General features: G+C 47.0%; 49 protein-coding genes, 1 tRNA gene and 1 pseudogene (1 of these 51 cut by a window edge). 27 read left to right on the top strand and 24 right to left on the bottom strand.

Annotated features, from left to right (window positions below; all coding sequences use genetic code 11):
• Together HMPREF9431_RS09880 and HMPREF9431_RS09875 are read right to left on the bottom strand one after the other, a co-directional pair.
• Positions 1-950 carry the 5' portion of an acyltransferase family protein gene (locus HMPREF9431_RS09880; RefSeq protein WP_004381136.1) on the bottom strand. It extends 124 nt beyond the left edge of the window, so 950 of the gene's 1074 nt are visible here — the first part of the coding sequence; it begins with the start codon at positions 948-950; the stop codon falls past the left edge of the window.
• The gene (locus HMPREF9431_RS09875) at positions 940-2784 is read right to left on the bottom strand and encodes a phosphoethanolamine transferase (protein ID WP_004381135.1); all 1845 of its coding nucleotides are present in this window, start codon (positions 2782-2784) and stop codon (positions 940-942) included. Before HMPREF9431_RS09875 ends, HMPREF9431_RS09880 begins: the two co-directional genes overlap by 11 nt.
• Positions 2785-3089: 305 nt before the next feature.
• On the opposite strand from HMPREF9431_RS09875, the gene HMPREF9431_RS09870 reads away from it, so the two are divergent.
• The 3 genes from HMPREF9431_RS09870 (at position 3090) to HMPREF9431_RS09860 (ending at position 7267) form a co-directional block, all read left to right on the top strand.
• Positions 3090-4868 carry a DUF7833 domain-containing protein gene (locus HMPREF9431_RS09870; RefSeq protein WP_155813015.1) on the top strand — a complete coding sequence of 593 codons (1779 nt, stop codon included), beginning with the start codon at positions 3090-3092 and terminating at the stop codon, positions 4866-4868.
• A gap of 285 nt (positions 4869-5153) precedes the next feature.
• Entirely contained in the window at positions 5154-6839 is a 1686-nt protein-coding gene (locus HMPREF9431_RS09865; RefSeq protein ID WP_004381133.1) for a hypothetical protein, read from the top strand.
• A 14-nt stretch (positions 6840-6853) separates the two neighbouring features.
• The gene (locus HMPREF9431_RS09860; RefSeq protein WP_004381132.1) at positions 6854-7267 is read left to right on the top strand and encodes a hypothetical protein; all 414 of its coding nucleotides are present in this window, start codon (positions 6854-6856) and stop codon (positions 7265-7267) included.
• A 164-nt stretch (positions 7268-7431) separates the two neighbouring features.
• Here the strand turns inward: HMPREF9431_RS09860 and HMPREF9431_RS13015 are convergent, their stop codons facing one another.
• From HMPREF9431_RS13015 to HMPREF9431_RS09820, 7 genes are all read right to left on the bottom strand, one after another.
• Entirely contained in the window at positions 7432-7845 is a 414-nt protein-coding gene (locus tag HMPREF9431_RS13015) for a hypothetical protein (protein ID WP_155813014.1), read from the bottom strand.
• An 82-nt stretch (positions 7846-7927) separates the two neighbouring features.
• Complete coding sequence (tsf, locus tag HMPREF9431_RS09850; RefSeq protein ID WP_040561543.1) at positions 7928-8923, bottom strand: translation elongation factor Ts; 996 nt, start codon at positions 8921-8923, stop codon at positions 7928-7930.
• A 108-nt stretch (positions 8924-9031) separates the two neighbouring features.
• Positions 9032-9871, bottom strand: a complete 840-nt coding sequence (gene rpsB, locus HMPREF9431_RS09845) for a 30S ribosomal protein S2 (protein WP_004381129.1) — start codon at positions 9869-9871, stop codon at positions 9032-9034.
• 269 nt (positions 9872-10140) lie between these two features.
• A complete protein-coding gene (gene rpsI, locus HMPREF9431_RS09840) occupies positions 10141-10527 on the bottom strand; it encodes a 30S ribosomal protein S9 (RefSeq protein ID WP_004381127.1) in 387 nt (128 codons plus the stop codon).
• Between the two features lie 11 nt (positions 10528-10538).
• Positions 10539-11000, bottom strand: a complete 462-nt coding sequence (gene rplM / locus HMPREF9431_RS09835; RefSeq protein ID WP_004381126.1) for a 50S ribosomal protein L13 — start codon at positions 10998-11000, stop codon at positions 10539-10541.
• Positions 11001-13249: 2249 nt separating this feature from the next.
• Entirely contained in the window at positions 13250-13642 is a 393-nt protein-coding gene (locus HMPREF9431_RS09825) for a hypothetical protein (RefSeq protein WP_004381123.1), read from the bottom strand.
• A gap of 120 nt (positions 13643-13762) precedes the next feature.
• Positions 13763-14704, bottom strand: coding sequence for a site-specific tyrosine recombinase (locus HMPREF9431_RS09820; protein ID WP_004381122.1), 942 nt, complete (start codon positions 14702-14704; stop codon positions 13763-13765).
• Between the two features lie 78 nt (positions 14705-14782).
• On the opposite strand from HMPREF9431_RS09820, the gene aroQ reads away from it, so the two are divergent.
• Positions 14783-15217, top strand: a complete 435-nt coding sequence (aroQ, locus tag HMPREF9431_RS09815; RefSeq protein ID WP_004381120.1) for a type II 3-dehydroquinate dehydratase — start codon at positions 14783-14785, stop codon at positions 15215-15217.
• Positions 15218-15220: 3 nt separating this feature from the next.
• On the top strand, positions 15221-15904 hold the full coding sequence (locus HMPREF9431_RS09810; protein WP_004381118.1) for an O-methyltransferase: 684 nt from the start codon (positions 15221-15223) through the stop codon (positions 15902-15904).
• A 357-nt stretch (positions 15905-16261) separates the two neighbouring features.
• On the opposite strand, the gene HMPREF9431_RS09805 is transcribed toward HMPREF9431_RS09810, so the two are convergent.
• The 6 genes and pseudogenes from HMPREF9431_RS09805 to HMPREF9431_RS09780 all read right to left on the bottom strand — a co-directional run bounded on the left by HMPREF9431_RS09805 (position 16262) and on the right by HMPREF9431_RS09780 (position 19982).
• Complete coding sequence (locus tag HMPREF9431_RS09805; RefSeq protein ID WP_004381116.1) at positions 16262-17137, bottom strand: hypothetical protein; 876 nt, start codon at positions 17135-17137, stop codon at positions 16262-16264.
• Between the two features lie 388 nt (positions 17138-17525).
• Positions 17526-17990 carry a flavodoxin gene (locus HMPREF9431_RS09795; RefSeq protein ID WP_004381113.1) on the bottom strand — a complete coding sequence of 155 codons (465 nt, stop codon included), beginning with the start codon at positions 17988-17990 and terminating at the stop codon, positions 17526-17528.
• Positions 17991-18025: 35 nt separating this feature from the next.
• A complete protein-coding gene (locus HMPREF9431_RS09790) occupies positions 18026-18760 on the bottom strand; it encodes a class I SAM-dependent methyltransferase (protein WP_004381112.1) in 735 nt (244 codons plus the stop codon).
• 2 nt (positions 18761-18762) lie between these two features.
• Positions 18763-18870: pseudogene (locus HMPREF9431_RS12545) on the bottom strand (ClbS/DfsB family four-helix bundle protein); the annotation flags it as partial.
• Positions 18871-18918: 48 nt separating this feature from the next.
• Complete coding sequence (locus tag HMPREF9431_RS09785; RefSeq protein ID WP_040561536.1) at positions 18919-19527, bottom strand: type 1 glutamine amidotransferase family protein; 609 nt, start codon at positions 19525-19527, stop codon at positions 18919-18921.
• A 119-nt stretch (positions 19528-19646) separates the two neighbouring features.
• On the bottom strand, positions 19647-19982 hold the full coding sequence (locus tag HMPREF9431_RS09780; protein WP_004381110.1) for a TfoX/Sxy family protein: 336 nt from the start codon (positions 19980-19982) through the stop codon (positions 19647-19649).
• Between the two features lie 517 nt (positions 19983-20499).
• Here HMPREF9431_RS09780 and HMPREF9431_RS09775 point away from each other — a divergent pair.
• Positions 20500-21096, top strand: coding sequence for an ORF6N domain-containing protein (locus HMPREF9431_RS09775; protein ID WP_004381109.1), 597 nt, complete (start codon positions 20500-20502; stop codon positions 21094-21096).
• A gap of 58 nt (positions 21097-21154) precedes the next feature.
• Here HMPREF9431_RS09775 and HMPREF9431_RS09770 read toward each other — a convergent pair whose 3' ends face one another.
• Entirely contained in the window at positions 21155-21604 is a 450-nt protein-coding gene (locus HMPREF9431_RS09770; protein WP_004381108.1) for a hypothetical protein, read from the bottom strand.
• Between the two features lie 433 nt (positions 21605-22037).
• Between HMPREF9431_RS09770 and HMPREF9431_RS09765 the strand changes: the two genes are divergently transcribed.
• The 3 genes from HMPREF9431_RS09765 (at position 22038) to HMPREF9431_RS13010 (ending at position 23213) form a co-directional block, all read left to right on the top strand.
• Positions 22038-22487 carry a D-Ala-D-Ala carboxypeptidase family metallohydrolase gene (locus tag HMPREF9431_RS09765; RefSeq protein ID WP_025071075.1) on the top strand — a complete coding sequence of 150 codons (450 nt, stop codon included), beginning with the start codon at positions 22038-22040 and terminating at the stop codon, positions 22485-22487.
• A gap of 75 nt (positions 22488-22562) precedes the next feature.
• Positions 22563-23018, top strand: a complete 456-nt coding sequence (locus HMPREF9431_RS09760; RefSeq protein ID WP_004381106.1) for an HU family DNA-binding protein — start codon at positions 22563-22565, stop codon at positions 23016-23018.
• A gap of 90 nt (positions 23019-23108) precedes the next feature.
• Entirely contained in the window at positions 23109-23213 is a 105-nt protein-coding gene (locus tag HMPREF9431_RS13010; RefSeq protein ID WP_004381104.1) for a smalltalk protein, read from the top strand.
• 180 nt (positions 23214-23393) lie between these two features.
• Here HMPREF9431_RS13010 and HMPREF9431_RS13275 read toward each other — a convergent pair whose 3' ends face one another.
• On the bottom strand, positions 23394-23564 hold the full coding sequence (locus tag HMPREF9431_RS13275) for a hypothetical protein (protein WP_004381103.1): 171 nt from the start codon (positions 23562-23564) through the stop codon (positions 23394-23396).
• A 313-nt stretch (positions 23565-23877) separates the two neighbouring features.
• On the opposite strand from HMPREF9431_RS13275, the gene leuS reads away from it, so the two are divergent.
• From leuS to HMPREF9431_RS09735, 5 genes are all read left to right on the top strand, one after another.
• Positions 23878-26733, top strand: coding sequence for a leucine--tRNA ligase (gene leuS, locus HMPREF9431_RS09755; RefSeq protein WP_004381101.1), 2856 nt, complete (start codon positions 23878-23880; stop codon positions 26731-26733).
• A 72-nt stretch (positions 26734-26805) separates the two neighbouring features.
• A complete protein-coding gene (locus HMPREF9431_RS09750; protein ID WP_004381100.1) occupies positions 26806-27780 on the top strand; it encodes a YitT family protein in 975 nt (324 codons plus the stop codon).
• Positions 27777-28379, top strand: a complete 603-nt coding sequence (locus tag HMPREF9431_RS09745; protein ID WP_004381099.1) for a non-canonical purine NTP diphosphatase — start codon at positions 27777-27779, stop codon at positions 28377-28379. Before HMPREF9431_RS09750 ends, HMPREF9431_RS09745 begins: the two co-directional genes overlap by 4 nt.
• Before the next feature lie 36 nt (positions 28380-28415).
• A complete protein-coding gene (gene porZ, locus HMPREF9431_RS09740; protein WP_004381098.1) occupies positions 28416-30413 on the top strand; it encodes a type IX secretion system anionic LPS delivery protein PorZ in 1998 nt (665 codons plus the stop codon).
• Positions 30414-30421: 8 nt separating this feature from the next.
• Positions 30422-31885 (top strand): oligosaccharide flippase family protein, encoded by a 1464-nt coding sequence (locus HMPREF9431_RS09735; RefSeq protein WP_004381097.1) that lies wholly within the window; start codon positions 30422-30424, stop codon positions 31883-31885.
• Here HMPREF9431_RS09735 and HMPREF9431_RS09730 read toward each other — a convergent pair.
• The 3 genes from HMPREF9431_RS09730 to HMPREF9431_RS09720 all read right to left on the bottom strand — a co-directional run bounded on the left by HMPREF9431_RS09730 (position 31827) and on the right by HMPREF9431_RS09720 (position 36542).
• Positions 31827-33173, bottom strand: coding sequence for an MATE family efflux transporter (locus tag HMPREF9431_RS09730; RefSeq protein WP_004381096.1), 1347 nt, complete (start codon positions 33171-33173; stop codon positions 31827-31829). The genes HMPREF9431_RS09735 and HMPREF9431_RS09730 overlap by 59 nt on opposite strands.
• Positions 33174-33313: 140 nt before the next feature.
• Positions 33314-34651, bottom strand: coding sequence for an ATP-binding protein (locus HMPREF9431_RS09725; protein WP_004381095.1), 1338 nt, complete (start codon positions 34649-34651; stop codon positions 33314-33316).
• A gap of 328 nt (positions 34652-34979) precedes the next feature.
• Positions 34980-36542: an AraC family transcriptional regulator gene (locus tag HMPREF9431_RS09720; RefSeq protein WP_004381094.1), complete on the bottom strand. Its 1563-nt coding sequence runs from the start codon at positions 36540-36542 to the stop codon at positions 34980-34982.
• Between the two features lie 122 nt (positions 36543-36664).
• Here HMPREF9431_RS09720 and HMPREF9431_RS09715 point away from each other — a divergent pair, with 122 nt between their 5' ends.
• The 4 genes from HMPREF9431_RS09715 to HMPREF9431_RS09700 are packed head-to-tail and all read left to right on the top strand — an operon-like array spanning position 36665 to position 40177.
• Positions 36665-36949 (top strand): integrase core domain-containing protein, encoded by a 285-nt coding sequence (locus HMPREF9431_RS09715; RefSeq protein WP_262502406.1) that lies wholly within the window; start codon positions 36665-36667, stop codon positions 36947-36949.
• A 51-nt stretch (positions 36950-37000) separates the two neighbouring features.
• Entirely contained in the window at positions 37001-38404 is a 1404-nt protein-coding gene (locus HMPREF9431_RS09710; protein ID WP_004381093.1) for a retropepsin-like aspartic protease, read from the top strand.
• A gap of 48 nt (positions 38405-38452) precedes the next feature.
• Entirely contained in the window at positions 38453-39811 is a 1359-nt protein-coding gene (locus HMPREF9431_RS09705; protein WP_004381092.1) for a pepsin/retropepsin-like aspartic protease family protein, read from the top strand.
• Positions 39812-39835: 24 nt separating this feature from the next.
• Positions 39836-40177, top strand: a complete 342-nt coding sequence (locus HMPREF9431_RS09700) for a glycosyltransferase family 2 protein (protein ID WP_004381091.1) — start codon at positions 39836-39838, stop codon at positions 40175-40177.
• Here the strand turns inward: HMPREF9431_RS09700 and HMPREF9431_RS09695 are convergent, their stop codons facing one another.
• Entirely contained in the window at positions 40178-40462 is a 285-nt protein-coding gene (locus HMPREF9431_RS09695) for an integrase core domain-containing protein (protein ID WP_081463338.1), read from the bottom strand.
• 464 nt (positions 40463-40926) lie between these two features.
• Between HMPREF9431_RS09695 and HMPREF9431_RS09685 the strand changes: the two genes are divergently transcribed.
• The 7 genes from HMPREF9431_RS09685 (at position 40927) to HMPREF9431_RS09655 (ending at position 51758) form a co-directional block, all read left to right on the top strand.
• The gene (locus HMPREF9431_RS09685; RefSeq protein WP_004381089.1) at positions 40927-44037 is read left to right on the top strand and encodes a SusC/RagA family TonB-linked outer membrane protein; all 3111 of its coding nucleotides are present in this window, start codon (positions 40927-40929) and stop codon (positions 44035-44037) included.
• Between the two features lie 25 nt (positions 44038-44062).
• Entirely contained in the window at positions 44063-45802 is a 1740-nt protein-coding gene (locus HMPREF9431_RS09680; protein ID WP_004381088.1) for a RagB/SusD family nutrient uptake outer membrane protein, read from the top strand.
• Between the two features lie 11 nt (positions 45803-45813).
• Positions 45814-47544, top strand: a complete 1731-nt coding sequence (locus HMPREF9431_RS09675; protein WP_004381087.1) for a DUF4980 domain-containing protein — start codon at positions 45814-45816, stop codon at positions 47542-47544.
• 101 nt (positions 47545-47645) lie between these two features.
• On the top strand, positions 47646-48851 hold the full coding sequence (locus tag HMPREF9431_RS09670) for an MFS transporter (RefSeq protein ID WP_004381086.1): 1206 nt from the start codon (positions 47646-47648) through the stop codon (positions 48849-48851).
• A gap of 163 nt (positions 48852-49014) precedes the next feature.
• Complete coding sequence (locus HMPREF9431_RS09665) at positions 49015-49905, top strand: carbohydrate kinase family protein (protein WP_004381085.1); 891 nt, start codon at positions 49015-49017, stop codon at positions 49903-49905.
• Positions 49906-50460: 555 nt separating this feature from the next.
• Complete coding sequence (locus HMPREF9431_RS09660; protein WP_050795659.1) at positions 50461-51189, top strand: NYN domain-containing protein; 729 nt, start codon at positions 50461-50463, stop codon at positions 51187-51189.
• A 65-nt stretch (positions 51190-51254) separates the two neighbouring features.
• Positions 51255-51758, top strand: coding sequence for a hypothetical protein (locus HMPREF9431_RS09655; protein ID WP_004381083.1), 504 nt, complete (start codon positions 51255-51257; stop codon positions 51756-51758).
• A gap of 148 nt (positions 51759-51906) precedes the next feature.
• Here the strand turns inward: HMPREF9431_RS09655 and pepT are convergent, their stop codons facing one another.
• Positions 51907-53130 carry a peptidase T gene (pepT, locus tag HMPREF9431_RS09650; RefSeq protein ID WP_004381082.1) on the bottom strand — a complete coding sequence of 408 codons (1224 nt, stop codon included), beginning with the start codon at positions 53128-53130 and terminating at the stop codon, positions 51907-51909.
• A gap of 164 nt (positions 53131-53294) precedes the next feature.
• Here pepT and HMPREF9431_RS09645 point away from each other — a divergent pair.
• Positions 53295-53368 (top strand) — tRNA-Arg (locus HMPREF9431_RS09645).
• Between the two features lie 139 nt (positions 53369-53507).
• On the opposite strand, the gene HMPREF9431_RS09640 is transcribed toward HMPREF9431_RS09645, so the two are convergent.
• Entirely contained in the window at positions 53508-53975 is a 468-nt protein-coding gene (locus tag HMPREF9431_RS09640) for a hypothetical protein (RefSeq protein WP_004381081.1), read from the bottom strand.
• A gap of 519 nt (positions 53976-54494) precedes the next feature.
• Positions 54495-55550, bottom strand: a complete 1056-nt coding sequence (locus tag HMPREF9431_RS09635) for an IS5 family transposase (RefSeq protein ID WP_004381080.1) — start codon at positions 55548-55550, stop codon at positions 54495-54497.
• Between the two features lie 188 nt (positions 55551-55738).
• Here HMPREF9431_RS09635 and HMPREF9431_RS09630 point away from each other — a divergent pair, with 188 nt between their 5' ends.
• Positions 55739-57376, top strand: a complete 1638-nt coding sequence (locus HMPREF9431_RS09630) for a hypothetical protein (protein WP_004381078.1) — start codon at positions 55739-55741, stop codon at positions 57374-57376.
• Positions 57377-57671: the final 295 nt, after the last annotated feature.

Below are 57671 nucleotides of genomic sequence, written 5' to 3'. Positions count from 1 at the left end.
CGCGTGATGGGGTGGCAAACGAAGAGGGCTGCGCTCACACCGCCCATCCAAATGAGTCCCGATTGCAGCCAGTGGGCGTGGAAATAGGTGATGAGTTTCACCAAGGTCACCGTGGCGATGCACACCAACAGGGGCACCAACGTCCAGCCCACCATCGTGGTGCTGCCCACCAACACGCCCACCGTGGACACCACAAACAGGCAGCTCACGGCACGACTCGACAGCTCTCGCCCATAACGCGCATAGAGAATGCCGAAACCAAAAGGCAACATGCCGCCCATCAAATTATAACGATAGCGGTTCATGGCCTCGCTCTCGGGCGGCAACAGTAGCTGCACCGCCACGCAAACCACCATCAACCCTGCCACCACTTTCCACGAACGGCGACACACCAGCAGGCGGAAAACGAAATAGCATTGCAGCATGAGCCCGAAAAACCAGTAGGGACCCGGCCAGATGATGTCGTCGGGATGGGGCAAAAGATTGTTGAACATGCCGAGCATCGCCACCACATCGAGCACCTGATAATGGTGGGAATGGGGCGTGATGAGGTCGAGCATGGTGAACGCCACGAAGCCCACAATCATCATCTTAAACAGCTTTTTATAGTGAAACAGCATGAAGGTGTTCAACCCTCGCCACGGTTTCGACGCAATGATGGGTGGCAACACGGGGCCATTCTCATATTTCATCACCAACCCATAGGCGCTGAGAAACAGGAAGATAGGTACACCATAATGACCAAAGAACGACAACACATGCAGCGGCAGCAGCGCATCGGGGTGGGCGATGGCGCGCAGAAAGTCGCGCACGTTGGTGCTGAAAAACTGGTATTCGTTTTCTTTCACCACCGGATTGAGCCAATGGCAATAGTTATGCAGAAAGATTCCGATGATGGCCAGACCACGCATGGCCTCGCATTCACCGCGCGTCAACAGTTCATTTCTCATGTTTAGCTTTGTTTTTTTGCTTGAAAAATTGGGTGCGCAGGGCGTCATAATCGGCCGTTCCCTTGAGCAATCGGGGGCGCGCCTCGTCATATTCGTCACTCAAGACGTTGTATTTTGCGTGATAATCCTTGGCCGAAATGCCCGCCAAATAGAGCAACATGTGGGGCAAGGCATCGGTCATCAGCCGGCGTTTGCGGGCTTGAACGATGGCCCGAAACAGCTCGGGACGCCGATGGGCATAGCGTGGAGCGCAATAAATCCAAAACGGAATCTCGAACTCATAATGTGCCAACGGCCAGTCGATTTGCGCCGAATGGTTGCGACAAAAGAAGCCGCGATTTTCCTCATAGCACTCCTCGCCGTGGTCGGGCATGTAGATAACGATGGCATCTTTGTTGGCAAAACGCCGGCAAATCTGGTCGACAATCGAGTCGTTGTAGCGCACGGCGTTGTCATAATCGGCCAAAATCATGCGCTGCTTCTGCGTGAGTTCGGGGCGCAACCGCTCGTAGCGTTCGGCCACAAACTTCTTGCGTTCAGGCGGATAGCGGTCGCGATAGTTCATGTGCTGGCCGATGAGATGGAAGATGATGAGGTTGTGTTGCCGCAAATCAATCTTGCCCGCTTTGAGGAAATCGTCGTAATCCTGCAACAAGCCCGCGTCGTAACGGTGGAGCGCGGTGTTGCGCAAGTCAAACTGAGCACGGTTCAACGTGGGGTTGTTGAGAAAAAATCCGCCACTGAAATCAAACACAGCCGCGGCAGGCTTCATCAGAAACTGGTTGGTGAGGAATGTCACCTTGTAGCCCGCCTTCTTGAAAATCTCGGGGAAAAGCGGATAGTCGCACCACTCGCCTTGCTGCCCCACGACGTGCATGGAGAACACGTTTTTAAACACATAGCTCGTGAGGTTCCACGGCGCAACCACGTCGGTGAACGGCACCAAGAACCCTTTTCGGGCGCGCCGCTCTTGCCTTGGCGTGGTGGGCAGCTGGTAACCATACTGATGGGAGTGATGCCTGCCATAGCTTTCGCCAATGATGAGCACGATGGTGGGCGAGCGAAACGAGCAGCTGTCGACGCTCACCTTGTCGGCAGCCGCCACCAATTTGTCCACCTGGTGGCTGGCTAAGTCGTTGGCATAGAGGCTGAAAACCAAGCGCAGCATGGGGTTGTAGAGCACACCGTGGTGCTTATTGGTGAGCGTATGTTCCACCTCGCCGATGGTCTTAGCGCTCATCAGCCGATGCACCTTCACCTTGTTCTCCCACGCATCGCAGCCACAGGCCACCCAACCCGCCACGGCAAGCACGGAAAAAGCTACTTCAATGGGCAGCGAAAGCGCCTGTTTTGGCCAGTAAAACAGGCGGTATCGTGGCGCGAAATACAGCAAAAGGTTGACGCCGATGAGCAGCAAAATCCAACCTAAGTTGCTGAAAATGAGGTCGGCCGACACCAGCGTGGTGAGAAACTCCCATGCCTCGCGGCCGTTGGTTTCGCCCACTAACATGAGCATCGAGGGGTTGAGCGTCGAGGAGAACGTCACGTAGCAATAGGCATCCACCAAGGCCACGCCATAGAACACCACATAGAGCATCAACCGAAGCCAGCGCCGCCACCGCTCGGGCACCAACGTCAAGGCGGCCACCAGCAAATAAAGGTCGAAGAAAAGTTCGGTGTAGAGGTGGTCATAGAGCTTGGCATCCTTGTAAGGACCCAGCGTCACCCAGGCGCTGACGCACCCCAACAGGTACATCATCACGAAGAAAAGCGCATTGCTTTTCAGCGGTTTCCAGCCCACCGCGAGCCACTTCATCCATGTTTCTTGTTTCATCATGCTGTTTACATCAACCTTGTCTTCCGAGCGTTTAGTTTTGCAAAGTTAATGGAAACGCCGCAATCGGCAAAGGAAAGTGGGCACACAAATGCGAAAAACATGAAAAAGATGGGGTATCAGGAGCCGCCGTTGCCATTTTTTGGGCCGAAAAACTTGCAAGCCCGATGCGCGATTTCGTATATTTGCACCCAAACAACCTGATGCGAAGTGCGCTGCAACCCACCGGGAAAAGTAGCCCCAAGCAGAATGAAACAAGCGCAACAAACTGTCGCACAGCACGTTGCAACTTAATAATTTTGACAATGCAAAACAAGGAAATCCACACACGCGGCGCCCACAAACGGCCGCACCAACCCAAAGTCTCGGGCAAGTTTCTGCTGCTCGACACACGTCTTCTCAACAGCCCCGACCTCTTTCGCCTGCGCGAAACGATGGGCATGGAGGGCTGGGGCATGGCACTCTTCGTGCTCAACTATCTGCTGGAACACGGCGAATGGGGGCGTGCGCCGCTGCATGCCGTGACCGATTTGGCGCGCATGTGCCACAAAAACAAGCGCTCGATGATGGCGTTGCTCACCGACTATCCCACGCTGTTCGAAATCGAAGCGGGCGGAAAGGTGTTCAACAGCCCCTATCTGCGGCAGTGTTTGGGCGGAGAAAAAATAAAAATAAATCAAAAATCCTGCGGTTTAGAAACATTAACAAATGAGCCATCTGATAATCAAGCTCTTAGCCTGCATAGGATAAAGGATGAAAGGATAAAAAAGAAAAACGACGAAGAAAAAGAAACCACCGCCGCCGATGCCGCCGATGCCGTTGCGAAGAAAGCGGAAAAGGGTGCGAAACAGCCTGCAGCTTCGGGCACCGAAGAGGCGGAAGTCGTTGGTCGTTCAGTGGCAAGGGGAGCTAAACAGCCCGCAGCTTCGGGCACTGAAGAGGCGAAAATGGTTGGTCGGCCGGTCGTGAAGGGAGCAGAACAGCCTATGATTCCGGGCACCAAAGAGGCGAAAATGGTTGGTCGACCGGTCGTAAAGGAAGCAGAACAGCGTGTGACCTCGGGCACCGAAGAGATGAAAATGGTTGGTCGGCCCATGGCAAGGGGAGCTAAACAGCCCGCAGCTTCGGGCACCGAAGAGGTGAAAATGGTTGGTCGGCCGGTCGTAAAGGGAGCAGAACAGCGTGTAGCTTCGGCCGCAAAGGCCTCGCCGGCAACCAATGCTTTGCCCCATCCTCTGACAGAAGTGGCACCCCTCGCGTCCGCCAAAGCTGCGGAAGAGAACGCTCGGCATGTAGAGCAAGCGACAGCATCGCCCACCAACAGCGCCGCGAAAGCTGCGAATGCGCCCGCCAAAGCTACGGAAGAGAGCACTCAACACGTGGAGCAAGCGACAGCTTCGCCCACCAACAGCGCCGCGAAAGCTGCGAATGTGTCCGCAAAAGCTGCGGAAGAGAACGCTCGGCACGTGGAGCAAGCGACAGCATCGTCCACCAACAGTGCCGCGAAAGCTGCGAATGCGCCCGCCAAAGCTGCGGAAGAGAACGCTCGGCATGTAGAGCAAGCGACAACTTCGCCCACCAACAGTGCCGCGAAAGCAGCGAATGCGCTCGAAAAAGCTGCGGAAGAGGTGAGCAAACATGCAGGGCAAGTTGCAAAACAGCCTGGTTTTCGGTTGGAAACGGTGTTCACCGATCTTGCACAAGCCGCCCGCAAACTGCCCGATGATGAGCGGCAACCGCTGCGCACCACGTGGGAAATCCTCGCCCAACTCTACGCCGACAGCCTCTATTGGCAAAGCCTCGAACGCTTGGTGGGGCTCAAAGTCTACAGCCAAGAACGCTGGAAGCGCTTAGCCCTGCGCTGGTTTTTCACCTATTGTGTGACGCAGGCCAAACCCATTGCCGCGCTCAACGATGCCAAAAGCTACCTCAACCACCTGCTGCAACCGGGCAGAAACACGCGCCAAGCCTTTGAACACTATGCCCAAACGCAATACGAAGCCGACTGCCGCGCCTGGCAACACTATCGCCAAATGCAGGAGAATGTCGTAGCAAGTGGCAGCAACGCTGTCAGTAAACCTTAACGAATATCTTACCAGACCGTAGCAAGTAAACTGCAAAGCCACTATCATAACCCTATCCCATCACAGAGCACATATTGTCAACCCCACGTGCTCATAGGATGAATGGGTGATTCCGGCGCACAACAAAGTCTTTGCAGTGCTGCAAACTGGCGTGATGTCACAGGCAAAGTTGATTTTATTTTTAAAAATTGATTTTAATTATTGAAATAAACTAAAAACATTTGGCTTTTTATACTTATGGATTATACCTTTGCGCAGATTTTATAATTTATCAATTAATAAAAAATGAAAGCATTATTTACTACAGGAATGGTAGCATTAGCCATAACGCTCTGTGCCTGTCAAAATGACGGTCTGTTGAATGAGAATTTGCAACATTCCGAGAGTATTACTAAGAAAAATCAGCTAACTAAAGAAGAGGCTGAGCTTGAATTTTCAAAAACTCTTTCAAAAGCGTGCTATGCGGAACCGCAGTTACGCTCTTTCTTAAAGGATGTAGCCCTTGAAGAGAATGACAATGATCACAACATTTTTTACCCTTTGGCAAAAGATCGGATTGTGAAAGAAGGAAAGACTTTTGAAGAAATATTAAAGGAGTATGCTAAAAATTCTGATAATATTTCTGCAATAGAAAACGCTGCACCCTTACTGAACATTTTCATTCCTGACCTATCTCTGTTTCAAGACAGTTTAAGTGTAGAGAATTTGAATCCTAAAGATGCGAATATTCCAGTTTATTATCAAGGAAAATTCTATGTTGATGGGAATGTTACAGATTCTGTCTCTCAAGAAACACGGGGGTTATTACCACTATTTCATACTTTCGTAGTAAACGACAGCCATCGGATGAAATTGAAAGAAGGATTAACACGCGCTATCAATAATGATAGTTACACATTTGCTGATGATGCATATAATCCTGCAAAGACTCCGATTTATGGTGTGTCAACCCGTAGTAGGAGAATAAGGCATTATGACTTGTATGAGGCCTATGACAAAGACCTGGATGCAAATCTTAATACGATAGAAACAGCACGCCTCCCCAAGGAAACCTTAAAAGCTTTCAACCAAGTAGGGAATGGCGATGGGGCGATAAGAACTGCAATGGCTTATCGACTAAATAACATCACTGAATTCAATACAAAGAAGCGTAATTTGGATTTATCGGTAAAAGATGTCGTCTTCCGAATGAAAGTTAATCCTAACCTTTATTATCTCATTAGCCGTCATAAGGAGCAAGTTGCTACCAATGGTGCATTCTTAAGTCCTTATATCTTACCTGGTAGTTACTATAATGAAGGTGGAGATCCTGGCTATGAAGAAGTTTTTCCTCTTTTATGGAGTGAAGGCAAATTCACATTCCGTATTAATGTTGTTACAGGAAATAATGTGTCGAATATTATCTTTGCGATTAGCCCAAAAGATTTATTTACGACCACAATGCATCTCGAAAGGAAGCATAAGACATTCTTTAGAAAAAGCCATGCCTGGTATAGTATCAATGCCGCAGAGCTACGCGCGAAATGGATTTACCCACATTATTTAGGCATAGATCTTAGATTTGACTCATGGAATCCATTTGAACAGACCTTACAACGTGCAATTTACGTTTCTGTTCTCGGTTCTAATGCAAAGAATACACATGAATATAGTTATGTCAATACTTATATGACACGCTTCAAAGCAGGTGTTGATGGCTCCGTTTCATTCCCTATAACTAAGGATGGTAAAGGGACTGCTTCTATAAGACTATCAGCAGAGTGGGAAAAACAACACACAATACAACAGACAGACCGTATCCAGATGGAAGTGACAGATAATGAAATTTCAACAGGAAATCATAGTTATTACTTCTTTGGACCAAGTGCAATCGAACGTATAGAAGGTTCAAAAGCCTATTTGACCACAGAGCTTTTCGGTTGTTTTGATATGTGTATCTTACCTGTAAATAGAAGTTTAATCAATCGATAATATGATATAAATCAATGGAATATATATTTAAAGATCACTTAAAGCACCTTGTATGCATGCTTGCATACTGCATGCTGCTAACAGTTTGCATGTCGTGTGCAAAGGATGATGATGAGCCTTCTGTTCCCAATTTAGACCATACCGTATGGCGCGAGGTTGATAACTATTTGACAAATGAAAATCGTACTATTGCGCAAATCACATTTTTTAACGGTTATGCTACTTATGCCTATGTCAACAGAACAACAGGTGTAATTGATTATCAAAATGATATAAAAGCGCATGGGCGTTATGAGTATAGAAAGGAGCACGGTGGTTTTCAAATTATTGATGAGAAAACGGGGCAACCTATTAAGGGAATTGGCGTGTTTCGCTATGAGCAAGGAGTGCTAAAATATGGGCCATTGACCTACGTACTTTATAGGTAAAGGCGTTACAGCAATAAATGCTAATGGACTATGGGTGACGAAAATCATCTATAGTCCATTTTTCTTTGACTGAATTTTCGCCTACAATGCATGCAAACGCAACACGAAGCCGACTGCCGCGCCTGGCAACACTATTGCCAAATGCAGGGAAAGGGTGCGGGGAATTAAAGAAAGTATAACCCCCAAGGGGGTAATTTCCTTGCACCATCGCCATCAAAACGAATGATGGTGCTGCGCTTTCGCGTCGTATGGCGCGGTGGAATGGCGGATGATGGGGGTAACTTTGCTGCACCATCGCCATCAAAACGAATGATGGTGCTGCGATTTCGCGTTGCATGGCGCGGTGGAATGGCGGATGACGGGGGTAACTTTGCTGCACCATCACCCATCAAAACGAATGATGGCACCGCAATTTCGCGTCGTATTGTGTGGCGGAATGACGGATGGCGGGGGTAACTTTGCAGCACCATCGCCATCAAAACGAATGATGGTGCTGCGGTTTCGCGTCGTATTGCGCGGTGGAAGAGCCAGCCAAAGGTTACTGATGACGGCCGTTTCTGATGCAAGTTGAGCGCCATACGACACAAAAAAGGCACCACATTCACATGCAGTGCCCCACTTTTTAAACTTTTAAAATATAATATGAATAAATTCAAATGCTTATTCTGCTACGAGGGTGAAGCGCTTGTAAGCCAAAATCTTCAGGTCGCCTTGCTTCTTTAACCAGGCAGCAACGCTCTCTTTGTCGCCGTCACCAAACTGGAATTCCTGGTCAACCAAGCAGTTTTCTTTGAAGAACTTGTTCAGACGGCCTTGCGCGATGTTCTGAATCATCTGCTCGTTGAGTGAAGCAGCTTTCTCTTCGCCCACGGTTTTCTTGATTTCACGCGCCTTAGCTGCATCCTCTTCTGTGAGCCATCCCTTCTTGGTGTTGCTCTCAATGTGATCTTCTGAGTCGACATGTGCGGGGTTGATGCCAGCCTTTTTCAGTGCTGCATCAACAGCCTTTGTAACCATTTCTTCTTTGGTTTTCTCGACAGCCACCTTGAATTCTTCGTCCTTAACCGACTGAGGCACAGAGCTTTCGTCCAAAGATACGGGCTTCATGGCAGCCACTTGCATGGCTACTTTGTGACCCGCTTCTTCGTTGGCTGCGTTCAACTGCACCATGGTTGCCAAGGTATGCTTGCCCATGTGATCGTAGATAGAGATGTTAGCGCCTTCGAGATAGTCGTAACCATCCAGCTCCATCTTCTCGCCAGTGATGCCCGAACGGTGCTGAACAGCCGTTGCAGCGTCATCGCCATTGGCCAACTTCAGGGTCTTCACCTCGTCTAAAGTCTTGCATTTTGCAGCGATAGCGGCATTCAAAATGTCCTCGGTGAGCTGGATAAAGTCCTTACCATTGGCTACAAAGTCGGTTTCACACTTCAATGCCAACATGGCAGCGAAGCCATCAACAGCCTTCACCAACACGCAACCGTTAGAGGTTTCGCGGTCGGAACGCTTAGCCGCAATGGCCAAACCACGCTCGCGAAGGATGTCTTTTGCTTTGTCAAAATCGCCATCGGCCTCGGTTAAAGCTTTCTTTACATCAGCCAAACCCGCACCGGTCATGGCGCGGAGCTTTTTAATATCGTCAATTGAAATTGCCATAATAAATCGTCTTTCGTTTTATAAATGTTAAAAAAATGATAGGATCTTATGTGAATGGCATAGGGTCTCGGCCGATCCTATTCCTCAAACAAGACCCTATGGTTGCCTTTATTCGGCAGCAGCTTCAGCGGTTTCGGCAGCTTCGGCCTTTGCTTCTTCAGCAGGAGCAGCCGTGTCTTTGCGTGCCTTGCGTGTGCGTCTCTTGTGTTCGCCCGCAACTTCTGCCTGCTCGGCAGCCGCTTTCTCATCTACCTTCTCAACCTTGCGCTCTGCAATACCCTCGGCAATGGCACCACAAACAGCGTTCAAAATGGTTTCAACGCTATCTTTTGCATCGTCGTTGGCCGGGATAACAAAGTCGATGTTCTTAGGATCGGAGTTGGTATCGACAATCCCAAACACGGGGATGCCCAAACGATTGGCCTCTTTCACGGCGATATGCTCTTTCATCACGTCGACAATGAAGAGGGCGTTGGGCAAACGGGTGAGGTCGGAAATCGAACCAAGGTTCTTCTCTAACTTCGCACGTTGACGGGTAACCTGCAACAATTCGCGCTTCGAGAGGTTGGCAAAAGTGCCGTCGCTCATGAGCTTATCGATGTTGGTCATCTTCTTAACGGCCTTGCGAATGGTGGGGAAGTTGGTCAGTGTGCCACCTGCCCAGCGCTCGTTCACGTAAGGCATATTGACAGATGCAGCCTTCTCGGCAACGATTTCCTTAGCTTGTTTCTTGGTAGCTACAAACAAAATCTTCTTGCCGGCCTTGGCAATCGCCTTCAAAGCCTCGGCAGCGTCGTCAATCTTGGCTACGGTTTTGTTCAAATCGATGATGTGAATGCCGTTGCGCTCCATGAAGATATAAGGAGCCATGGCGGGATTCCACTTGCGTTTGAGGTGGCCAAAGTGGCAACCTGCTTGGAGTAATTGGTCAAAATTTGTTCTTGACATTTTCTTGCTTTTAATTTAATTGTTTACTTTCTTTTAAATTCTTAATGCCACAATGCCGCTTTTTAAAGGCGACCCTGCGAGCACATTTTGCTCAGAATCAGCCCCATAGTAATCTGCCTCGGTGGCAGAGTCTGTGGAGTTTAGATACTAAACGAGAACGTTCTGTTGCCTCAAGCCGCACGCTGTCGACCGCCTTTCGGCACATCTTCACCGCGCATCAGGCCGCTTGCGCCAGCCCAACGACAGGCCTCAGGCAACAAAAGTCCGTCTTAACGCTTGCTGAACTGGAAGCGACGGCGAGCCTTGGGCTGACCGGGTTTCTTACGTTCAACGGCACGACTGTCGCGCGTTAAGAAGCCGGCATCTTTCAATGCCTTCTTGTCTTCGGCGTTAACCTTAACCAAAGCGCGGGCAATCGCCAGACGAAGCGCTTGGCTCTGGCCTGTGAAGCCACCCCCGTCGAGGTTGGCTTTGATATCATATTTGCCATCGGCTTCGAGCAACAACAGGGGTTGTTTCACCACGTATTGCAGAATTGCTGATGGGAAGAATTCTGTTAAATCTTTCTTATTGATAATGATCTTACCGGTGCCTTCAGTGAGATAAACACGAGCGACAGCGCTCTTGCGGCGACCAATTGCGTTTAAAACTTCCATCTTATCCTCTATTATTTATACTGGTTAATATCAATTGCTTTGGGCTTCTGAGCTTCTTTGTTGTGCTCAGCACCCTCAAACACGTAAAGATTGTCCATCAAAGCCCGGCCAAGACGGTTCTTGGGCAACATACCTTTCACGGCATGACGAATGATTTTGTCGATACCATTGGCACGTGTACGGAGCTCTGCGGGCGTATTGAAACGCTGACCACCAGGGTAACCAGTATAGCGGGTGTAGACTTTGTCGGTTTCCTTCTTTCCCGTGAATACCACCTTGTCGGCATTAATAATAATCACGTTGTCTCCACAGTCTACGTTTGGAGTGAAGTTGGGTTTGTACTTTCCACGAAGAAGCTTTGCTACCTTAGAGCAAAAACGACCAACAACTTGATCGGTAGCGTCTACTACGACCCACTCTTTCTTCGCTGTTTCCTTGTTTGCGGAAATCGTCTTGTAACTTAAAGTGTTCATTTCTGAATAAAAATTTTACTACTAAAAAACATTGTTAATTACCTTCGATAACAAAGACCTCGCGGCGCCTCCAGTCTAAAAGAGACCATCCACAGCTTTTGCTTTGCTGATCAGCAGATTCACTAACCGCGTCATCTGGCCAGAGAGAACGCTATTAACACCACTGAACTGCTGAGAATTCTAAGCACTTTCTCAACAATCGGCGTGCAAAGATACATATTTTATAACAGGGATGCACTCGGGACGCCCTCCAAAGCACCATATATTACATATATTTAACGCTTTTATAATTTTTTATTATCCATCCTTTTTATCCATCTTCCCTCCCCCATCGCTTGTGGTCACACCCTCCATTGTCCGTAGTCCCGCCCTCCATCGTTCGCCGTCATATCCCCCATTGTCCGCCGTCATACCCTCCATTGTCCGTGGCCACACCCTCCATCGTTCGCCGTCATATCCCCCATTGCCCGCCATCATATCCTCCATTGCCCGTGATGAAACCCTCGCCTTCGCAGCCACGCGGTGGGTTTTTGTTGCATGGAGAGCGCAGATAGAGAAAAAGTACAACCCCCAAGGGGGTAGCATTTCTCCCACCTCGCTCCCCAGGATAGCCTCCTATCGTCGGCAACCCTGGGCTATCGAAAGTATAACCCCGATGGGGTTACACCATCACCAACCATTTATTATCACATCATAACGTGGAGGGTGACCATACCATTCCGATGGGGTTACGTGCCGCGTGGCCATCCATCGCCAAGACATAGCATAGAGATGGTGCACGGTATCCCCATTTTTGTGAATGCGTAAATCATAATGATGCAACGCTATGGATGGTTACATGTAATGCATTCGATAGCACACAGAGAGAAAGTACAACCCCCAAGGGGGTAGCATTCCCCCCACCTTGCTCCCCGGGGTAGCCTCCTATCGTCGGCAACCCCGGGCTATCAAAAGTATAACCCCGATGGGTTGCCGTATCATCATCCATTGACCACCACGCCACAACCCGGGGATAGTGCGCATCATGGGCACTTATCATCACGCCACAATATGGAGTATGACCATACCATCCCGTGGGGTTGCGTGCCGCATGGACATTCATTGCCGCGACACGGCATAGGGATGCTGCGCGGCAACATGATGTATAGGCATTGAACCGCGTGGGATTGCCCCACAAATATCAAGGGCACACGCGCGGAAAGGCATGGTAGAGGTTACCCCGAAGGGGTTATACTTTCGAGAGGGCAGGGTTGATGAGCGCAGCGAAAGCTACCCTGTCTGACGACGTTCGCCACAGAATGCTACCCCCTTGGGGGTTGTACTTTTTAAAATTCCCCGTGCGATTTCCCCATTCATCTTCGTTTTTGTGACCATGTAAATCATGATGATGCGATGCCACGGATGGTTACATGCGATGTATTCGATAGCACAAAGAGAGAAAGTACAACCCCCAAGGGGGTAGCATTCCGCCTACTTCACTCCCCAGGGTAGCCTCCTATCGTCGGCAACCCCGGGCTATCGAAAGTACAACCCCGATGGGGTTGCGCCATCACCAACCATTGATTATCACGCCACAACACGAGGATGAGGATAACATTGCGGTGGAGTTGCGCCCATCATGGCCATTTATCACCGCACCACAACGTGGGGTGTGCCCATGCAACAACATAGAATTGTGCACCGCATGGCCATTCATTACCGCGACATGGCATAGAGATTGTGTGCATCATGGCCATTTATCATCACGCCACAATACGAGGTATGGTAATTTAATTCCCCGCGCCATTTCCCCATCATCCCCATTTTTGTGGATGCGTAAATTATGATGATGCGATGCCATGAATGGTTACATGTGGCGCATTCAATAGCACAAAGAGAGAAAGTACAACCCCCAAGGGGGTAGCATTCCCCCCACCTCGCTCCCCGGGGTAGCCTCCTATCGTCGGCAACCCCGGGCTATCAAGAGTACAACCCCGATGGGGTTACATCGACCCCAACCATTGATCACCACGCCACAACATGGGATGAGGATAATATTGCGGTGGAGTTGCGCCCATCATTGCCCATTTATTACCGCACCACAACGCGAGGATGGTGTATGACATGGCATTTATCACCGTTCCACAACGTAGGATTGCCCCACAAATAGCAAGGGCATACGCGCGAAAAGGCATGGTAGAGGTTCCCCCCTTGGGGCTTGTACGCTCCCCCATCAGTACTATGCCACGCACCCAAAAGGCGGCACATTATCACGATGTGGCACACCGTTCGGCCTTGATTTGTTCGATGCAGGCCGACAAACACTCGTAGGTTTGTTCGTCAGCCGTCTTTTCCCCACTCATATATTGCCGCATCAGCGAGGGTTTTATCCCCGCACGCTTGGCAATATCCGACACATTGAGATGGCTGAAATCATTGAAAAACGAGCGCAGATCGTAACGATATTCGAACGTCAGATTGCAATAGCGTTCATCGTCAGGATAAGCCTTCCGACATTCTTCTATGGCCTTCAGAAAATCTTCTTTTGCCTGTGCAACCGTCTTTCCGTCGCCATCCACCAAGCCATAATCCCCGATGGGCGCCGCACTGTAGCAAGAATAGCTGCCATCATTCCCACATTCCACCATGACTAAAATGCTCATTGTCCTATTGTCGTTATTGTTGTTTACCTTCATACACTTCATTCACGCTCAAAAAGAATGGTCCACTTCGAACCTACCCGCCCGAGCAACACTTTATATATATAGAACAGCGCACGCCGCTCACACCTCTTCCTCGCCCTCCTCGTCGGCAAACTTGATGTTGCGGGGGTGGTGTTTCAAAATCTCCTCGCGCAGGGTTGCCGTGTCAATGTGCGTGTAAATCTCTGTGGTTGAGATGCTTTCGTGCCCCAACATGGCTTGGATGGCGCGTAAGTCGGCACCCCCTTGCAGCAAGGCCGTGGCAAAACTGTGACGCAAGGTGTGGGGCGAGATGGTTTTTTGAATGCCTGCCACCTCAGCCAACCGCTTGATGATGATGAGAATCATCGTGCGGGTGAGCCGATGGCCGCGCCGATTGAGAAACACATAATCTTCCTGTCCGGGCTTGATAGTCAAGCGGTTGCGGTCGTCAAACCAAAACCGAAGCTCGCGAATGGCACGCGGCGAGATGGGCACCAACCGCTCTTTGTTGCCCTTTCCGCCCACGCGAATGAAGCCATCGTCAAGGTAGAGGTTAGAGAGTTTGAGGTTCACCAGCTCCGAAACGCGCAGCCCACACGAGAACAACACCTCGATGATGGCGCGGTTGCGATGCCCCTCGGCCTTCGAAAGGTCGACAGCCGCCTCGAGCATGTCCACCTCCTGCGTCGACAACACCTCGGGCAGATGCTGTGCCTGTGCAGGCGATTCCAACAGTTCGGTGGGGTCGTTTTCGATAAATCCGTCCAACACGAGGAACCGATAGAACGACCGCAGGCCGCTCAGCACACGGGCTTGCGAGCGCGGACCCACCTGCAAATCGTGCAGCGAGGCCGAGAAATGCTGCAAATCTTCCAGCGTCACGTGCAGCACCTCCAACCCGTTCTGCGCACAATAGTCCAGCAACAGCCCCACATCGTGCAGGTAGGCCTCGAGCGTGTTGCCCGAGTAGTTGCGCTCCAACTGCAAATAGCGCTGATAAACTTTCAGCAGATTTGCCGACGATTTCTTGCTTTTTTCCATCTAATGTCGTATATTTGCTGGGCGAATGTATGGGCTTTTACCCAGCAGCAGCACAAAGATAACGAAAAAAACGGAACAATGAAAATTCAGATTATCAATGGTCCCAACCTCAACCTCTTAGGTCGGCGCGAACCATCTATCTATGGCGACAGCTCGTTTGAGCGCTATCTGTCGGCCTTGCGTGCACAATTCCCCGACGTGCAGATAGATTATTTCCAGAGCAATGTCGAGGGCGAGCTCATCAACCAGCTGCAAGCGGTGGGCTTTGACTGCGATGGTGTGGTGCTCAATGCTGGCGGCTACAGCCACACGAGCATCGCCCTGCACGACTGCATCCGTGCCATTGCGGCACCGGTGATCGAGGTGCACATCAGCAACCTCTATCAACGCGAGGCCTTTCGCCACCAGTCGATGCTCAGCAGCGTGTGCCAGGGCGTCATCGTGGGACTCGGTTTGCCGGGCTATGGCTTGGCCGTCGAAGCCTTGGTGAACCGCAAACGGCAGGCAAAATAGGCCATGAGCAGGCATGGCGACCTCCACATTCCCGGGCTGCAGCCGCCCGAAGATGCCCTTGAGGCCTATGTGGCGCAACACACTTCGCCCGAGGACGATTACCTCTATCGGCTCTATCGCGCCACCAACATCCACACCATTCACGGGCGCATGGCCAGTGGTCATGTGCAAGGGCAGCTGTTAAAGATGCTCGTGGCGATGCTTCGGCCGCAGCGGGTGCTCGAGGTGGGCACCTTCAGCGGTTACAGTGCGCTCTGCATGGCCGCCGCTTTGCCCCCCGACGGGCGCCTCTACACGTTCGAAGTGAACGACGAAATGGAGGATTTTACCCGCCCATGGATAGCGCAATCACCTTGGGCACAGCAGGTTATCTTCACCATTGGCGATGCCAACGTGCTGGCACCTCGGTTGGGAATAACCTTCGATTTTGCCTTCATCGACGGCGACAAGCGCACCTATATCGAAACCTATGAGATGGCGATGCACGTGCTGCGCTTGGGCGGTTTCATGGCGGTCGACAACACGTTGTGGGATGGTCATGTGGTCGATAGCACCTATGATCACGACGCACAGACCGTGGGTATCCGCACGTTCAACGACCATGTGCTGGCCGATCCGCGTGCCGAACAGGTGATTTTGCCACTGCGCGACGGACTCACCTTGGTGCGAAAGGTGGCCGAGGAATAGCCCGTGCCGGAGCAGCTGCCCAAAAAGAGGCATCCACTCCCGTGGACACCTCCTCATCACTAATCCTTTTACTCTTAAAAATAGTCGCTAATACCTATTGAGATTAAATCTATAGAAAAAAGTAAATCATCTATATTCTATTTCTACTACCTTTGCAAAAATAACCCATCTTTTCCATACCATTGTTACCAATTGTGCTTGAAAACTTACCAATAATTCGCTTTTTTACGTAATAGATATTTGGTTAGGCCGAAAACCTCTCGCGTTTTAGTAATACCTTAACTCCGCAGCATAAAATCTTTTAAGAAATCCAAGTGCCTGAGAAACAAAGTTCTCACAAGAATTTATGCTGCGGAGTTAAGGTATCTCATAAAATATTCCATTTTTATTAATCCTAAAAGTCTTCCACTTTTTCCTTTTCACGGTAGTATCCTGATACTTGTATAAAGTAATAAGATAATCACTGCTAATTGTAAAATCAATAATTTCATTACCATCCATATGCCCAATGGTTAATGATGATTTAATGCTATTACTCTCAACTATCACTAGATCATAAGTTTCAATATCTGTTTCAGTATTACATAGTATTATAGGCTGCTCTGAATTTATAGGTGGTAGATACAAATACTCATTATATGAATACTCCATTCCAAAATATCTCTTCACCAATTTAGATAAATTATCCTTAGGGTTATAAGTATAAGTAGGATAAGCTCTATTAACTTTATCCGTATTCCCGGAGTTATAGTAATCATTAAAATCAAAAGGTAGCTTGCAATAATTTATATCATTCTGCCTTATAAGCTTTCCATCTGAATTTATATGAAGGCATCTTGTAATATAGTCATTATATAAGTCTTTATTATATTGCAAGAGTATTCCATCATCAGGGTCATTGGTGATATCAATCAGACTCTGTTCATGAGTATTTAATTTTATCCAACCGACTGTATTTATGGAATTTACTCCCGAATCTTCTACGTACAACTCTATTGTGAAAATTTCATCATTTTTCTCTGTGATTTTTGCCTTCAATTGATTCTTAAAAGGATTCTCAAAGTTTGCAGACGACACAATTAACTCTCTTAACTTATCATCACAACTTTTAAAGCTATCAACTCTTTCAATTTTTCTATTTGAAGTAGATGTCTTAATTTGCTGCTTTTGAGATGCCGTACTACAAGAAAAATAAAGCAGACAAGTGATAAGAAAGAATACTATTTTTTTCATATTTACCTTAATTCCGCAGCATAAACCCTTGCGAGAACTCCAAGTGCCTGGGGAACAAAGTTCTCAAAACACTTGGATATGCCAGAAATTTCACCTATCTTGGTGCTGCAAACATAACAAGTAAGCAAAAAACTGACATGACAAAGGTAGCAATTAAAAACGAGAATATCACTTCTTTCGGTGGAATTTACATCATTTCTTTGTGGCTTTTCATACTTCCCCATTGGTTTGGGTGGGGGATTTCATGATTATGCAAGACCCAAGAATTCCAGAAAATTCCCATATCAATGGATAAATCCCAAAAATGTCACTTCAATATATAAAAGTACCTCACAAGAAAAAATACTGCGGAATTGAGGTATTTTATAAAGCATATGCCGAACTTTGTTTAAAGACTTATAATCCATTTCTGCACTTCTTCAAGATCATAGTTGCCTTTTAGGGCAATACCTTCTTTTAGCAGGCAGTTGCTACACTCGTGTTGAAGGTCTTCTACCATATGTCCGAATCCTCCTCCTCCATGCGTACAGAAAGGGATTATTGTTTTTCCGGTCAGATCTACACTTCTCAAGAAAGAGCGTATAGGCGGCGCAAAGGTTTTTAGCCAGTTAGGTGAACCGATGAAGATGGTATCGTAGACTGCAACGCTATCGAAACAGTTAGATAAAGGAGGACAATATCCTCGTTCTATCTCCTGTCTGATTTCTTTCACCGCAGTATTGTAGGAAAAAGAATATGGCTTCTGCGGAATAAGTGCCAATAGCTCCCCATCGGTAATCAAGGCAATGTCTTCTGCCAGTGCCTTTGTTATTCCGGAGTATGAATAATAAGCGATTAAGGGAGGTGTATTCATTTCTATATTTATTTATAAGTTCTTCGATAGGTTGACTACGAAATGGTCTGATGCCTTATTTTCAGCAGCCCGAAGAAAGGCGTTATATCCTGAACGTCTGTAAGTTCCAGACCGGCATTCTTCAAAGTCGATTTTAAGTCCTTGACAGAATAGAACCAATATTCGGGTAGGGTATTCTCTTTCATATCCTGCCAAGTATAGATATGCTCTTCCTTCAGATACGGTTTAATATGATGTTCGTACACATCTGCCGGGGTAGTTCTCTCTAATAAATAACGGTAAACCTCATCGAACCTCTCGGGATACGCTTCGGGATCGAATAAGATAACCTCATCAGCCATTACCATTTCGCCATCGGCTTTCATTGCCTGCGCTACGGCTTTGAACAGCTTCGACCAATCGGCTCGGTTTACCTGATGCTGAACCAAGGAGGAAATAATTAAATCGGCACTGTTTTTAGGCAGTTCCAAGTCTTGAATACATCCGCTCATAAAAGACACATGAGCTTCTTGTGCATAAACAGCTTTTGCCCGTGCAATATTTTCTTTGCTTATATCTACTCCGATAACAGACCGGAACCGAGAAACGAACGGCTGCAGGGATTTACCCCAGCCGCATCCTAAATCCAATATCATATCTCCCGTCTTGATGCTCGCAAAATCGAATATTCGATTGCTCAATACCTGCGTAGATTCAAACGTATCGCGTCCATCAGGACTGATAGTCCTGTCGACATACAGGGATAAAACATCTTCCCAATTCTTTTTCATCTTTATCTGAAGCTCTTTATGTAAATCTTTATCTTCTTTATCGCCCGGTCGTAACGACTTGACGCGGAAGAGACGCAATAAGCGCCGAGCGTAGAAGCACCTGTCCAATCGACGCTGCCTTTGTCGTTGGTCGTGCCATAGTTCTTTTATTATATGGATTATCTTGCAAAGCCATTCTTGTAAAAATCATACCATGCAGCTATTCGTTCGGGGCTATCGACTTTCAATAGCAGGAGCATCTCGCGTGTGAACTCTAAATGACCTGTGCCATTTGCTGTAACAATATTACCATCGCTTACGGCTTGTGCTTCGATGTAGCCCGATGCGTTCGTGTACTTATCGCCGCCCCATAGTTTGAGTTGGTCGAGCCCATTGCCTGTGTGTTTGACATTATTCAGAAAACCGTGTGAACACATAAAAGAAGCCCCATTGCAGATTGCTCCGATAATCTTTCCGTTATCTAATGCCTTTTGTACCAAAGGAACAACAAGTTCGGCTTCTGCACTATTCCATCGGTTACCACCGATAAGTACTAATGCTGCATATTCTTCGGGCATATTCTCGAAAGAATAATCAGGTAGTGTTCTAAAACCTCCGATAGAACGAACTTCATCCAATGTCGGGGCAACGATGTTCACTTCGTATTTTGCTTCGTACTTTATCTTGCTACCAGGTGGTAAAACTCCTTCATGAAGAGCTGTGGAAAGGAATGCCCCTTCCCAATCGGCATATTCGTTCAATAAAATAAATAAAACTTTCTGTGTCATAAAAATATTATTATTAGTTGTTGAAAAATTACTATATTTAGGAATAATACAAAAAGGAAGAAGAGATTCGAGAAGTGTTGGCGCCTTTGTCATTGGTCGGGCCATAGTTCTTTTACATTTTAGAACTTTGGGGTAGCCTTTTTCTTGTTTGGTTTCGGCTCCGGCAGTTCCTCATAGGTTGCCCGGACGAGTGAAGAGAGATACCGTCGGTCGTCTACGTCGGCGATGTAGAAATAGTTTTTCGCCCCATCGTATGGAGGTCGGAGTTCTTCGCTCCGAAGCAGTTTACGCCCTGCCTCCGTCAGTTTCAGATAGAGACGGTCGTCGCAGATAAGTCCGAAAATCTTGCCGTTGCAATAGATGCCATATTCGCCGAACATCTTCCTGACAGTTATTTCACCGGCTTCGGAGCATTGGTCGGCGATATACTGTACAAAATCTTGATTACATGCCATTTTTGAGAGTCTTTTATTATATACCCTTAATTCCGCAGCATAAATTCTTATGAGAACTCCAAGTGCCTGGGAAACAAAGTTCTCAAAACACTTGGATATGTCAGAAATTTCACCTATCTTGGTGCTGCAAACAAAAAATAGACAAAATCTGACATGACAAAGGTAGCACTTAAAATCGAGAATATCACTCCTTTCGGTGGAATTTACATCATTTCTTTGTGGCTTTTCATACTTCCCCATTGGTTTTGGTGGGGGATTTCATGATTATGCAAGAACCAAGAACCCCGGAAAATCCCCATATCAATGGATAAATCCCAAAAATGTCACTTCAATATATAAAAGTACCTTGCAAGGAATAATGCTGCGGAATTGAGGTTTTAGTTGTGAATTGCTTACTTTCAATGCTCGCGCTATCTTGACTATTGTAATCAAGGTTACTCGAAAGAGGATGCCGGCAAGAAAGGAAAGTGGGTGAGCGGGATGACGAACGGACAGAAAGAAAAACGGGAAGAAAAACATGGAAACCTCAGAAAAAAGTGCTATCTTTGTTCTCATGGGAGAGCACAAGCAGATAAAACAAGTCGAGAGTAAGATCATTGTCCTTCGCGATACGCAGGTTATCCTCGATAGAGACATCGCCGAACTTTATGGGGTGGAGACGAGAGATATCAACAAAGCCGTAAAGAATAACCCTGATAAATTTCCGCAAGGCTATATCATCACCCTCGAAAAAGAAGAGAAAAAGGAACTGGTGGAAAATTTCCACCGGTTCAATCCGCTGAAACATTCAACTGTTCTCCCGAAAGCCTTTACCGAGAAAGGGCTTTACATGCTCGCCACCATCATCAAGTCGGCCCTCGCAACTGAAGCCACCATTGCCATCATCGAGACATTTACAAAGCTCCGTCAGTTGGCAAGAGCCATGCAACAGGCCAACGATGAGATTGCAAAAGGCGGCGAACTGCCGACCGCTCAAGAGCAGAATGCCTTCAAAAACTTGATGGATGAGGTCTTTGCCGACCCCATGCCCATCAGCGTTCAGCGGATGACTTTCGGCGTAAACTTAGGCTTCTTCAAATGGGAGCTGGAAACAACACGAGAGCGAAAGGGGTAATCCCAAGGCCACGCTATCGCCTTTTCCCTTCCCCTTGCGCGCTGGATGCCCCTCAGTATCAGCCCTCACAATGTGTGGCATCCAACGCATCGGGTGCATCCGCCACGTGCATACCGGCAGCAGGCTGCGGAGATGACGAGGAGAAAGGGGGCTCCTTCCCCTCGCCCACCCGTATCATGGCAAACAAAGGGCGCGGCATTTGCTGCAGACACTGCGCATAACGCTGTTGGAAAGGCACCTGCCGGACATACTTTCGGTGCTTGGCTTTGTAGAGATAGGCCCGCGGATTATGAGGCTCATCGAGATGCAAACGCAGGCAAAGCTCGTGAATGAGCGGTCCCACCCGATAGAGTTGCCCCGCCGAAGTATAGAGCGGAAAGGAGGTACACACGAGGGCTGCGGCCTCGAAAAGGTCGGTGTGGCTGCCACACCAATGCAGGTTGTCGGCGGGGGTAAGCGCCAAGATGGCCGAAATTTCATTTTTCAATGCCCGTAGAATTATATCCATGATTGTTTATGTTTGATGTGAAATTTTCACCTTATTATATATATAGCGTTTTCTTTTGCCGCGCAGAAAGCATTTTTTCGCACCCCTATGAGGGGCCATCCAACCGCCTTCGAGCTGCTTATCCCCATGGAAACGGGAGAAAGAAGAGGCTCCGCGCACAGGAAAAGAGGGAACGCCACACGCCAAATGACAAAACAGACGTCAGAAAAGGCAAAAGCATCGTCCGCTGATTTCCGCCTACAAAGTTAGCGTTTTTCGTGGAAATATTTTTTCCATACGCCCCATTTTCCGTTAATAGTCTTTAAAACCATGAGAAACTTAACAATCGTATTACCAAATATCTTCTAAAAAGCTTGACAGGGTGGGGCAAAATTTCGTATCTTTGCATCAGTTCAGTAAGACCAATCTTCTGAACCTTAATAAAGAAATTGAAATGAAAACAGATCAAAAAGAAATGTATTCGCCCCACTTCTCGAAAGCTGAGATGCACCGTTCGGGCGTGGCTTTGAAGTTAGGCATCGACAACACGCCGACGAAAGCCGAAGAAGAAAATCTGCAAGCGCTTTGCACCATGGTTTTAGAACCCTTACGCTTGCGCTTTGGGCGAATCATCATTGCCAGCGGTTATCGCTCAACCGCTTTAAATAAAGCCATCAGAGGAGCACACAACTCACAGCATCTGCTGGGCGAAGCGGCCGACATTCATGTGGCGAGCGAGGCCGAAGGACGTCGTTATTTCGACTACATTCGGCACCACCTGCCCTTCGACCAGCTGCTGTTTGAGCATGCCATGCGCAATGGCTGCTGTTGGTTGCACGTGAGCTATCGGCGACAACCGCAACACAATCGCCATGAAGCCTTCCACCTTACCGCCAAGAAGTAAGCGCTTTATCTTATTTTTATAAGAATGACCATAGTAATTTAATTAACAATTTAACAAAAAGAAAGGAACAGAATTATGTCTGTATTGTACAAAATCTACGAGAACAAAAACAAGAAGAGTGCCGGTTACAAAAAGTTTTATGCGCGTGCCGTGCACCAAGGCGTTGTTGACTTAGCAGCCATCTCGGCCCAGATTGAGCGCAACTGTTCGCTCAAACGCAGCGACGTGACGGCCGTTTTGATTGAGTTGGTAGAAGTGATGACCGCACATTTGCAAGACTCCAAGCGCGTGAGAATCGACGGTTTGGGCACGTTTAAAGTGGGATTGCGCTGCAAACCGGCAGCCTCTGCGGGCGAGTTTAATCCCGTGAAGAACGTGAAGAGCCTGCATGTGAACTTCCTCCCTGCGTCGAATTTGGACCGTGATGCCCACAAACACGTGAAGGAGTTGCTGCGCGGTGTGGCCCTGCAAGAGCATGGCACCTATGTCATCAACAAGAAACCCTCGGGCACTCCAGCCGTAGGCGGATAAGCCTTCCCCTTGCTTCGGCTCCCCAGGGCACCGTCATTGGAGAGCAAAGCCTTTCTTAAAATCATGTTTCACCTTAATAATCAAATAGAAATGAGCAAGTTTAGAACTGACGATTGGAAAGTTGTTATCAAGATTATCATCACTTTGGCCACCGCCATCTTAGGCGCTTTGGGAGCCAAAGAGTTGGGCGAGTGAATCCCTTTCGCAAGCCGATAACAACGCCTCCCCTGCTTTTAAGGTTTAAAAGTGGGGGAGGTTTTTAAAATAAAAGTGTGACCATAAGCTCCTACTACGGGCTATAGCCGCCTTCATACCACCTTCTCCCTCATGCACTTATACGTTTTGACGAGAAGATTCGACTGAAATGGCGTTTTATCACGCATCTACTTTTGCGGCAGCCTGTCGCAACTGATCAAAAAACAAGCGCGTGGCAGCATGATTTGATTGTGCTGCTTCTTCAGCAGCTTCGCGCATAATCTGCGACAAGAAAGCCTCTGTGGGTTCCTCCATGCTTGTCAGCCTATAGGTATCTATCGTTTGTTTCATCTATAAAAAGTTTAATCATAACGATGAATAGCTATGCAAAGATAATCTTTTTTCGTGTAATCAACAAACACCGCATAAGATATTGGCGAAGATTAAACCGGAATAACCGCAGCAGAAGCATGCGATTTATATTTCCATGGGACACTCATCCCGGCATGAGAGCAGTGCAAGAACAACAGAGAGCAAAGGAGGTTTTTTTGCGCTTTTTCGCGCTTTACTTTTGCATTATGCACGAAAAGCCTTACCTTTGCGAACATATTATATTAAGGTGAAGGCGCGAAGGTGCCACAAGCCCCATCAAACAATCGGAAGAATGGATTATAACTTCAGTGAAATAGAGAAAAAATGGCAGAAAGTCTGGCGCGAACAACAGACCTATAAGGTGGTTGAAGACGCCTCGAAGACCAAGTTTTATGTGCTCAACATGTTCCCCTATCCCTCGGGAGCCGGCTTGCATGTGGGCCATCCTTTAGGCTATATTGCCAGCGACATCTATGCCCGTTACAAGCGGCAGCAAGGCTTTAACGTGCTCAACCCCATGGGTTATGACGCCTATGGATTGCCTGCTGAGCAATATGCCATACAGACTGGGCAGCATCCTGCACTCACTACCGAGACCAACATCGCGCACTATCGCGAGCAGTTGGACAAGATTGGGTTCTCATTTGACTGGAGTCGTGAGGTGAGAACCTGCGATCCGGCCTATTATCACTGGACACAATGGGCGTTCGAGAAGATGTTTTCGAGCTATTTCGACAACGACCAGCAAAAGGCATTGCCCATCGATTTGCTCGTGAAGCATTTTGAAACTGATGGCACTGCGGGGCTACACGTGGCGCAAAGTGAGGAACTTTCGTTCACGGCTGCCGAGTGGAAAACCTATGATGAAGCGCAACAGCAGCGCACGTTGATGAACTATCGCATCGCCTACTTGGGCGAAACGATGGTCAACTGGTGCCCCGAATTGGGCACAGTGCTTGCCAACGATGAGGTGGTTAACGGTGTTAGCGAGCGTGGGGGCTACCCCGTGATTCAGAAAAAGATGCAGCAATGGTGTCTGCGCACGTCGGCCTACGCCCAGCGTTTGTTGGAGGGTTTAGACAAAGTGAACTGGACCGATGCCATCAAAGAGACGCAACGCAACTGGATTGGGCGCTCTGAAGGTACCGAGATTGCGTTTAAAGTGGCCGGCGAGGCACGCGAAATCACCATTTTCACCACCCGCGTCGACACCATCTTTGGCGTCACCTTCATGGTGTTGGCACCCGAAAGCGAACTCGTTGGCACGCTCACCAAGCCCGAGAAACAGGCCGAAGTGGCCACCTATTTGGACTATGTGAAGAAGCGCACCGAGCTCGATCGCATGAGTGATCGCAAGGTGACGGGCGTGTTTACAGGCAGCTATGCCGTCAATCCCTTCACGGGTGAGGAGATACCCATTTGGATTTCGGAGTATGTTTTGGCGGGCTATGGCACCGGAGCCGTGATGGCTGTGCCCGCACATGACAGTCGCGACTATGCCTTTGCCAAGCATTTCAACCTGCCCATCGTGCCACTTATTGAGGGCGCCGATGTGGAAAACGAGAGCTTCGACGCAAAAGAAGGTATCGTGATGAACTCGCCCCGCGACGGAAAAGCCGTGTTTGAGGACTTCACCCTGAATGGAAAAACGGTGAAAGAGGCCATAGCCTATACCAAAGAATATGTCACCCGCCACGGTCTTGGCCGCGTAAAAGTGAACTATCGTCTGCGCGATGCCATCTTCTCACGGCAGCGTTATTGGGGCGAACCCTTCCCCGTTTATTATAAAAATGGACTTCCCTACATGATTCCCGAGGCTTGTCTGCCCCTCGAACTGCCCGAAATCGACAAATATCAACCCACAGAAAGTGGCGAACCGCCTTTGGGACGTGCGAAGAAATGGGCGTGGGACGAGGCCAATCAATGCGTGGTGGAGAACGAGCGGATTGACCAACAGACGGTGTTCCCCTTGGAATTGAACACCATGCCGGGCTTTGCAGGCAGCTCAGCCTATTACCTTCGCTACATGGATCCGCACAACACGCAGGCTCTTGTGGGCGAGAAAGCCGACCATTATTGGCAGAATGTCGACCTTTATGTGGGCGGAACGGAGCATGCTACGGGCCACTTGATTTACAGTCGCTTTTGGAATAAGTTCCTTTTCGACTATGGTGTGAGCTGCAAAGAGGAACCCTTTGAGAAGTTAGTCAATCAAGGAATGATACAAGGCCGGTCGAACTTTGTCTATCGTGTGAACGACATGGCGAAAGACAAGGCACCCGTTTTCGTGTCAAAGGGGCTGAAAGACCAATACGACACCACGCCCATTCACGTGTGGGTGGGCTTGGTGAAGAACGATATCCTCGACGTTGACGCCTTCAAAGCATGGCGACCCGAATACGAACAGGCCGAGTTTGTGCTCGAAGAAGGACAATATCACTGCGGATGGGCGGTTGAAAAGATGTCGAAGAGCATGCACAACGTGGTCAACCCCGACGACATCATTGCCGAATATGGCGCCGACACGCTACGCCTTTACGAGATGTTTCTCGGTCCGGTAGAGGCGAGTAAGCCCTGGGACACCAATGGTATCGACGGCTGTTTCCGCTTCCTCAAGAAGCTATGGGCACTCTTCTATGGCCGCAACAGCGATGCTTTGCTCGCCGATGACAGCCAGCCCACGAAGGAAAACCTCAAGACTTTGCATAAACTCATCAAGAAGGTGAGCGAGGATATGGAGCGCTTCAGCTACAACACCTCTGTATCGGCCTTCATGATTGCCGTCAATGAGCTGGGCCAACAGCAATGCCACAGCCGCCAAGTGCTGCAAGATGTGGTGGTGGTGTTGGCACCATTCGCTCCCCACATCGCCGAAGAACTGTGGCATGCCTTAGGCCATTCGACCACCGTTTGCGATGCTTCGTGGCCCAAAGCCAACGAAAGCTATTTGGTAGAGAGCGAGATACAGCTCACCATCAGCTTCAATGGCAAGGCACGTTTCCAAAAGGTTTTCCCCGCAGATGCCGACAATGCCACCATCGAAGCCGAGGCAAAGGCCGACGAACGCAGCCAAAAGTATTTAGAAGGCAAGACCATTGTGAAAGTGATTATCGTGCCCAAGAAAATCGTAAACATCGTAATGAAATAATCCTTGCCGTGAAAAGCCCCCACAAACGGGCTTTTCACGGCTTCATCATTCCCCCTTGAACATCCTCAAACAATGACAAGCAACCTGCAAAAACAACAAGTATGGAGCGAGGTGAAAGACTATTTTTTCATCTCGTTAGGCCTACTCATCTACACCATCTCATTCGTACTCTTCCTCATGCCCTATCAGATTGTGGCAGGAGGAGCCACCGGAATGTCGGCCATCATCTATTATGCCACCGGCTTCCACATGCAATACACCTACATCATCATCAACGGGCTGTTGCTCATTATGGCGCTGTTCATCTTGGGATTTAAGTTCATGGTGAAAACCATCTACGCCATTCTGCTGCTCGCTATCCTCATCACCCTCATGCAAGCCATCGTGCCCAAGCAACCCAATGGGCTACCTATTCAGCTGCTTGGACCGGGACAAGACTTCATGTCGATGATCATTGGTTGCGTATTAACAGGCGTAGCGCTCTCCACAGTGTTCCTGCATAACGGCTCAACCGGCGGATCTGACATCATCGCCGCCTCCGTAAACAAGTATCACGACATCTCGTTGGGACGCGTTTTGATTGCCATTGACTTCTGCATCATCGGCAGTTGCATGTTCTTTCCGGCCTTCGGTACCTATTTAGAGCGTGCCCACAAAGTGATGTTCGGCCTCTGTGTGATGACCCTTGAGAACTTCTCTTTGGACTATATCATGAATGCCCGGCGCGAGAGTGTGCAGTTTCTCATCTTCTCAAGCAAGTATCAAGAGCTGGCCGAAGCCATCGGAACCGAGACCGGTCACGGCGTAACCATTCTCGATGGGCACGGCTGGTACACGGGAAAAGAAGTGAAAGTGCTCTGCGTGCTGGCCAAGAAATTCGAAAGCACCACCATCTTCCGCCTCATCAAATTCATCGATCCGCGCGCCTTCGTCAGCCAAAGTAGCGTCGTCGGCGTTTATGGTGAAGGCTTCGACGAGATGAAAGTGAAAATCAATAAAAAGCTCCATCAGCAACGATTGCAGCAACAACAAAAGGAACAAGCATGAAAATTGTCTTCGCAACCAACAACGCCCACAAGCTGAGCGAGATTAAAAGCATCCTCGGCAGCAGCATCGAAATCGTGTCACTCAGCGACATTGGCTGCACAGTCGACATTCCCGAGACGGGCAAAACGCTCGAAGAGAACGCCCGCATCAAGGCGGCCTATGTGTTCGAACACTATGGATTGAGCTGCTTTGCCGACGACACGGGCCTGGAAGTGGAGGCACTCCATGGCGCACCCGGCGTTTACAGCGCACGTTATGCAGGCGGAGCGGGTCACGACAGCGAGGCCAACATGCGCAAACTGCTTGGTGAATTGGCCGGCGAGCCCCACCGCAACGCCCGATTTCGCACCGTCATCTCGTTGTTGCAAGTCGACGAGAACCATCCCCAAAAGCCCATCGAGCATCAGTTCGAAGGCATCGTCACAGGCCACATTGCCACCGAGAAACACGGGCAAGAGGGCTTCGGTTACGACCCCATCTTCATCCCCGACGGCTATGATCAGAGCTTTGCCGAGTTGGGAGAAACCATTAAAAACAAAATCAGTCATCGTGCACGCGCCGTCGAACAGCTGGCTCTTTTCTTGAAAACAGGCCGATAAAGTCACGAAAACGATGCACTTTGCAGGCTAAAAACGATGAAAAAGCTCACCAATCTCCTTGTTTTTCTTTCGCTCAACGCCGGGCTTTTTGCCCAGACACCCGTTTGGAAAAACTACCTCTCCTATCAACAAAAACAAGAAATAGCGCAGGCACATCGCAACCTCCTCTATGTGTTGGCCTCGCAAGGGCTCTATGCCTATCACCCCAACGACCGTAGCATCCGCACCTTCGACAAGGTGAATGGCCTCGCCGATGCCGCCATTGCCCACATCAGCTACAACACTTCGGCCCACCGCCTCGTGGTGGTCTATGTCAATGCCAACATCGATTTGCTCGACGACGATGGGCAAGTGACCCACTTGAGTGCCTATCGCGATGCCCGGCTCACGGCCGATAAAACCGTGAACAGCATCTGTCAATACGGCAACGACGCCTTCCTCGCCACAGGCTTTGGCATCGTTCGCCTCAATGTGGCACGCGCCGAGGTGAGCGACACCTACAACCTTTCGCTCCCGGTGGCCTATTGTTGGGTGGAACAACAGCTGCTCAAGGCCGCCAGTCCCACGGCAGGAATGTTGCAATGCCCGCTCAACAGCAACCTCGCCGACCCGCTCTCGTGGCAGCACACGGGCACTTTCGTGGCACAAACACCCGTCGACAACACGGCATTGTGGGCGAAGGTGGCGCAGGTTTCGCCCGATGGTCCGGCCTACAACCACTTTGGGTTCATGCGCTTTCACAACCAACGGCTCTACACCTGCGGCGGCAAAAGCGAACCCTTCCGACCGGGTTGCGTGCAAGTGATGCACGAAGGGCGCTGGCAGGTGTATGCAGGTGAGACCGACATTCAACCCCTAACCCATTTACATTATCAGGATGTGTGTGCCATCGACATCGATCCGCGCGACGAAAACCATCTCTTTGCCGGCGCACGCAACGGTCTTTACGAGTTTCAAAACGGCCGTCTGAAGGCTTTTTATAACGACAGCAACTCGCCCATCGGCACCGCCACGGCCAACAACGACCGCGAATATCAGTTGGTTACGGGCGTGAAATTCGATGCCACGGGGCAGCTTTGGCTCTTCAATAGCCAGTCGCTCACGGCCTCCTTGCTGCGTTTCGACGGCCAACAGTGGCACCATCCGCAGCTCAATGCCTTCATGACTTTTGGCCAACGCAGCTTAGCCAACGGCCGACAGCTGCAATTTTTCACCCCCGACGCACTGTGGTTGGTCAACGACAACTGGACACGTCCGTCGCTCTATCGCGTTGATGCGGCCACCGAGCGCATCACCTCGTTCACCACTTTCGTCAACCAGGATGGGCAAACGGTGGACAACTTGTGGTATGTGCGCTGCATAGCCCGCGACAAAATGGGCAACCTCTGGGTGGGAACCAATGTGGGGCCGCTCGTTCTCTCGCCCGAAGAAGCGCAAAAGGCTAACCCCATCTTCGAGCAAATCAAAATTCCTCGCAACGACGGAACTACCCTTGCCGACTATCTTCTCAGCGGTGTCGACATCACAAATATCGTCATCGACAACGCCAACCGCAAGTGGATGGCCACGCAAAGCAACGGCCTCTACCTCGTGAGCAGCGACAACCAACGCCAATTAGCCCACTACACGGCCGAAAACAGCCCTCTCCTTTCGAACGCCATTGAGAGCCTTGCCTTCGACAACACCACCGGAACGCTCTACATCGGCACCGCAGCCGGCCTCTGTTCGGTGCAGAGTGAGGCCTTTCTCTCGGCCGATGCGCTGCAAAAAGACCAGGTCTATGCCTACCCCAACCCCGTAGAACCGGGCTACACAGGGCCGATAAACATCGTGGGACTGATGGACAACAGCGACGTGAAGATTACCACCGTCGACGGAAGATTGGTGAAACAAGGCCGCAGCAACGGCGCCCTTTTCAGCTGGGACGGCACCAATCAGCACGGACAGCGCGTGGCTTCGGGCATCTATCTCGTTGAGGTGGCCACACCCGATGGTGCGAAAGGCGTGGTGTGCCGGGTGGCTATCGTGAATTAAACCAACGCATGCGCAACCCAAACAGCTATCGTCACATCCTGAAAGCCACCACCCTTTTTGGCGGTGTGCAAAGCCTTAACATCCTCATGGGTGTGGTGCGCACGAAACTTGTGGCCGTGCTTCTCGGCACAACGGGCATGGGCGTGCTCTCGATGTGCAACACATGGGTGAGCTTGCTCAGCGACACCTTGAGCTTAGGGCTGCCAATGAGTGCCGTGAAGCAGCTGTCCTCGGCCTATGAACAACCGCAGCCAACCGCCTTTTTGCAGCAACTTTGCACGTTGCGCACCTGGACTTTGCTCGCCGCAGGCCTTGCCTTTGCGGTGAGCTTTTTTGGTGCTTTGCTCTGGCACAACGCCTCTTGGCTCAGCCTGTTGCCACCCTTTGCCCTCGTTGCCCTGGCAGTAGTGGTGCCCATGACGGTGCTCACGGCCGGCGAAATGGCCGTGCTGAAAGCCACACGCCAGCTGAAAGCCGTGGCCAAGCTGTCGGTTTGGAACATGCTGCTCATGGTCATCGTGTCAGCCATTGGCTTCTATCAGTGGGGGTTGCGCGCCATTGTGCCCGTGCTTTTGGTGGCAGCGTGCGTGCAAATGCTGCTCGTTGTGGGCTGCAGCTGTCGGCGTTTCGGCTACAAGGTGGCATTCAGCAAAGACGTGTTGCGGCGCGGTTGGTCCACCCTTCGTTTGGGATTGGCCTTCGTAGCCGCAGGGATGGTGGCCAATGGGGCGGCCTTTCTCGTGCGTTGGTGGCTGCAATGGCAAGGCGATGTGCACGTGGTGGGGCTCTATAATGCCGCCACCATGCTGGCCATGACCTATGCCGGGGTGGTGTTTCATGCCATGGAGACCGACTATTTTCCGCGCCTCTCGGGCGTGAGCCATGCCGGGAAAGGCCTCAATCTGTTGGTCAATCGGCAGATCAATGCTTGCATCTTGCTGCTTTCGCCCCTGCTGTTGGGGTTCATGATGGCGTTGCCATGGCTCATTCCGCTGCTCTTCAGTCAGGCTTTTCTGCCGATGATGGGCATGATGCGGGGCTGCTTGGTGGCCATGTTCTTTCGCATTTTCACGCTCTCCATCGAATATATCGCCCTTTCGCGCGGCCATTCGGCGCTCTATCTCGTGCAAGAAGGGGCATCGGCCGTGCTGCTTGTGTCGGCCGTCGCGATGGGCTTTGCGCTCGGTGGCCTCACCTTTGTGGGCTATGCCATTGCCCTTGCCACCGCCTTGGAGGCGCTGTTGGTGCTCGCCCTCACCCACCATCGCTACCACTTCATGCTGCATCGTGCCACATGGCGATGGGCTGGCGTGCAATTTCTGCTGCTCCTCGTGACGCTATGGAGCTGCCTTTGGGGTTCAGGACCCGCAGCTTGGGCAATAGGTTTGGGTGCCTTTGGCCTATCCTGCACCATCAGTTGGCGTTGCTGGAAGGCATTTCGCGCAACGAAAGATAGACCAAAGGCAGCGTGACAAGAAGGGTAACGACGTCGCTAACGGGCTGACTAATCTCCACACCCAACAGCCCAAAATGGTGGGGAAGCACCAAGATGAGCGGCACAAAGAACAGCCCTTGGCGCGCCGCAGCAAGGATGTTGGCACGGATGGGCATGCGACACGTCTGCGTAACCATGTTGGCTGGAATGATGATGGCACTGAAGATGATCGTCAACAGCTGATAGCGCAGGGCGGCAGCCCCCACGTTCACCACGTGAATGTCGTCGCGAAAGAGGGTGATGACCTCGCTGCTGAAGAACGAAAGCAGCACGGCCATGCACACAAGGAACACGGCACTCACCTTCACACAGAACCAAAAGCCGCCCTTCACCCGGTCATAAAGTCGGGCACCATAGCAGAAACCGCACATGGGTTGATAGCCTTGTCCCAAGCCAACCACCATGCTGAAGATGAACATCGTGAGGCGATTGACAATGCTCATGCCTGCAATGGCGGCATCACCAAAACCACCTGCGCCCACATTCAGCGCGATAGTGGAGAGGCTGGCCAACCCTTGTCTGAGCAAAGAGGGCGTGCCTCCGGCGATAATCTCGCGCACCAAGCTCCCACGAAACGTCACATTTTGCCAATGATAATGAATGATATGCGGATGCAAACTCATGCGATACATCACCGAAAAGCCTATCATTTGTCCGGTCACTGAAGCCCAGGCCGCACCCGAAACACCCATGCCACACGTGAAAATCAACACCGGATCGAGCACGCAGTTCACGACGGCTCCCACCACAACCCCATACATCGAGTAGCGCGCATAACCCTGATAGCGCATCTGATTGTTCATGCAAAGGGTACCCATAATAAAAGGTGTGCCAAGCAAAGAAATGCCCAAATAGTCCTTGGTGTAGGGCAGAATGGTGGGCGTGCTGCCTAAAAGGATGGACAGGGGATGAAGAAACAGCAGGCCGAGAACCACTATCATCGCGGCAAAAAACAAGGCATAGGCCAAGGCCGTGCTGGCCATTCGCTCGGCATTCTGCTTGCGCTCGGCACCCAATTCGCGTGCAATATAGGTGCCGGCACCGTTGCCAAAGAAGAACGCGAAGGCCTGAACGACAAACATTACCGAAAACACGATGCCCACAGCAGCCGTAGCTTGTGTGTTGATTTTACCCACAAAATAGGTGTCGGCCATGTTATAAAGGCTCGTCACCAGCATCGAAATGATGGTGGGAACGGCCATTGTGCCAATCACTTTCGGTATGGGTGCCGACGTGAGGAATACATAATTCTCGTCTTTCTGCATTTTTTTATCCGTTATGCGCTCATGTGTGACATGGCGAAACATGCGCACGGTCACAAAACTATTGCACCAACAAAAGTACTACTTTTCAGTAGAGAGGACAAATAAAGAATGTGAAAGAGCTCGTGGGCTACACACCTGAACTATAAAAACAGTGTCATATAAACGGGCAAGCAGAGCAGGGTACCATCCTTTCGCACATCCTTTGTATAGAGCAAGTAGCGGTTTTGCACCCTATCGGCATATTTTTTGGTGAAGGCATCCAACGAGGTGTGTGCCTTGTAGCCAGACGATTTCACTTCGATGGGGCACACTTTTGCTCCCCGGCTCAAGATGAAATCCACCTCATAGTTGTGCTTTGCGTCCTTCGGAAACGTGTAATAGAATAGGTTGTTGCCCGCAGCTACGAGCATTTGGCTCACCACATTCTCATAGACATAGCCCATATCGGTGCTCAACTTGTCGCTCCACAGCTTCTGATAAATTACATTTTCGGTCACGTCCTTATCCATAAATGCCTGTGTAACAAAGAGTCCTGTGTCGCCCATATAGAGCTTATAGGCCTCCATACTGCCGTGCATGGCCAGCCCAACATGCGGGTCGTTGGCATGATAGGCGATGTTGACGGTCATCGAGTCGGCCATGTTGGCAATGGTTTCTTCCAAGATAGCGGGGCGAACGCTGTTGCCCAAGACCCCACGTGCCTTGAAACGGGTGGAGGATTGCGCCAACTGTTGTGGGATAAACCGGAACAATCGTGAGGTACGCCCCGTGGGATCGAGCTTCATAAAATCGTCTTCATAGAGTGAGAGGATGCGTCGTTTCACGTCATCAACATGCGACAAATCACGGTGTTGCAGATAGGCCTCGACGGCTTGTGGCATACCTCCGATGAGCATATACAGCCGAAAGTCGCGCATCAACTTTCGATTCACGCCATCGCCCAAAGGCAATTGCAGTTGAAAACTATGCTGCAACAAAGGGATTGTGGCAGCATCGCCCAACGCCCATCGAAACTCTTCGTAGTCCATGGGGTACAAACACACCTGCGTTTCTTCGCTCGGCAACACAATATCCTTGATGTTTTGGCGGATAGAAATGAGCGACCCTGTCTCGATATAATCATAACGTCGGTCTTTAACCAAGTGCTTAATGGCTTGTCGCGCATAGGGTTCCATCTGCACTTCGTCGAAGATAATGACCGATTTCCGCGGTGTTAGGGACACACCATATAATAATTGTAGCCGCAGGAAAAGGTAATCAATGTCCGGAAAATCTCTGAAAAGACCGTGGACTTCGGCCGATGCGATGGAGAAATCTATCAGCAAATAAGTTTCATATTCAGCCTTAGCAAAGGATTCTGCCAGCGTAGATTTGCCCACACGACGCGCACCTTTAATCAGCAATGCCGAAGCTCCTTGCTCCTCCTGCTTCCACTTGAGCATGCGTTGATATAACTTTCTCTTGAATTGTAGTGCCATTGTCTTATGCTTATTTTCAGGCAAAAATAGGCATTTATTTGCATTCCCCCAAATTGTTTTATGCCGATTTGCACCGTTTCCCCGAAATTTTTCGACACGAAATGTAGCAATTCCCCAAATTGTTTTACACCCATTTGCTGCATTTCCCCAAATTGTTGTGGGCGGAACCAACCGGTTGTGCTGCGCGTTTATCGACCCGGTATAGCATGAGACAGGCATCACCGCCACACGAAGTCAAGCGTCATCTGTTTTAGTATTGAACAGTGTTGACCTCTTCTCAGGATTGCGTGCTAAGGTAAATTGGTCTAAATCGGTGAACTACCGTTTTTTATTCTCTCACATCCATTTTCTTCTCCTTCACATTTGACTCTGTTGGGAGGTGGCCAAAGTGCTCTTTATAGCATTTTGAGAAATAGGAAGGCGACGAGAAGCCAACGCGATAAGAGACCTCAGAAACGTTCATTCCACCTCGGCGTAACAGTCGTTCGGCCTGTTGCAGGCGCGTGATGCGAATGATTTCCACAGGAGATGATTCTGTGATTGTTTTCACCTTGCGATAGAGTTGCACACGGCTCATGCCCAATTCCGAAGCCAACATTTCAACATTAAACTCAGAATTGGCGAGATGCTTAAGGATACATTCAAAGAGAAGATTCATGAATGCCGTGTCGCCATCAAGTTCTTCAGTGCCTTTCACTTCTTCATTGGGGTGGAGATGGCGCTCTAATTGACTGCGTTGCTCGTGCAGTTGCATGTAGTGATGCAGTTTTTCTGTGATGCTTTTTTCAGTCATTCGATGTCGGTAAAGGGTCATGCGATAGACATAAATGAAGATACCGATGAGCAAAACAAGGATAATGATGGTGAGGAGCAAATACACCTTTTGGTGATGATAGCGCATGAAGAACGTATCGAGACGCCGATGCAGGTCTTTGATGCGTTGCTGTTGCATATCCATTTCATCAGCCTGCATGAGCATCAGCGGTGCTTTTTCGGGTGTAACGAGCGCCGACTGTAGGACGTTCTCTTTCTGATAAGGACGATGGCGAAGGATGTTCATGGCCAATTTCATCACAAGGTCGCCACGTGTGGGATAGATGTAAGAGGCCGAAAGCACACTGTCGGCAACAAGTTTTAAGCCCCCTTTGGACCCTGAAAGTGCATCGACACCACAGAATGCAGTTGATTTAGGCAGGACTCCGGCCTCGCGTGCCCCCATAGCCATGCGGTCGTTTTGCGCAAAAACACAGGCTATGGCGTCACAGGCAGTTTCGGCATGTTGCTTGAAATGCTTCATTACGCGCGTTCCACTCTCCCTCGTCCAGTCTCCTTGCAAGCTCGCCACGAGTTGAATACCAGGATGCTTGCTGAGGCTTTCTATAAATCCTCGATGACGTTCAATCGCTGGTGATGACCCTTTTAAGCCCATGATCTCGAGCACCTTTCCGTGATCGCCCACCAATCGTGCCACATAGTCGCCCATTCGGCGTCCCACTTCCACATTATCGGCACCTATAAATGCGGTGTAGTGACCATCCGTTTTACGGTCGAAGAGAATTACAGGAATCCCTTTCTTCATTGCTTTGTTGACAACAGGCGTAATGGCATAGGCCTGATTGGGCGAGATGATGAGCAGATTGACGCCCTCACTGATGAATTGCTCTATCTGTTGAATTTGCCGTTTATCGTTATCATCGGCCGAAGCAAACTTTATTGTGATGCCATCTTCCATGTAGGTGGCCGTTTGGAGCTCTTGGTTTAGTTTGTCGCGCCAAATATCTTCCGAACATTGCGACACACCAATGACGTAGTGTTGATGGGTGTTGGTGTCACAAGAAAATGATGTGAAACCAAAAATGAAACTAAGAATATAGGGAAATAATTTTTTCATTAGATGATGATGCTATAGAAGAATGTGGCAAAGATAACATTAAAATGGCTAAAATCAAAACTAATTGTGCAATTACCCCCAAATCGGTCATTAGATTGCTTGTTGGTTATTTTAGATAAATCTTGCATCCGCAGACACAAGGAAAGATAGAGCGATATCATCGATCAATGAAGAATGTGATAAAACTAAATCATTATTTCTGTCCCTCTGAATTAGAAAAGGCTATTGATGAGTGGGTGAAATACTATAATGAGAGGAGGTTTCATGAATCGTTGGATAATCTTACACCTAGAGATGTATATTTAGGGCAAGGGGAGAAAATCAAAAAGATAAGAGAAATAATAAAGCAAAATTCAATCAACAAAAGAATTTCTGAGAATAAAAGAATGATATTACAGCATAAATAACTACATTTGCAGTTGTGCACTTTTGTTTGACAACGTACATAAACATAGGATATGAAATATTTACGCCTATTTATTTTATTGACCACTCTTGCATTATCTCGACCGAGCCTCGCACAATTGCAAAAACAAGCACAATTAAGTCGATTTTTCGATGCTTTAAATTCTGGCCGATTTTCAGAGTTGGGGCAAATATATGCCCCAACGGATTCAGTGGCCCCTTCCGTCAAGTTAGCAATTCAAGCTTTTACAGAGGTAGGTAAGAATCGCTATGATTTGGCAATTGATCTGTTGTGTAAAAACCTTAGGACTAATTGGAGATTGTATGGTGATGAAGCACTGTCGTTTTCAAACCTTTTGATGAATTTGTATGTTGCTGAAAGGAGGTATGATGATGCAGAATGTCAGTATGATTGGCTGAAGAATACCTATGCACCTGCTCAGCTACAATATTATCAGAACCTAACACTTAATAACGCGGTTAGCAAATGTATCGAAGAAACATATAAGTTCTTAGAAGAAAATCGTAAGATACCACAAATGCGCATCGTATGCAAGGGTGAGCCTAAGCCAATAAAGTTCATCCTTGACAGTCATATTAAAACGCGTTTGAAAATCAATCAGACTTCGGAAATGTTTTTATGGGATACTGGGTCAGAGGGCGCTTTGCTAATACCTCATAGATATGCAGATGCCTTAGGTCTTGATTACAGAAATAAGAGCGTTAATTCTAAGGACGCACAGGATCCGCTTATTATTGTAGATTCTCTAATAATTGGCAATTTCACCCTTTACAATGTTCCGGCTTTTATTCATGATATGGTAAATCCTATTCCAGCCTTGTATGACCGTCGTGCATCTGAAAAAGAACTTCATGATGCTTTAATGGTGTATGAGGCCTCGAATATTCCCATAATAGGGTTGCCAGTCATTAAGCATTTGGAGAAGCTAGGGATAGACTGGAAAAATAATTGCTTCTTCTTTCCCAAGAAGACGTTACCGGCCCCTACCTTGCAAGAACAAATGTTTGTTACCGGTGTCAAGTATTCAAAGTTGATAACACCATTTTCCATAAATTCTGTAAGGGCATTAGCAATGATTGACATAGGCAGTACAACCTTTGCAGATATGCATAAAAATTTGGTAAACGCTTATCCCAAGCGGTTTTCTACAATAAAAGATGTAAATGCTCATTCCTATAGCCTTACTTTGTATGGGGTGAGTGATACGACAAATGTGTTCTTAGTAAAACCTTCTTTAACTTATGCCAATCAATTACTGTTGCCTAAGGAAAGATTAAAAGTAATAGGCTATAGAGATGAAGACCAAGATATGAAATCCTGGGATGTACAATTGGGATACCCTTTTTTCAAATCCTTGGGAGAAGTAATGGTGTTAGATTTTAAAGAGATGAAATTAAAGATCTGGAGAAAAAGTGATGCTATTCACTTGCACTAAAGAATAAAAGTTTTCGAGTGGAATTTAAATAAGTTATAAATAAAGAGTATGAAGAAATTTAGCTTACTAACATTAGGGTTGTTGGCTTTATGTACAATTTCCACGATGGCACAAAGCTATCAATCTAAAATGGAACGATATGGTGGGCTCATCACTGAGGGAAGATTTTTGGAAGCGTGTCAGCTGTTCACTGACACAGATTCAGTTTCACCTTTTATCAAACTTCATAAGCAAATACTGGCAGCAATCGCCCAAAATCAAAATCGTTTGGCAATCAGCTTGATAGATGAAAATTTAAGGTATAACTGGATGGCATATGGTGCTGATGTGTTGTATCTTTCTCGTGAACTCCTAAACCTCTGTAAGGCAGAAGGAATGCATGATAAGGCTGCATCGCATGTAGAATGGCTGAAACGAGAATATTATCTTTCCCAAAAGGCTTATTATAATGATGCGGAATATAATAAATCGGTTGAAAAGCTAATCTCAAGCGGAGAACAACGCCTAAGAGAGCGGAACTTATTACCGCCAGTACATGCAATTCGCAAAGGTAAAAGCCAAACCATCAAGTTTACTGCAGTGCCACTTCTCAAGACACCGATTAAAGTCAACGACAAATCTTTAGAAGGCTTATGGATGACTGCGACACCTTATCCAATGATAATAACGCATCAGGTTGCTAAGCAATTGGGATTGGTGGTGGGTGCGGATAGTGTAGCAGGTTTCCCTGTTGTTTACTTAGATTCTATTCGTATTGGCAGTATTCTATTTAAGAATGTACCTGCGTTAGTTTCGAAGGTTGCCACCCCTACAAAAGGCATTGATAAGCATAAGTTGTCAAAGAAAGAGGCAAAAAGAATAAAGGAGATTTATGCTGAAGCAAATAAACCAAAGATAGGACTTCCTATTATCAGGCAGTTAGAAACGATAGCGATAGACTGGAAACGGCAGGAGATTAGTTTTCCTGTAGATAGTCTTCCAAATGCAGATGTAGAAGAAAAAATGTATTTTGCATATGTCGATTATCCTTATTTGTTTATGCCAATTACGATAAGTAAAAAAACAGCTATTGGAAAGATAAGTACAGGTGATGTTGTTTATATTAAGATGTGTGACAAGTTCTATAAGAAGCACCAGTTTCCATCGGAAAATTGGAATAAGAGCATGTATGTAACAACTGATGGTAATGCTGTTTCTATTCCGAATTTAATATTAAAATCACCTTCATTGACTATTAATGGTAGGCCAATAGATACAAAGGAAAAAATAGACATTGTACCAGAAACAACAACTAGCTATGATGTTCTATTAGGCTTGACTTTCTTCCAATCAATAGGACAAACTATAGTCTTTGACTTTAAGCAGATGAAGATAAAAGGTTGGAAAGAAGGAATATCTGCCAAATAGAGTATTTTAGATAAATCATAAAAGATGGAGTCAACTAAAGCGATTACTTTTATTATTCCTTTCTTAAATGAAGGATCCGAAGTGGGAGAAACTATCAAAAGTATAAAATCGCATGCAACGATACCTTTCGATATTATTATGATAAACGATGCATCTACGGATAAGTACGATTATGAGAAGATTGCCCAGACCTACAATTGTGTTTACCGTGCGCATAAGACCAGGGTGGGGGTTGCGTCATCTAGGGATGAAGGCGTATTGTTAGCACAGACAGAATATGTACTTATGCTTGATGCTCACATGAGAGTTTATCAAGATGATTGGCTTTGTACGTTGTCAAATAAAAGTGCACAACTGCAAATGTAGTTATTTATGCTGTAATTTCATTTTTTTATTCTCAGAAATTCTTTTGTTGATTGAATTTTGCTTTATTATTTCTCTTATCTTTTTGATTTTCTCCCCTTGGCCTAAATATACATCTCTTGGTGTAAGATTATCCAACGATTCATGAAACCTCCTCTCATTATAGTATTTCACCCACTCATCAATAGCCTTTTCTAATTCTGGGGGGCAGAAATAATGATTTAGTTTTATCACATTCTTCATTGATCGATGATATCGTTCTATCTTTCCTTGTGTCTGCGGATGCAAGGGAAAACGATTATTGTCTGTTGATCTTCCATTCTCTTGTTGTCAGATTGTAGGCTTTCTTCGTTCGAAGTAGACAGCTGCGCCTTGGACAAGACGGCGTCCAATTTGTCCAACAAGCAAATCATATCTGTAAAAATTCTAACCACCAACTTGGGGGAAAGTCTGTTTTCTTTCGGCATGAAATCCCACTAACGGGCCATCAGGGGGAAATCTGTGCTGCTGCAATCGTAGACGGAATAAGTTTTTAGCACATTTAGAACAAATGATGAAACATTTGTTACATGTAACGAATTTTTTATATTTTGAACTATTATTGCGAATCATTGTTTTTGCCATCTGCTATCTTTGCAGTGTTATCAAAACACCCCGTCGGCTTTAAGCATGAAGCTCCATGCTCCAGATCAACAGCTTTACTGGGGACAAGAAATAGCTGAAGTCAATTTTAACAATCAATATTTATAATAATGAACAATCTGAAACGACTCGTTTTGAGCTCATTGCTCACGTTCTGTTGCGCCTTGATTTATGCGCAGACAGAATTTACAGGAACAGTTGTCGATGCGAATGGCGAACCGATTATTGGTGCCTCTGTTATGGAAAAAGGTACGAAGAACAGCGCCATCACCGACATTAATGGTAACTTCAAACTGCAGACAAAGGCAGGTTCGACACTCGTGGTGTCCTACATTGGCTATGCCCATCAGGAAGTGAAGGCTTCTCCGAATCAGAGAATCATCTTGAAAGAAGATGCTAAGCAATTGAATGAAGTGGTGGTGACGGGTTACACGAAGCAACGTAAGGCCGACTTAACAGGTTCGGTTGCCGTGGTTTCGACTGATGCGCTAAAGACTTCGTCCGACACAGACCCCATGCGTGCATTACAAGGAAAGGTGCCTGGCATGAACATCACCGTGAATGGCTCGCCCAGTGGTGCCGGGACCGTGAGAATACGCGGTATCGGCTCATTCAACACTTCGCAAGATCCGCTTTACATTGTGGATGGTGTTCCCACGAATTCAGCCCTCAACTCGCTCAATGCCAACGACATTGAAAGCATGCAAGTGTTGAAAGATGCGGCTTCGGCCTCTATCTATGGTTCGCGTGCTGCGAATGGTGTTATCATTATCACTACCAAACAAGGAAAGAAGGGGGATAAAGTGAAGGTGGATTTCTCAACCAATCTCACCGCACAATTCTATACCAGTCAGTCGAAGATGAAGTTGAGCAACACACAGCAATATGCCACAGCCATGGTTCAGGCAGCTCTTAATGACGGAATAGACCCCGCTATCTATGCGCAGAACTATGGACTGGACATCAATGCCACAAGCGGAACGCCGATTAGGGTTTGGGATCCGGCACAAGCTAAATATGTGAATTACACGGTAAATGGTCGTTACGATGGCTTCATCAATAGCCGAAAGACGATGCGTTTCTCGGACACCGACTGGGTAGATGAAATATCCAGAACGGGTTTTGCACGCAACTACAATGTTTCTTTATCGCATGCAAACGACAAACATTCGGCGATGTTCTCTTTAGGATATAAGAAGAACGATGGTATTTTGAAATATACGGATTTCCAAAATATCTCGGCACGTATGAATGCCACTTATAATGTGAACAAAATTGTTACCGTCGGTGAGAACTTTACCCTCACTTACACCAAGCAAGTGGATTGTGCGCCGATGGAAAATGCACTAAAAATGGCACCAACCGTGCCGGTTTACGAAATTGATGGCATCACCTTTGCAGGTCCAGTAGGGGGAATGAGCGACCGACAGAACCCTGTTCGCGAAGAATTCCATAATAAAGACAACCATTTGGACTATTGGCGTGTATTTGGTAATGCCTTCGTGGACATTAAACCGATGAAGAATTTGGTGTTCCGCTCTAATTTCGGACTTGATTTCACCACTTCTTTCATCAATTCACTCACCCACACTTTCACTTCAGACGTTGTGAAAAACAATCTCGCTAAAACGAACCTCGGTCAGACCAACAATGTGAACTACACTTGGGCGAACACGTTAAACTATAATTTTGGTGTCCAACAGCATAAATTCTCCATTCTCGCAGGTTCAGAAATCAATAAGCAAAGTGTTGTTGACTTCAGTGCTTATTCAGAAGATTATGCCTTAGAAGATGTTGATTACATGTGGCCAAATGCCGCTACCGGCACCATGCGCAATAGTGGTGCCAAGGTGGGTTATCGCTTAGCTTCATTCTTTGGCAAACTCGATTATAATTTCCAGGATTTGCTGTTGGCCTCATTCACTATTCGTTATGATGGCTCTTCGCGCTTTGGCGCTAATCATCGCTGGGGTACTTTCCCTGCAGCATCAGTAGGTTTTCGCATATCTCAGCTGTTAAAGAAAGATTGGCTTGACGATTTGAAACTGCGTCTTTCTTGGGGTAAGACGGGTAACCAGGCCATTGACAATAATGCACAATTTGGCCTTTACGTTCGCGATTATGGTTTGGATCGCGTCAGTTCGACTGCCTATGACCTTCGCATGGCTGGTTCAGGCACGTACCCTTCGGGCTATAGGGCTATTCAAACAGCTAATCCAAACCTGAAATGGGAAACAGCAACACAATATAATCTTGGTGTTGACTATATGCTCCTCGCTGGTTCGCTCTATGGTAGTGTCGATGCCTACATTAAGAATGTGAGCGACATGTTGATCAATCCTGCTTATCTTGGTGCTATGGGCGAAGGTGGAGCAACCTGGAGCAACGGACCGTCATTGCGTAACTGGGGTATGGAATTTGCTTTAGGTTATCGCAAGACCTTAGCCAATGGCTTAGGCATCGACGTCAACGGAAGTCTTGACTTCTTCCGTAACCGCGTAACCAGTCTGCCTCCTTCAACAACAGGTTCTTATGCCCACACGACAAAGGAAAATCTCGTTCAATCCCATAAGCCCTACGGCTCTATCGTGGGTTACGTTGTAGATGGGCTCTATCAGAACCAGAACGAAGTGAACTTGTCGGGACAAGACAATGCACGCGTAGGTGGTTTGAAATACAAAGATTTGGATGGTGACCACAAAATCACTTCAGCTGATCAAACCTGGATCTTCAATCCTGTTCCTGCTTTCTCTTATGGTTTGAACATTGTGCTCGCCTATAAGAGCTTTGATCTCACGATGTTTTGGCAAGGTGTCTGCAACCAGGATGTTTACAATAATCAGAAGTTCCAAACCGATTTCTGGAGCATCACCGACCCAGGTTCAAACAAAGGAAGTCGTATGCTGGATGCATGGACAACGAATAACACCTCGTCAACCATTCCTGCATTGACCATCAGGAACAGTGCTGATGAAGGTCGTGCCTCATCTTATTATGTTGAGAATGGCTCTTATTTAAAGTTGCGCACATTGCAAATAGGTTATAATCTGCCTAAGGCTGTGCTTTCAAAGCTCATGATGAGCAATGCTCGCATTTATCTCTCTGGCCAAAATCTCTTGACTATCAAGAGTAGCAGTCTGACTTGTTCAGATCCTGAGAACCCAAATTGGAACTATCCTATTCCAACTTCAATCTCATTTGGTTTACAAGTTGGTTTCTAACGATTTAATTTAAATTGACAGACAAATGAAAAATATATATATTGCAATTCTATTGCTAACAGGCAGCTTCACACTTTCAGGCTGCAATGATTTCCTTGACTATAAGCCGACAGCTGTAGTTGATGAAGAGAAGGCTTTCTCTGACCCTGAGGCTATGACCAATAGTGCCTATGCGATGTTGGGCGATTGCTGGTATCAGTATCCATTTAATCTTTGGACTTATGGCGATGTCACTTCAGACGATTGCTTAAAAGGTGGGTCGGGAGTAAACGACACAGATTATCATCCATTTGAAATTTGGACGAACATGACCTCAACGATAGGTCCGTTAGATGAACTTTGGTACAGACTCTTTGCAGCTGTCTCACGCTGTAACCGTGCCTTAGCCTCACTTGAGAAGTATGGAAACAGTAAGTTAGGCGCGACCGTCACGGCACAACGCATTGCTGAAGTGAAGTTTTTGCGTGCACACTTCTATTACAAGCTGATTACGGTGTTCCGCAAAGTGCCATGGATTGACGAAGAAGTGTTCAAAAACAACACACAGGAGAAAACGCCTAATGATGCACTCACTTATCAACAACTCTATGAAAAGATTATCGCTGATTTCAAAACGGCTTATGATGTCTTGCCTGAAACGCAAAGCGAAAGGGCTCGTGCCCATAAGATTGCAGCTGCATCCTATTTAGCGAAGTGCTATCTGGATCTGGCTTGGGGCGATGGTTATGAGCAAACAACGGGTGTTTCGCACATCAACCCCACTGATATGCAGAAGGTAATTGACTATACCGATGCCGTTGTCGGTTCAAATTATGGTTATCTTGAAGATTATGGCGACATCTTCCTGCCCGAACATAAGAATAGTAAAGAATCAATCTTTGCCGTACAATGTTCTGATTATAAAGAAGATAACACCACTTTCGGCCGTGCAAACTGGTCGAACACACTGAATGGTTGTTGGGGAATATGGTCTTGTGGATGGGACTTCCACAAACCTTCACAGAATCTTGTAGATGCTTTCAAAACGAAGAACGGGCTTCCTGAGTTTGATGATTTCGACCAAACACAGGCTCATCCTGTAAATGGACATCCTACAACGCAAAAGTGGGACCCACGTTTGTTCCATACCGTGGGCATGCCAACCTTCCCCTATAAGTATGAAGATCAGTACACGCTCACGAAAAAGAATTCGCGCAATCCAAATGATTATGGCTATTACACCTCGTTAAAGGAAGTCCCACAGCGCAGTAAGGGCGAAACTTACAACTCTCCTTGGCAGGCTTTTGCCATGAATGAATATGTGTTCCGCTACACGGATGTAATGCTCATGCGTGCAGAAGCACTCATCGAACTTGGCCGCTTGTCTGAAGCACGCACAATCATCAATGCCATTCGTCAGCGTGCTGCCAATTCAATCAACAAGCATATTGCCTATGCTGCCAATCAATGTGAAATAGCACTTTATCCAAGTTCCTATTTCGCCGACAAAGAAACTGCCCGCAAGTGTCTGCGTTGGGAACGTCGCTTAGAGATGGGCATGGAGCACGAACGCTTCTTTGATCTGCGTCGTTGGGGCATTGCTTCGGAAACGTTGAATCATTACTTCCAAACCGAAGTCAATGACAATTATGAAGGAACGAAGTTTGCACAATACTATAAGGATGCGCACTTCACACCCGAGAAGAACGAATTCTTCCCAGTCCCCTACAACCAGTTGTATTATATCCCAGGATTATACACACAGAACAAGGGTTACGATAAATAGGAAATAACGGTATGAAGAACATCCATAAACTCGTGATGGCGGCCTTTTGTGCCGCTTCATCACTTGCTGTTCAGGCGCAAGCTCCCGGGACACTCAACATACTTGGCGACAATCATGTGATTTATCGCTTGCAATCAAAGCACAAATTCCTCATCTTACCTATCGAAGAAAAGGAGGAAAATGCCCATTTACGCGTGATTAGAGATAATCAAGTGGTGAAAGAACTCAACTGCCGTTTGGCCATTGACAACGTTGATTATAGCGTGCCCTTGGAACTCGACACACACCAAGATAGCGACGTGTTGCTCGACATTACATTCCAAAGCAATCGACGTTCTACCGGAGCAGTCAAGGACTTCGTAGCTTGGAAAATGCTAAAAACAAGCGATCAGTTCGACACTTCCAACCGTGAGAAATATCGTCCTGTCTATCATCACACCCCACTTTGGGGCTGGATGAACGACCCCAACGGCATGTTCTATAAGGATGGAGTGTGGCATCTCTACTTCCAACGCAATCCTTATGGCTCGTATTGGGAGAATATGACCTGGGGACACTCCACTTCCAAAGACCTTGCACATTGGACATTTGAGGGCGATGCCATCACTCCCGATGCTCTTGGAACAATCTTTAGCGGCTCTTCTGTAGTTGATAAAGAGAACACAGCAGGCTTTGGTAACCAGGCAATCGTGGCTTTTTACACCTCAGCCGGCACAAATCAGACACAGAGTTTGGCTTATAGCACTGACAATGGAAAAACCTTCACCAAATATAACAATAATCCTGTGATTACAGCTAATGTGCCAGATTTCCGTGATCCACATGTGTTTTGGAATGAAGATATCAAGGCTTGGAACCTTATTCTTGCTGCTGGACAGGAAATGAACATCTACAGTTCCAAGAATCTGAAGAACTGGGTGCTCGAAAGTAAGTTCGGACATGAATATGGTAACCATGGAGGGGTTTGGGAATGCCCTGACCTGATGAAGTTACCGGTTAGCGGAACCCATGAAACAAAATGGCTACTCATTTGCAACATCAATCCCGGTGGACCTTTTGGCGGCAGCGCTACACAGTATTTTATAGGTGATTTCGATGGCCATAAGTTCACTTGCGAGAGCAAACCGGAAGTAACGAAATGGATGGATTATGGTAAAGACCACTATGCTACCGTCAGTTTCGATAATGCACCCGATGGAAGGCATGTTGTTATGGCTTGGATGAGCAACTGGCAATATGCCAATGAAGTACCAACGATGCAATATCGCAGCGCTAACTCAGTGCCGCGCGATCTCGGTCTCTTTACTTTTGGCGATGAAACCTACGTGAGTGTGACGCCTTCTAAAGAGCTGTTGGCACTTCGTAGTGCAAAGGTTGGGAAGCCAACTGAAGCCTGTGAAATTGTGATGGATATTCGTTCGCAGTCTAAGCCCACGGTCATCACGCTCAGTAACGATAAGAACGAGCGTGTTGTGATGACCTACAACCCTAAGAATCGCACATTTAGCATGGACCGCACACTAAGTGGAATGACGGATTTCAGCAATATGTTTAAGACCGTAAGCATAGCCCCTACATACGGGACAATCACACAGTTGCGGCTCTTCATCGATAAATGTAGCATTGAGGCTTTCGACGCTGCAGGGAAAATGGCCATGACCAATCTCGTGTTCCCAACACAACCCTATAACAACCTTGTGGTAAAGGGAGGTGCAAAGACAACTATCTATGCTTTAAAATAAAGTGAAAAGAAAAATCGTTCTCCATAAAAGAACGATTTTTCCTTCTGTCAATTCCAATTTAACAACAAACAGTCAATCAAAAATAAAAATCAATTCTCAATATGGAAAAAAACAACAAACTAACGATTATCCCCGTGATGCTTTGCTTCTTTGCGATGGGCTTCGTCGATCTTGTGGGCACAGCATCTAACTATGTAAAGTCTGACTTGGGGTTAAACGACGTGCAAGCTAATATATTCCCGTCTCTTGTTTTCTTTTGGTTCCTCATTTTCTCTGTGCCTACAGGGGTGCTGATGAATAAGATCGGACGCAAAAAGACAGTGTTGTTATCACTCGTTATTACTTTTATATCCTTACTTCTGCCCCTCTTCGGCGAAAGTTATGTTTTGATGTTGATTGCCTTTTCATTGCTTGGCATTGGTAATGCACTCATGCAAACCTCACTCAATCCGCTGGTCTCAACCGTAATTAAAGGCGGAAACCTCGCCAGCACCCTCACTTTCGGCCAATTCATCAAGGCCATTGCATCGTTCTTAGTGCCTTATCTCGCAGCTTGGGGCGCTACAGCAACACTGCCTAACTTTGGTTTAGGATGGCGTGTCCTTTTCCCTATCTATATGGTAGTGGGCATTATAGCAACCTTGTTGCTTCTGGGCACGCCCATTGAGGAAGAAACGGTTATCGTTGAAAATCAGCTCCCTGCCCGTAATGTGATGGATGAATACATCGCTTGCTTCAAACTCTTGGGCATTCCAATTGTCTTGTTGAGCTTCATGGGCATCATGTGCCATGTGGGTATTGATGTTGGTGTAAACACTACTGCACCTAAAATTCTGCAAGAAAAACTTCATCTCCCGTTGAATGATGCCATACAGTCGACCAGCTTTTATTTTCTTTTCCGCACATTGGGCTGTCTTACGGGAAGCATCATCTTGCGTTTTTTGAAAACACGCACATTCTTCATCATCAGTGTTGCAATGATGGCATTGAGTATGGTGGGGCTTTATTTCGGAACGTCAGAATGGATGCTCTATACTTCTATTGCACTGGTGGGCTATGGAAACTCTAATGTGTTCTCAATGGTTTTCGCCCAAGCACTGCAAGGCGTGCCCACAAAGAAGAATGAAGTGAGCGGACTCATGATTATGGGGCTCTTTGGTGGCACCATTTTCCCATTAATTATGGGCCTTGCAAGCGTGCGCATGGGACAATCCGGAGCCATCCTCGTCATGGCTATAGGCGTCATCTACCTGTTCACCTATATTAAAAGACTCATCCCTGTCCCGTCTTCTGAGAGCGAGAAGTAGCATGACTGCAAAAAAAAGCCTCACTCTTGATAGAGGAAATGACGCAAAAGAACAAACGGTTACAGTATAAAGAAGATATAAACAAAAATCATTCAACCAGCCTCGACGGCCCACTTGCTGCTCCATGGAGAGAAAGCGGCGGCGAGGCTCCTATTTTTAACTTATGCAAGAAAGATTTATAGTAGGTCTTGGTGAAGCATTATGGGATTGCTTACCCGACGGTTCAAAACTTGGTGGAGCCCCTGCCAACTTTGCTTATCACGTCCATCAGTTTGGTTTCGATGCCATGGCTATCAGCGCTTTAGGCAACGACATCTTAGGAGATGAAACACGGAAACAACTCAACGAGAAAGGGCTTAACTATATCATGCCACTTGTCGATTACCCCACAGGGACCGTACAGGTGACACTTGATGATGAGGGGGTGCCCACTTACGACATTAAGGAAAACGTGGCCTGGGATAATATTCCCTTCAACAGCGAGATTGAAAGCGTGGCAAAGAACGCTCGTGCAGTATGCTTTGGTTCGTTAGCACAGCGCAACAGTGTGTCCAGAACCACCATTCACCGCTTTCTTGAGGCCACACCAAAGGATTGTTTGAAAATTTTCGACATTAATCTGCGTCAGAATTTCTATACAAAAGAAATCATTCAAGATGCCATTGCATCCTGCGACATCCTAAAAATCAATGATGAAGAGCTCATCACGCTGGGGCGACTCTTCGGCTATTCCGGTCTGGATATCGAAAACAAATGCTGGCTCATTTTAGGAAAATACAATCTAAAGATGCTTGTCCTCACCTGTGGCGTTAATGGAAGCTATGTCTTCGCACCGGCAACAAAGTCTTTCCAAGAGACCCCATCTGTTGAAGTTGCTGATACTGTGGGCGCCGGAGACAGTTTTACGAGCACTTTCTGTTCTGCAATTCTGGCAGGAAAATCGATTAAACAGGCACATAAACTTGCTGTTGAAGTAAGTGCCTATGTTTGCACACAGAATGGAGCGATGCCTCAACTCCCCAAGAAGTTCACCAGGCAGCTGAGGGAAAAGTAAATAAAAGATAAGCAAAAACAGCATAAAACAAGGCTTAGAATGAGATTAAAATGATAAATTTGCAGTGCCGAAACAAATGCTATAACACTAACTTTGGACGCATTGCTCCTCGACACACCCTCTATTACAATATAAAGTAAGAACCATTTCTTCGGAAGTATTGTGTCGAAAATTCAGCCAGGAACCAAAGATCGGCTCATTATCGATGGCTAACAACGCACAGCAGAGAAGCTAAACACGCTGCATGGTATGTTCGATGAGTGCAATATTCCTGCATCCGAATTAGTATTCGAGTTCAGAACGGACGGTGAAGAGAAAGAGGAGGGGTAGCATATAAAACAACAAGTGCAAGTAAAGTTGACATAGACATAAGCGTTAAAAAACACTATTTCCCACAAGACAATTACAGAAATACTTGCTTTGTAGCCGTATTATGATTATCTTTGCCCCACGATTATGCTCATGGCCACGTGTGTTCTAAGGCAAGTTTAAGTATTTTTGCTTGCCCTTTCGATAGCGAACACGCCTACCCTTGAGCTTTTTTTATTATACCCAATGACAAAGTACAACAATTTTCCACCCGTTAAAGTAGCAGTCCTTATTGATGGAGGCTTTTTTATTAAACGCTTTAATTTCCTTTATAATAAGGACAGAGGGATGTCTGGGGAACAAGTAGCCAAAGAACTTTATACGCTAGCCCACCAACATGTTGGACGCGAGAACACACTCTATCGTATATTCTATTATGATTGCTACCCGTTTAAAAAGAAAATGCACCATCCCATTACAAACCGTGCAATAGACTTCACACAAACTCCAGAATATAACTTTCGTACATCACTCTTTGAAGCACTAAAACAAAAGCGAAAAGTCGCCCTTCGCCTCGGCGAATTAAAGGATAATAAAACATGGAATATTCATCCACACAAAGTAAAAGAACTCCTAAAAAAGACGATTTCAGTCGATGATTTAAAAGAAAACGATGTGTTCATCGAACTGCGTCAAAAGGGTATTGACATGAAAATTGGGGTCGATATTGCTTCAATGGCACTCAAAAAGTTTGTTGATCGCATTGTCCTTATCGCAGGAGACTCCGACTTTGTCCCTGCAGCTAAATTGGCACGTAGAGAGGGAATCGATTTTATTCTCGACCCTATGGGGGCCAATATAGACCCAACATTGTTTGAACATATTGATGGCTTGGAAGATTCTTCCCATGCACAAAAGATTTCACACCATACTTTTAAAAGAAAGAAAGAGGAAAATAAAGAAACCACAAAATAAAGTTTTACGCCATAAAACAATAAAAAGCATGAATTAGGTCAACATAAAAACTAAAAAAATACAAGATGAAACGGATTTTATTTTTACTTTCATTCGCTCTGATGGGCGTGCTCAACATGGCAGCACAAGGCCGTGTGCAAGGCTCTTTTGCCCCACTAAAGGGAGAAAGTCGCGTGAATTTCGATATGGTGTTTATGAATATTCACGGCATGTCGGAGGCAGATTTTAGCACTTATGAGACCGATTGGCAGAAGGATAAGCCCGAGGTGGTGGGCATTTTCACGAATGATGCCAACCGCACATTGGGCGATGGGCTGACCATTGGGCATTTTCCCGACGCACCTTACACCCTGAAAGTGGTGGTCAACAGTGTGAGCACAAAGGGCGATTACCTCTGCGATGTGTTGCTGTTAGACGCGCAACAACACGAAATAGCACGCATTGACGCACTGAAAACGCGCGGCGGCGTGTGGGGAACGAAGCTCAACCTCATCAAACAGGGTGCAGAAAGTGCAGGGAAAGCCTGTGGAAAAGCGTTGAAGGCAGCGCTTAAGAAAGTGGGAAAGTAGGCTGCACACGCACCATCCACCACAACAACAAAGGCTTATGCCCACCGAAATGGGCATAAGCCTTTGTTTTATCATCAGCTAACCAGGCAGCAAACGGCGGGCAGGAGCGACGCCATGTCACCCCGACGAAGTCTGTTGCCCGACACGATTAATCTTCGAAATTACCCGTAATCTCGCAGATTTTCACAATCACATCGACGGCTTTCTGCATCACTTGAATCGACACAAACTCGTGAGGACCATGGAAATTCACGCCACCGGCAAAGATATTCGGGCAAGGAAGCCCCTTGAAACTGAGCTGTGCACCGTCGGTTCCGCCACGAATAGGTTCCACCTTGGGCGCCACCCCATTCTCTTGCATGGCACGAAGCACAATGTCAATGACGTGCATGTTGGGGTCGATTTTCTCCTTCATGTTGTAATATTGGTCGTGAATAGCGATGGAAACGGTGCCTTCGCCATATTTCTCGTTCATCTTTTCGACGCAACGCTCCATGAAATCCTTGCGGTCTTCGAACTTCTCGCGGTCGTGATCACGAATGATATAGTTGAGTTTCGCCTCCTCGGTGCGGCTCTCTATGCCCAACAAATGATAGAAACCCTCGTAGCCTTCGGTAGCTTCGGGGATGTCGGTATCGGGTATCATGCTGTTAAATTCGCACGCCAAACGGTTGGCATTCACCATCTTTCCCTTGGCATAGCCCGTGTGAACGCTCACGCCTTTGATGGTGACTTTGGCACCGGCCGCATTGAAATTCTCATATTCCAAGTCGCCTAAATCGCCGCCATCCATCGTGTAAGCCCAGGCACAGCCAAACTTTTCGACATCGAAATGGTGGGCACCGCGCCCAATTTCCTCGTCGGGATTGAAACCAACGCGAATGTCGCCATGCTTAATCTCGTCGTGGTCGCGCAAGAAACACATGGCCTGCACGATCTCGGCAATGCCGGCTTTGTCGTCGGCACCCAACAAAGTGGTGCCATCGGTAACGATAATGTCTTCGCCAACATGCGCCTTCAGCTCGGGAAATTTGGCCACCGTGGAGACCTTTCCGGGCGAGAGCGTGATGTCGTTGCCGTCATAATTCCGAATGATGCGCGCCTTCACGTCCTTGCCACTGGCATCAGGACTCGTGTCATAATGCGAAATAAAACCGATGGTGGGCACCTTTTTCTTGGTGTTTCCTTTCAAGGTGGCATAGATATAGCCCATCTCGTCCATCTCAACATCGCTCAAACCCTCGTTCTCGAGCTCTTTTTTCAGGTAGCGGGCAAAGTCTAATTGCTTCGCCGTGGAGGGCACACTTTCCGACTCCTCGTTCGACTGTGTGTCAAACTTGGTGTAATTCATAAATCTTTCTGCAAGTTCCATTTGCTTTTATCTTCATTCCATTAAATTTCGTTTCGCACCGCTCTGCGTCCTTTCTACAACGCCAAGTGCATAGGCAAAGATACGACAAAATAAGCTATTTACAAAATAAATGAGCGAATAACATTTGCAATACCCAATTATTATTCGTAAATTTGCACGACTTTGGCTCCGTAGCTTAGCTGAATAGAGCGTCAGATTCCGGTTCTGAAGGTCTTGGGTTTGAATCCCAACGGGGTCACTTCTTCGCAGATAGGCGGGCATTTCGTAATGGAATGTTCGTCTTTTTTTGCCTGAATATTAACTGGAATATGCGCCACACGCAGCCGAAAGAGTTGCCACCACCTACTGAAAACCGCTCGAAAGGCTACCAAAAGTTTTTACTTTCTATGCACTTCGACGACCTTCCCAAGATGGAACACGGCAAGCCAAAAGCAGTATTCGCCATTTGCATCCAACTTAGCTTCATCATCATCGCTCACCGAAAAACGCGCGAAATGGCCCTCCTTATCTGTCAAGGGCTCAAAAGTGATGTCCTCAATCTCAACAATGGCCGTGTCACGCGCTTTCGCATAGCCAACAGCAAGCGAGAGATATTCCCACTTTTGATTGGCAACATAGGGATAGACACCATTGTTCCAAATGCAAAGATCGCCGAGCAAAGGGTTCTCTGCATCAATCAATCCCGAGTGATATAAAGGCCATCCCTCCTCGTCCACCTCCAGATATTTCTTATAGGTGGTGTTTTTAATCTCGCGATACTCCTCTTTCTTCAGCCCTGCTACAATCGCATCAAAATACACTTGTTTGATAGTGAGGTAGAGGGTGTTCTCTTTTGTTGGCTTCATATTTTATTCGTTTTATGGGTTATACTGGTAAAAAGCAGAAGTCGTTGCCCTTATTCCCATCGCTCCTCACACACAAAAACGCCATCATGAAGCATCAATAGCCATTCGGGAAAGCATCTTCATGTTGCAAAAATAAAGAAAATAAATGAACGAAACAACATCAAAAGCACTAAATGAGCTGTACCCTGCCGCACCAATCGCGGTAGCCAAAGATAAAAAGCACTAAAATTTACCATTTGTAACCTTTACCCGCATGACAGAGATTTGCGCGCAATTACCTTGCAAAGCAGGCGTAATCGCCGGTAAAAGCTGTGCATATCAAGCGAACCAAAGACACTGGCTAACGCCATTTCGATACGTAAGTGTTGTTTTTCTTCATCGTGGGAGACCTCTGCAAAACCTGCACCCTCTCAATTTTCACCCATATACTTTTAGAAGAATGAATATTTTTGACCAAAAGATTGCCGTTGGAGGTTACTTTTTAAGTAGATAATAATCTTTTATCGGTGTATTTTCATATTATCTGATAGAATTTGACACAATAATCCCTGGCGTTCGGTATAAGTTGTAGGCAATGGATTCCATAATATGCTGCGCATGTGTTTTTGAAAGTCCGACGTATCTTGCTATTCCGGCACCAAACCATCTATGCATAGAATCAAAGGTACGTTCTACTTTGTAGCGTGTCTTACTTATCGCAACGTTGACACGCTGCTGCCTTTCTGTAATTTCATGTCCTCTTGTTCCCTTATGCATGATACGACTTTTAAGTTTCATACGTTTGAGGGTTTCTTTGTTCTCCATCGAGTCATATCCTTTATCGGCATAGACAAGTGCTTTCCGTGGCAATTCAGCTTTCTTCCGGGGTGTTTCTAAGTGTTTCATATCACTTTCATTGGCAGCTGTCGTTTCCTCGGCAAGTACCATTCCGTTTTCATCCGTTACCGTGTGGCGCTTGTAACCGAAGTGGAGTTTTCCCATCTTCTTTACCCAACGAACTTCTGTATCTACGTTAGGCTTGGCAACTTCTTTGAGCATGGCTTTCTCAGAAGCCTCCGTGTTCTCATCCTCTTTTCTATCTTCGACGACCTCATAGCTCTTACGTCCGCGGGGACGACGGGGAGTATTCGTAATACTGGCATCAATAATGGCACCACGCTTAACTATGATTCCTTTAGTTTCCAATTGCCGATTAAACTCCGCAAGAAGCGTATCATACAAATCTGCTTCAACAAGAATGTTGCGAAAACGGCACACAGTAGTACTATCAGGAACAATATCTTCCATGCCAAGACCTGCAAAACGGCTAAAAGACAGGCGGTCGTTAACCTGATCTTCAACTTCTCCGTCACTCAGACCATACCAAGTACGGAGTAATTCAATCTTGAATAAAACAAGGCTGTCATAGCTGGGCCGGCCTGTAGACTTATAGCCTTTTGTATAAGCCACCTCTATTATAGCACGAATAGGTGCCCAATCAATGACTGTGTTTATTTGTGAAAAGAATGTCTGCTTGACCTTTCTTTGACCAAGGGACAGGTCAGCAAAACTGGGAGAGGATAACTTCTGTTTCATACCATAAAGGTACAAAAAATATTTAAGAAAGACAAATTGTAGGAGGAGTTTTGCAGAGGTCTCAAAACCTGTATTTCTGTCTTTTCTAACACTACTCCTATTCTTATTTTCTTCATTTTTCCTTTCAAAAATTAGTATTTTCCCATTGAAACCCTTATCTTTGTTCACAAAACCAACAATAAACACTTATGAAAAAGCTATTCGTTCTCATGCTTCTCTGCTGTTACCATGCAACAAATATGCATGCGCAACAATATTTCTCATTGCCCGATATTGACGCCATCAGTTTTAACGGTTCAGGCTATAACATTGACGTTTACACCAAGATTGGCCCCGATCAATATAGCCGAAAAATCTTACAGTTAAAAAGCAAAGAGACAATATTGGATAAATCTTCGAACATGAATCTGATAAAGTGGGACCTAAATTCATATAAAGACACCCTGAGCAGAAAAGATATCGATGATTCTCAAGAAAAATTTATTGAGGCTAAAGACCTGCATACAGCAGATTTCAACTCATATATTGGCAAGGCTTTCACTATCAACGACAACGGAAAATGGAAACGGAAAAAAGAGAAGTCTACATATGTGCTGAAGTTCTTAAGACCAGAGCTTGCTATCATACAGCAGCTCGTTCATGAAGATGGGAAGCGTATATATAACTACTCCACCTTGTCAAGCGACATTCCCGACTCGGTTGTAACCTGGCGCTCCATGAATACGGACCAACTCATACCATTGGTTTTGGAAATTAAAGGAGGAAAGAAGATATTCCTGCTCTACGACCGTTACATTCCATATATGATATTTCCCAGTCCGGAAGGTGGGATAATATATAGTTCCCTTGATCGACTTAACCCCGTAGCGATAGAAGATGCAGGAGAAAAATATGACGGTTCCAAACCATATAACTTTCAGTATTTCAACATAAAAAGGCACTATGGTGTCCAACAGACCGAAACTGGGAAATACATACTATTGAATCGGTTGGGGCAGAATGTGCTGAAAGAAGAGTATGACTCTATCAAATACGACAGCCGCTTTATCATTGCACAGCGAGGAAACGAGTTTGATGTTTTCAATCTCTACCTTGACAAACTAAATATAGGAAAGCCAAAGGTGGTAAAAGAAGTCGAAGATACTCAGGTTGGATGTATCGAAGTGTTGAACGAAAAGGGAGCCCTCTACTATGATGAAATGGGGCAAGAGATTGGAAGGCCTGACAAGAGGTGGATTGGACTGTGCGGAACGGTGCCTCACTGGGAACATACCATTCTCAAAAAGAAAGGCTGCTATCAACTGCAAATCTACACCAACGGCCCCGGAACACCAATAGATAAAGATGAACGCTATTGGCTTTCTGACCTTTTACCAACAGACTCTGTGGCATTCCTTGATGGCCAGAAATCATTTCACCGCACTGGAAACAGCTGGATTGTCGGCGAGATTGACATGCACCCGGAATGGATAAGAGTAGGCAGAAAAGGGAAATTCGGCATCGTGGCCTATGAATATAAGCAGCCGAAGTTTGCGAGACCGAAGTTAATAACCAAACGTGTGTATGATTGGGATGAGAAAACAGAGATTTACCCAACCGTTAAAGTCACGGGAAAAATAATCTTTCCGATAGACAACGACTCTATCGTCATGCAGTCCGATGGTCTGATTTATTTCTACAAAGATAATAAAGTAGGGATCTTCCCCCGTGACAAAGCCCCCGTCTATGACGAGATAAAACAAACCACCCGTTCTTTTTATCACATCACCAAAAATGGCATTCCCGGTTGGCTTGACATCAAGACTGATAAGGAATATTGGGAATAAACCGGCTGGGATAATAGATGTTTGGCAAGTAAATAACCTCCCGAATGTCTATTACGCCCAAAATCCGATACGGTTCAATAATGACATCGTTCGCGAGAGTGTAAAGTAAACTGTGTCATGCTACAATAAAATTAGTTTTACACAGTTTGAGACCTCTGCAAAAGTCTTTTTACACTTAAAAGCTACTATTGATAATCAATGAGTTATATTTATGATTTCGCTATCTATATGAGGTTTTGCAGAGGTCTCAGTGGGATGATTAAAAAAATCAAGATGCTCACAAAAAAGTTATCAC

The sequence above is a fragment of the Segatella oulorum F0390 genome (assembly GCF_000224615.1).
In the GTDB taxonomy this organism is placed as follows: domain Bacteria; phylum Bacteroidota; class Bacteroidia; order Bacteroidales; family Bacteroidaceae; genus Prevotella; species Prevotella oulorum.
The sequence above is the reverse complement of the archived record's forward strand: the minus strand, read 5'-3'. Positions and strand labels throughout refer to the sequence as shown.

Excerpts from the sequence above, each read along its gene's own strand:
- HMPREF9431_RS09660 (WP_050795659.1), top strand. The coding sequence starts at position 50,461 with ATGACAAAGTACAACAATTTTCCACCCGTTAAAGTAGCAGTCCTTATT.
- pepT (WP_004381082.1), bottom strand. The coding sequence starts at position 53,130 with ATGGAACTTGCAGAAAGATTTATGAATTACACCAAGTTTGACACACAG.
- HMPREF9431_RS09865 (WP_004381133.1), top strand. The coding sequence starts at position 5,154 with ATGAAAGCATTATTTACTACAGGAATGGTAGCATTAGCCATAACGCTC.
- HMPREF9431_RS09640 (WP_004381081.1), bottom strand. The coding sequence starts at position 53,975 with ATGAAGCCAACAAAAGAGAACACCCTCTACCTCACTATCAAACAAGTG.
- leuS (WP_004381101.1), top strand. The coding sequence starts at position 23,878 with ATGGATTATAACTTCAGTGAAATAGAGAAAAAATGGCAGAAAGTCTGG.
- HMPREF9431_RS09670 (WP_004381086.1), top strand. The coding sequence starts at position 47,646 with ATGGAAAAAAACAACAAACTAACGATTATCCCCGTGATGCTTTGCTTC.
- HMPREF9431_RS09750 (WP_004381100.1), top strand. The coding sequence starts at position 26,806 with ATGACAAGCAACCTGCAAAAACAACAAGTATGGAGCGAGGTGAAAGAC.
- tsf (WP_040561543.1), bottom strand. The coding sequence starts at position 8,923 with ATGGCAATTTCAATTGACGATATTAAAAAGCTCCGCGCCATGACCGGT.
- HMPREF9431_RS09675 (WP_004381087.1), top strand. The coding sequence starts at position 45,814 with ATGAAGAACATCCATAAACTCGTGATGGCGGCCTTTTGTGCCGCTTCA.
- HMPREF9431_RS09630 (WP_004381078.1), top strand. The coding sequence starts at position 55,739 with ATGAAAAAGCTATTCGTTCTCATGCTTCTCTGCTGTTACCATGCAACA.
- HMPREF9431_RS09685 (WP_004381089.1), top strand. The coding sequence starts at position 40,927 with ATGAACAATCTGAAACGACTCGTTTTGAGCTCATTGCTCACGTTCTGT.
- HMPREF9431_RS09870 (WP_155813015.1), top strand. The coding sequence starts at position 3,090 with ATGCAAAACAAGGAAATCCACACACGCGGCGCCCACAAACGGCCGCAC.
- HMPREF9431_RS09795 (WP_004381113.1), bottom strand. The coding sequence starts at position 17,990 with ATGAATACACCTCCCTTAATCGCTTATTATTCATACTCCGGAATAACA.
- HMPREF9431_RS09805 (WP_004381116.1), bottom strand. The coding sequence starts at position 17,137 with ATGAAAAAAATAGTATTCTTTCTTATCACTTGTCTGCTTTATTTTTCT.
- HMPREF9431_RS13275 (WP_004381103.1), bottom strand. The coding sequence starts at position 23,564 with ATGAAACAAACGATAGATACCTATAGGCTGACAAGCATGGAGGAACCC.
- HMPREF9431_RS09810 (WP_004381118.1), top strand. The coding sequence starts at position 15,221 with ATGAGCAGGCATGGCGACCTCCACATTCCCGGGCTGCAGCCGCCCGAA.
- HMPREF9431_RS09790 (WP_004381112.1), bottom strand. The coding sequence starts at position 18,760 with ATGAAAAAGAATTGGGAAGATGTTTTATCCCTGTATGTCGACAGGACT.
- HMPREF9431_RS09665 (WP_004381085.1), top strand. The coding sequence starts at position 49,015 with ATGCAAGAAAGATTTATAGTAGGTCTTGGTGAAGCATTATGGGATTGC.
- HMPREF9431_RS13015 (WP_155813014.1), bottom strand. The coding sequence starts at position 7,845 with ATGGCGCTCAACTTGCATCAGAAACGGCCGTCATCAGTAACCTTTGGC.
- HMPREF9431_RS09785 (WP_040561536.1), bottom strand. The coding sequence starts at position 19,527 with ATGACACAGAAAGTTTTATTTATTTTATTGAACGAATATGCCGATTGG.
- aroQ (WP_004381120.1), top strand. The coding sequence starts at position 14,783 with ATGAAAATTCAGATTATCAATGGTCCCAACCTCAACCTCTTAGGTCGG.
- HMPREF9431_RS09775 (WP_004381109.1), top strand. The coding sequence starts at position 20,500 with ATGGAAACCTCAGAAAAAAGTGCTATCTTTGTTCTCATGGGAGAGCAC.
- rplM (WP_004381126.1), bottom strand. The coding sequence starts at position 11,000 with ATGAACACTTTAAGTTACAAGACGATTTCCGCAAACAAGGAAACAGCG.
- HMPREF9431_RS09705 (WP_004381092.1), top strand. The coding sequence starts at position 38,453 with ATGAAGAAATTTAGCTTACTAACATTAGGGTTGTTGGCTTTATGTACA.
- HMPREF9431_RS09860 (WP_004381132.1), top strand. The coding sequence starts at position 6,854 with ATGGAATATATATTTAAAGATCACTTAAAGCACCTTGTATGCATGCTT.
- HMPREF9431_RS09825 (WP_004381123.1), bottom strand. The coding sequence starts at position 13,642 with ATGAGCATTTTAGTCATGGTGGAATGTGGGAATGATGGCAGCTATTCT.
- HMPREF9431_RS09655 (WP_004381083.1), top strand. The coding sequence starts at position 51,255 with ATGAAACGGATTTTATTTTTACTTTCATTCGCTCTGATGGGCGTGCTC.
- rpsB (WP_004381129.1), bottom strand. The coding sequence starts at position 9,871 with ATGTCAAGAACAAATTTTGACCAATTACTCCAAGCAGGTTGCCACTTT.
- HMPREF9431_RS09735 (WP_004381097.1), top strand. The coding sequence starts at position 30,422 with ATGCGCAACCCAAACAGCTATCGTCACATCCTGAAAGCCACCACCCTT.
- HMPREF9431_RS09765 (WP_025071075.1), top strand. The coding sequence starts at position 22,038 with ATGAAAACAGATCAAAAAGAAATGTATTCGCCCCACTTCTCGAAAGCT.
- porZ (WP_004381098.1), top strand. The coding sequence starts at position 28,416 with ATGAAAAAGCTCACCAATCTCCTTGTTTTTCTTTCGCTCAACGCCGGG.
- HMPREF9431_RS09780 (WP_004381110.1), bottom strand. The coding sequence starts at position 19,982 with ATGGCATGTAATCAAGATTTTGTACAGTATATCGCCGACCAATGCTCC.
- HMPREF9431_RS09680 (WP_004381088.1), top strand. The coding sequence starts at position 44,063 with ATGAAAAATATATATATTGCAATTCTATTGCTAACAGGCAGCTTCACA.
- HMPREF9431_RS09745 (WP_004381099.1), top strand. The coding sequence starts at position 27,777 with ATGAAAATTGTCTTCGCAACCAACAACGCCCACAAGCTGAGCGAGATT.
- HMPREF9431_RS09730 (WP_004381096.1), bottom strand. The coding sequence starts at position 33,173 with ATGCAGAAAGACGAGAATTATGTATTCCTCACGTCGGCACCCATACCG.
- HMPREF9431_RS09770 (WP_004381108.1), bottom strand. The coding sequence starts at position 21,604 with ATGGATATAATTCTACGGGCATTGAAAAATGAAATTTCGGCCATCTTG.
- HMPREF9431_RS09720 (WP_004381094.1), bottom strand. The coding sequence starts at position 36,542 with ATGAAAAAATTATTTCCCTATATTCTTAGTTTCATTTTTGGTTTCACA.
- HMPREF9431_RS13010 (WP_004381104.1), top strand. The coding sequence starts at position 23,109 with ATGAGCAAGTTTAGAACTGACGATTGGAAAGTTGTTATCAAGATTATC.
- rpsI (WP_004381127.1), bottom strand. The coding sequence starts at position 10,527 with ATGGAAGTTTTAAACGCAATTGGTCGCCGCAAGAGCGCTGTCGCTCGT.
- HMPREF9431_RS09875 (WP_004381135.1), bottom strand. The coding sequence starts at position 2,784 with ATGAAACAAGAAACATGGATGAAGTGGCTCGCGGTGGGCTGGAAACCG.
- HMPREF9431_RS09710 (WP_004381093.1), top strand. The coding sequence starts at position 37,001 with ATGAAATATTTACGCCTATTTATTTTATTGACCACTCTTGCATTATCT.
- HMPREF9431_RS09820 (WP_004381122.1), bottom strand. The coding sequence starts at position 14,704 with ATGGAAAAAAGCAAGAAATCGTCGGCAAATCTGCTGAAAGTTTATCAG.
- HMPREF9431_RS09635 (WP_004381080.1), bottom strand. The coding sequence starts at position 55,550 with ATGAAACAGAAGTTATCCTCTCCCAGTTTTGCTGACCTGTCCCTTGGT.
- HMPREF9431_RS09760 (WP_004381106.1), top strand. The coding sequence starts at position 22,563 with ATGTCTGTATTGTACAAAATCTACGAGAACAAAAACAAGAAGAGTGCC.
- HMPREF9431_RS09725 (WP_004381095.1), bottom strand. The coding sequence starts at position 34,651 with ATGGCACTACAATTCAAGAGAAAGTTATATCAACGCATGCTCAAGTGG.
- HMPREF9431_RS09700 (WP_004381091.1), top strand. The coding sequence starts at position 39,836 with ATGGAGTCAACTAAAGCGATTACTTTTATTATTCCTTTCTTAAATGAA.